Annotated in this window: 48 protein-coding genes and 1 riboswitch (1 of these 49 running past the window's edge); of the genes, 32 read left to right on the forward strand and 16 right to left on the reverse strand. The window is 68.5% G+C overall.

Annotation, left to right across the window (positions count from 1 at the left end):
- Positions 1 to 206 precede the first annotated feature (206 nt).
- The 6 genes from zrgA (at position 207) to ACOYJQ_RS14620 (ending at position 5728) form a co-directional block, all read left to right on the forward strand.
- Positions 207 to 878, forward strand: a complete 672-nt coding sequence (gene zrgA / locus ACOYJQ_RS14595; RefSeq protein ID WP_433459380.1) for a zinc uptake protein ZrgA — start codon at positions 207 to 209, stop codon at positions 876 to 878.
- Entirely contained in the window at positions 875 to 1582 is a 708-nt protein-coding gene (locus ACOYJQ_RS14600; protein ID WP_433459381.1) for an ABC transporter ATP-binding protein, read from the forward strand. The genes zrgA and ACOYJQ_RS14600 overlap by 4 nt, the downstream gene beginning before the upstream one ends.
- A complete protein-coding gene (locus ACOYJQ_RS14605) occupies positions 1579 to 2829 on the forward strand; it encodes an ABC transporter permease (RefSeq protein WP_433459382.1) in 1251 nt (416 codons plus the stop codon). The genes ACOYJQ_RS14600 and ACOYJQ_RS14605 overlap by 4 nt, the downstream gene beginning before the upstream one ends.
- A 19-nt stretch (positions 2830 to 2848) precedes the next feature.
- Positions 2849 to 3358: a DUF3299 domain-containing protein gene (locus ACOYJQ_RS14610; RefSeq protein WP_433459384.1), complete on the forward strand. Its 510-nt coding sequence runs from the start codon at positions 2849 to 2851 to the stop codon at positions 3356 to 3358.
- Positions 3359 to 3597: 239 nt separating this feature from the next.
- Positions 3598 to 4272 carry a YceI family protein gene (locus ACOYJQ_RS14615; RefSeq protein ID WP_433459385.1) on the forward strand — a complete coding sequence of 225 codons (675 nt, stop codon included), beginning with the start codon at positions 3598 to 3600 and terminating at the stop codon, positions 4270 to 4272.
- Between the two features lie 142 nt (positions 4273 to 4414).
- A complete protein-coding gene (locus tag ACOYJQ_RS14620; RefSeq protein WP_433459387.1) occupies positions 4415 to 5728 on the forward strand; it encodes a cytochrome b/b6 domain-containing protein in 1314 nt (437 codons plus the stop codon).
- Positions 5729 to 5734: 6 nt separating this feature from the next.
- Here ACOYJQ_RS14620 and panC read toward each other — a convergent pair whose 3' ends face one another.
- Positions 5735 to 6589, reverse strand: coding sequence for a pantoate--beta-alanine ligase (gene panC, locus ACOYJQ_RS14625; RefSeq protein WP_433459389.1), 855 nt, complete (start codon positions 6587 to 6589; stop codon positions 5735 to 5737).
- The gene (gene panB / locus ACOYJQ_RS14630; protein WP_433459391.1) at positions 6586 to 7431 is read right to left on the reverse strand and encodes a 3-methyl-2-oxobutanoate hydroxymethyltransferase; all 846 of its coding nucleotides are present in this window, start codon (positions 7429 to 7431) and stop codon (positions 6586 to 6588) included. Before panB ends, panC begins: the two co-directional genes overlap by 4 nt.
- A 359-nt stretch (positions 7432 to 7790) precedes the next feature.
- Between panB and ACOYJQ_RS14635 the strand changes: the two genes are divergently transcribed.
- Positions 7791 to 8984: an efflux RND transporter periplasmic adaptor subunit gene (locus ACOYJQ_RS14635; RefSeq protein ID WP_433459392.1), complete on the forward strand. Its 1194-nt coding sequence runs from the start codon at positions 7791 to 7793 to the stop codon at positions 8982 to 8984.
- Between the two features lie 4 nt (positions 8985 to 8988).
- Positions 8989 to 12129 (forward strand): efflux RND transporter permease subunit, encoded by a 3141-nt coding sequence (locus tag ACOYJQ_RS14640; RefSeq protein ID WP_433459393.1) that lies wholly within the window; start codon positions 8989 to 8991, stop codon positions 12127 to 12129.
- Between the two features lie 105 nt (positions 12130 to 12234).
- Here ACOYJQ_RS14640 and erpA read toward each other — a convergent pair whose 3' ends face one another.
- Positions 12235 to 12597: an iron-sulfur cluster insertion protein ErpA gene (gene erpA / locus ACOYJQ_RS14645; protein ID WP_433459394.1), complete on the reverse strand. Its 363-nt coding sequence runs from the start codon at positions 12595 to 12597 to the stop codon at positions 12235 to 12237.
- Between the two features lie 132 nt (positions 12598 to 12729).
- Between erpA and ACOYJQ_RS14650 the strand changes: the two genes are divergently transcribed.
- From ACOYJQ_RS14650 to ACOYJQ_RS14695, 10 genes are all read left to right on the forward strand, one after another.
- Entirely contained in the window at positions 12730 to 13968 is a 1239-nt protein-coding gene (locus tag ACOYJQ_RS14650; protein WP_433459396.1) for a deoxyguanosinetriphosphate triphosphohydrolase, read from the forward strand.
- 64 nt (positions 13969 to 14032) lie between these two features.
- The gene (argS, locus tag ACOYJQ_RS14655) at positions 14033 to 15796 is read left to right on the forward strand and encodes an arginine--tRNA ligase (RefSeq protein ID WP_433459397.1); all 1764 of its coding nucleotides are present in this window, start codon (positions 14033 to 14035) and stop codon (positions 15794 to 15796) included.
- Positions 15797 to 15954: 158 nt separating this feature from the next.
- Positions 15955 to 17661 (forward strand): SPOR domain-containing protein, encoded by a 1707-nt coding sequence (locus ACOYJQ_RS14660; protein WP_433459398.1) that lies wholly within the window; start codon positions 15955 to 15957, stop codon positions 17659 to 17661.
- 16 nt (positions 17662 to 17677) lie between these two features.
- Positions 17678 to 18835: a beta-N-acetylhexosaminidase gene (gene nagZ / locus ACOYJQ_RS14665; RefSeq protein WP_433459400.1), complete on the forward strand. Its 1158-nt coding sequence runs from the start codon at positions 17678 to 17680 to the stop codon at positions 18833 to 18835.
- Positions 18836 to 18872: 37 nt separating this feature from the next.
- Positions 18873 to 19715: a segregation and condensation protein A gene (locus ACOYJQ_RS14670; protein WP_433459401.1), complete on the forward strand. Its 843-nt coding sequence runs from the start codon at positions 18873 to 18875 to the stop codon at positions 19713 to 19715.
- Positions 19715 to 20338, forward strand: a complete 624-nt coding sequence (gene scpB, locus ACOYJQ_RS14675) for an SMC-Scp complex subunit ScpB (RefSeq protein WP_433459402.1) — start codon at positions 19715 to 19717, stop codon at positions 20336 to 20338. The genes ACOYJQ_RS14670 and scpB overlap by 1 nt, the downstream gene beginning before the upstream one ends.
- Before the next feature lie 61 nt (positions 20339 to 20399).
- Positions 20400 to 20498, forward strand: a riboswitch (TPP riboswitch).
- Entirely contained in the window at positions 20488 to 21627 is a 1140-nt protein-coding gene (gene thiO / locus ACOYJQ_RS14680; RefSeq protein WP_433459404.1) for a glycine oxidase ThiO, read from the forward strand. Its footprint overlaps the riboswitch before it by 11 nt.
- 45 nt (positions 21628 to 21672) lie before the next feature.
- The gene (gene thiS, locus ACOYJQ_RS14685; protein WP_433459405.1) at positions 21673 to 21885 is read left to right on the forward strand and encodes a sulfur carrier protein ThiS; all 213 of its coding nucleotides are present in this window, start codon (positions 21673 to 21675) and stop codon (positions 21883 to 21885) included.
- 20 nt (positions 21886 to 21905) lie between these two features.
- The gene (locus ACOYJQ_RS14690) at positions 21906 to 22706 is read left to right on the forward strand and encodes a thiazole synthase (protein WP_433459406.1); all 801 of its coding nucleotides are present in this window, start codon (positions 21906 to 21908) and stop codon (positions 22704 to 22706) included.
- Positions 22703 to 23320 carry a thiamine phosphate synthase gene (locus ACOYJQ_RS14695; RefSeq protein WP_433459407.1) on the forward strand — a complete coding sequence of 206 codons (618 nt, stop codon included), beginning with the start codon at positions 22703 to 22705 and terminating at the stop codon, positions 23318 to 23320. Before ACOYJQ_RS14690 ends, ACOYJQ_RS14695 begins: the two co-directional genes overlap by 4 nt.
- On the opposite strand, the gene ACOYJQ_RS14700 is transcribed toward ACOYJQ_RS14695, so the two are convergent.
- Positions 23301 to 24317, reverse strand: a complete 1017-nt coding sequence (locus ACOYJQ_RS14700) for a P1 family peptidase (RefSeq protein ID WP_433459581.1) — start codon at positions 24315 to 24317, stop codon at positions 23301 to 23303. The two genes, ACOYJQ_RS14695 and ACOYJQ_RS14700, sit on opposite strands and share 20 nt — an antisense overlap.
- A gap of 129 nt (positions 24318 to 24446) precedes the next feature.
- Here ACOYJQ_RS14700 and ACOYJQ_RS14705 point away from each other — a divergent pair, with 129 nt between their 5' ends.
- Positions 24447 to 25175 carry a cytochrome c biogenesis CcdA family protein gene (locus ACOYJQ_RS14705; RefSeq protein ID WP_433459408.1) on the forward strand — a complete coding sequence of 243 codons (729 nt, stop codon included), beginning with the start codon at positions 24447 to 24449 and terminating at the stop codon, positions 25173 to 25175.
- Positions 25176 to 25229: 54 nt separating this feature from the next.
- Here the strand turns inward: ACOYJQ_RS14705 and ACOYJQ_RS14710 are convergent, their stop codons facing one another.
- The 8 genes from ACOYJQ_RS14710 to gltX all read right to left on the reverse strand — a co-directional run bounded on the left by ACOYJQ_RS14710 (position 25230) and on the right by gltX (position 34385).
- The gene (locus ACOYJQ_RS14710) at positions 25230 to 26366 is read right to left on the reverse strand and encodes a branched-chain amino acid ABC transporter substrate-binding protein (RefSeq protein ID WP_433459409.1); all 1137 of its coding nucleotides are present in this window, start codon (positions 26364 to 26366) and stop codon (positions 25230 to 25232) included.
- Between the two features lie 46 nt (positions 26367 to 26412).
- Positions 26413 to 26766, reverse strand: coding sequence for a DUF6867 family protein (locus tag ACOYJQ_RS14715; RefSeq protein ID WP_433459410.1), 354 nt, complete (start codon positions 26764 to 26766; stop codon positions 26413 to 26415).
- Positions 26767 to 26768: 2 nt separating this feature from the next.
- On the reverse strand, positions 26769 to 27548 hold the full coding sequence (locus ACOYJQ_RS14720; protein ID WP_433459412.1) for an ABC transporter ATP-binding protein: 780 nt from the start codon (positions 27546 to 27548) through the stop codon (positions 26769 to 26771).
- On the reverse strand, positions 27545 to 28387 hold the full coding sequence (locus ACOYJQ_RS14725; protein WP_433459414.1) for an ABC transporter ATP-binding protein: 843 nt from the start codon (positions 28385 to 28387) through the stop codon (positions 27545 to 27547). Before ACOYJQ_RS14725 ends, ACOYJQ_RS14720 begins: the two co-directional genes overlap by 4 nt.
- Positions 28387 to 29775, reverse strand: coding sequence for a high-affinity branched-chain amino acid ABC transporter permease LivM (gene livM, locus ACOYJQ_RS14730; protein ID WP_433459416.1), 1389 nt, complete (start codon positions 29773 to 29775; stop codon positions 28387 to 28389). The genes ACOYJQ_RS14725 and livM overlap by 1 nt, the downstream gene beginning before the upstream one ends.
- A 16-nt stretch (positions 29776 to 29791) precedes the next feature.
- Positions 29792 to 30709, reverse strand: a complete 918-nt coding sequence (locus tag ACOYJQ_RS14735; protein WP_433459417.1) for an ABC transporter permease subunit — start codon at positions 30707 to 30709, stop codon at positions 29792 to 29794.
- A 594-nt stretch (positions 30710 to 31303) separates the two neighbouring features.
- The gene (gene gltA / locus ACOYJQ_RS14740) at positions 31304 to 32593 is read right to left on the reverse strand and encodes a citrate synthase (protein WP_433459419.1); all 1290 of its coding nucleotides are present in this window, start codon (positions 32591 to 32593) and stop codon (positions 31304 to 31306) included.
- 364 nt (positions 32594 to 32957) lie between these two features.
- The gene (gene gltX, locus ACOYJQ_RS14745) at positions 32958 to 34385 is read right to left on the reverse strand and encodes a glutamate--tRNA ligase (protein WP_433459420.1); all 1428 of its coding nucleotides are present in this window, start codon (positions 34383 to 34385) and stop codon (positions 32958 to 32960) included.
- A gap of 168 nt (positions 34386 to 34553) precedes the next feature.
- Here gltX and ACOYJQ_RS14750 point away from each other — a divergent pair, with 168 nt between their 5' ends.
- Positions 34554 to 36842, forward strand: coding sequence for a ComEC/Rec2 family competence protein (locus ACOYJQ_RS14750; protein WP_433459423.1), 2289 nt, complete (start codon positions 34554 to 34556; stop codon positions 36840 to 36842).
- A gap of 100 nt (positions 36843 to 36942) precedes the next feature.
- On the opposite strand, the gene lexA is transcribed toward ACOYJQ_RS14750, so the two are convergent.
- A complete protein-coding gene (gene lexA, locus ACOYJQ_RS14755; protein ID WP_433459424.1) occupies positions 36943 to 37770 on the reverse strand; it encodes a transcriptional repressor LexA in 828 nt (275 codons plus the stop codon).
- Positions 37771 to 37983: 213 nt separating this feature from the next.
- Complete coding sequence (gene parE, locus ACOYJQ_RS14760) at positions 37984 to 40113, reverse strand: DNA topoisomerase IV subunit B (RefSeq protein WP_433459426.1); 2130 nt, start codon at positions 40111 to 40113, stop codon at positions 37984 to 37986.
- Positions 40114 to 40447: 334 nt separating this feature from the next.
- Between parE and ACOYJQ_RS14765 the strand changes: the two genes are divergently transcribed.
- Together ACOYJQ_RS14765 and ACOYJQ_RS14770 are read left to right on the forward strand one after the other, a co-directional pair.
- Positions 40448 to 41329 (forward strand): rhomboid family intramembrane serine protease, encoded by an 882-nt coding sequence (locus ACOYJQ_RS14765; protein ID WP_433459428.1) that lies wholly within the window; start codon positions 40448 to 40450, stop codon positions 41327 to 41329.
- A gap of 114 nt (positions 41330 to 41443) precedes the next feature.
- On the forward strand, positions 41444 to 41878 hold the full coding sequence (locus ACOYJQ_RS14770; RefSeq protein ID WP_433459430.1) for a CBS domain-containing protein: 435 nt from the start codon (positions 41444 to 41446) through the stop codon (positions 41876 to 41878).
- Positions 41879 to 41885: 7 nt separating this feature from the next.
- On the opposite strand, the gene ACOYJQ_RS14775 is transcribed toward ACOYJQ_RS14770, so the two are convergent.
- Positions 41886 to 42968, reverse strand: a complete 1083-nt coding sequence (locus tag ACOYJQ_RS14775; RefSeq protein ID WP_433459432.1) for a patatin-like phospholipase family protein — start codon at positions 42966 to 42968, stop codon at positions 41886 to 41888.
- A gap of 585 nt (positions 42969 to 43553) precedes the next feature.
- Between ACOYJQ_RS14775 and ACOYJQ_RS14780 the strand changes: the two genes are divergently transcribed.
- Positions 43554 to 45542, forward strand: a complete 1989-nt coding sequence (locus ACOYJQ_RS14780) for an autotransporter assembly complex protein TamA (RefSeq protein ID WP_433459434.1) — start codon at positions 43554 to 43556, stop codon at positions 45540 to 45542.
- Positions 45542 to 49891: a translocation/assembly module TamB domain-containing protein gene (locus ACOYJQ_RS14785; protein ID WP_433459436.1), complete on the forward strand. Its 4350-nt coding sequence runs from the start codon at positions 45542 to 45544 to the stop codon at positions 49889 to 49891. The genes ACOYJQ_RS14780 and ACOYJQ_RS14785 overlap by 1 nt, the downstream gene beginning before the upstream one ends.
- Before the next feature lie 106 nt (positions 49892 to 49997).
- Here ACOYJQ_RS14785 and ACOYJQ_RS14790 read toward each other — a convergent pair whose 3' ends face one another.
- Positions 49998 to 50228: a hypothetical protein gene (locus ACOYJQ_RS14790; RefSeq protein WP_433459437.1), complete on the reverse strand. Its 231-nt coding sequence runs from the start codon at positions 50226 to 50228 to the stop codon at positions 49998 to 50000.
- Positions 50229 to 50556: 328 nt separating this feature from the next.
- Here ACOYJQ_RS14790 and ACOYJQ_RS14795 point away from each other — a divergent pair, with 328 nt between their 5' ends.
- The 8 genes in view from ACOYJQ_RS14795 to nuoG are tightly spaced (at most 33 nt apart) and all read left to right on the forward strand, a layout consistent with a single transcriptional unit that may run on beyond the window.
- Entirely contained in the window at positions 50557 to 50922 is a 366-nt protein-coding gene (locus ACOYJQ_RS14795; protein WP_433459439.1) for an NADH-quinone oxidoreductase subunit A, read from the forward strand.
- The gene (locus ACOYJQ_RS14800) at positions 50913 to 51521 is read left to right on the forward strand and encodes a NuoB/complex I 20 kDa subunit family protein (protein WP_433459442.1); all 609 of its coding nucleotides are present in this window, start codon (positions 50913 to 50915) and stop codon (positions 51519 to 51521) included. Before ACOYJQ_RS14795 ends, ACOYJQ_RS14800 begins: the two co-directional genes overlap by 10 nt.
- Positions 51522 to 51533: 12 nt before the next feature.
- Complete coding sequence (locus ACOYJQ_RS14805) at positions 51534 to 52211, forward strand: NADH-quinone oxidoreductase subunit C (protein ID WP_433459443.1); 678 nt, start codon at positions 51534 to 51536, stop codon at positions 52209 to 52211.
- 2 nt (positions 52212 to 52213) lie between these two features.
- Complete coding sequence (locus ACOYJQ_RS14810) at positions 52214 to 52648, forward strand: GFA family protein (protein WP_433459446.1); 435 nt, start codon at positions 52214 to 52216, stop codon at positions 52646 to 52648.
- Positions 52641 to 53831 carry an NADH-quinone oxidoreductase subunit D gene (locus tag ACOYJQ_RS14815; RefSeq protein ID WP_433459447.1) on the forward strand — a complete coding sequence of 397 codons (1191 nt, stop codon included), beginning with the start codon at positions 52641 to 52643 and terminating at the stop codon, positions 53829 to 53831. The genes ACOYJQ_RS14810 and ACOYJQ_RS14815 overlap by 8 nt, the downstream gene beginning before the upstream one ends.
- Before the next feature lie 33 nt (positions 53832 to 53864).
- Positions 53865 to 54797, forward strand: coding sequence for an NADH-quinone oxidoreductase subunit NuoE (nuoE, locus tag ACOYJQ_RS14820; RefSeq protein WP_433459448.1), 933 nt, complete (start codon positions 53865 to 53867; stop codon positions 54795 to 54797).
- A 5-nt stretch (positions 54798 to 54802) separates the two neighbouring features.
- On the forward strand, positions 54803 to 56119 hold the full coding sequence (gene nuoF / locus ACOYJQ_RS14825; protein WP_433459450.1) for an NADH-quinone oxidoreductase subunit NuoF: 1317 nt from the start codon (positions 54803 to 54805) through the stop codon (positions 56117 to 56119).
- Positions 56120 to 56130: 11 nt separating this feature from the next.
- On the forward strand, positions 56131 to 56912 hold the 5' end (the start) of the coding sequence (gene nuoG / locus ACOYJQ_RS14830) for an NADH-quinone oxidoreductase subunit NuoG (RefSeq protein ID WP_433459452.1). 1297 nt of this gene lie beyond the right edge of the window; only the first 782 of its 2079 coding nucleotides appear in the window; its start codon is at positions 56131 to 56133; its stop codon lies beyond the right edge, outside the window.

The following is a 56912-nucleotide window of genomic DNA, read 5'->3' on the forward strand; positions in this document are numbered from 1 at the left end:
CGCGGCCCCGGTCCCCGACGGGGGCCGCCGGCATATGGGCCATTATGTCATAATAGCATTACGTTATTATATTACCGGAATGCATGCCAAATTCGTGTACGCGACGGTTCCGCGAGCATCCGGCTGTTGGAAGGCGCGCCGTCTGTCATCGGGCCGGATCGGTCGACCGTCACGAGAGAGCCGCCGCAACCGGGAAAGGAACCCGCATGAAACGCCTTGCAATCGCAACGCTCGCGCTGTTCGCCGCAACCTCCGCTTTCGGCGAGGAACGCCGGGAACTCGGCGCCCATGAGCACGGAGTCAGCCGGCTCGATGTCGCCGTCGAGGGCAACCGCATCTCGGCCGAACTCCACGCGCCGGGCGCCGACATCACGGGTTTCGAGCATGAGGCCGAAAGCGCCGAGGACCGCGCCGCGCTGGAGCGCGCCATCGCCACGCTCGAAAAGCCCCTCGATCTGTTCGTGCTGCCGCAGGAGGCGCAATGCACGGTGACGGAGGCGAAGGCGCATCTCGAAGGCGAGGGCGAGCACGATCATGGGCATGAGGCCCATGAAGGTGAGAAAACGGCCGGCGAGAAAACGGCCGGTGGGCATGCTGACGACAGGCATGCGCATGATGAGGAGAAGCCCGGCGAGGAGAAGCACGGGCATGACGATCACGCGCATGAAGGCGGCGAAGGGGCGCAGCACAGCGAATTCCACGCGGAATACGTGCTGACCTGCGCCAATCCCGCGGCGATCGCGCGCATCGAATTCGCCTATTTCGAGGCGTTCCCGAACGCGCGCGAGATCGAGATCCGTCTGGTGACGGAGAAGGGCGCGCAGAGCTTCGAGGTGCGGCGCGAGGCGCCGGCACTCGATCTCAAGGGGCGGATGTGACCTTGGAAGAAGACGGGAAAACGCTGGTCGTCGAAGGCGCGCGGTTTCGCTGGCCGGGCCGCGCATCGTTCGGCCTCGGCGTGCCGCATCTCGTCATCGGGGCGGGCGAGACTGTTCTTCTGCTGGGCGAAAGCGGATCGGGGAAGTCCACGCTGCTGTCGCTCGTCTGCGGGATCGTGGCGGCGCAGGCCGGCAGCGTCCGGGTCTGCGGCACCGATCTCGCCGCGCTCGCGCCCGGCGAGCGGGATCGCTTCCGGGCGGAGCATATCGGTGTGATCTTTCAGCAGTTCAACCTGCTGCCCTATGCCTCGGTGCGGGACAACATCCTGCTGCCGCTGCGCTTCGCGCCGCGCCGCCGCGCGCGGGCGGGCCATGGCGGAGAGGCGGCGGCGCGGCTGTGCGCGGCGCTCGGCCTCGCGCCGGAGGTGCTCGCGGTGCCGGCGGGAAGGCTCAGCGTCGGCCAGCAGCAGCGCGTCGCCGTGGCGCGGGCGCTGATCGGCCGCCCGCCGCTCATCGTGGCGGACGAGCCGACCTCGGCGCTCGACGCCGGCACGCAGAACGCTTTTCTCGATCTGCTGTTCGGCCAATGCCGGGAAGCGGGCTCCACGTTGCTGATGGTCAGCCACGACGCGCGCATCGGCGCGCGCTTCGACCGCGTGCTGCACCTGCCCGACGTCGCGGCGGCGGAAAGGGCGGCGGCATGATCCTGCGCCTCGCCTTCGCCTCGCTTCTCGCGCGCGCGCTCACCGTCGGCATGACGGTGCTGGCCATCGCGCTGTCGGTGGCGCTGTTTCTGGGCGTCGAGAAGGTGCGGACGGGGGCGCGGGCGAGTTTCGCCGATACGATCTCGAACACCGACCTGATCATGGGCGCGCGCTCCGGCTCGGTGCAACTGCTGCTTTATGCCGTCTTTCGCATCGGCAACGCCACCAACAACGTCACCTGGAAAAGTTATCAGGAGATCGCCGCCCGGCCGGAGGTGGACTGGATCGTGCCGATCTCGCTCGGCGACAGCCACCGCCAGTTCCGCGTCATGGGAACGACGCCGGCGTTTTTCGACCGCTACCGGTATCGCGGCGGCCGCCCGCTCGCCTTCGCGCAGGGCAAGGGGCTCGACGATCTTTACGACGCCGTGGTCGGGGCGGATGTCGCCGCGGCGCTGGGTTATGCGGTGGGCGATCCGATCGTCGTCGCGCACGGGCTGGCGTCCTTCGCGGAACATGCCGATCAGCCTTTCCGCGTGGCCGGGGTTCTGGCCAAGACCGGCACGCCGGTCGACCGCACGGTGATCGTGAGCCTCGAGGCGATCGAGGCCATTCATGTGGACTGGCGCGGCGGCGCGAAGCTTCCCGGCCAGACGACGCCGGTGGAGGCCATTCGCGGGATGGACCTGACGCCCTCCGCCGTCACGGCGGCGTTGATCGGCGTGAAATCCCGCCTTCAGGTCTTCCAGCTCCAGCGCCGGATCAACGACTATCCCGGCGAGCCGCTGCTCGCCGTGCTGCCCGGCCTTGCGCTTCAGGAACTGTGGCAGATCGTCGGCGTGGCGGAGATGGCGCTTGTCGGCGTTTCCGGCATGGTCATCGTCACCGCTCTCATCGGCATGATGGCGATGATCTTCGCCAGCCTGAACGAGCGCCGGCGCGAGATGGCGATCTACCGCGCCATGGGCGCGCGCCCCGTCACGATTCTCGGGCTGTTCGTCCTTGAGGCCGTGCTGATCGCGGCGATCGGCGCTATGCTGGGCGCGGCGGTGCTGTATGCCGGGCTGGCCGTGGCCCGGCCGTGGATCGACGCGGCTTTCGGCCTCTGGCTGCCGATGGAGGGGCCGGGCGGGCGCGAGGCGCTCGCGCTGCTCGCCGTGGTCGCGGCGGCGGCGCTCGTGAGCGTGCTGCCGGCGCTGCGCGCCTACAGGCTCTCGCTCGCGGACGGCATGATGGTCAGGATATGACGAACCGGCGAGGTCCGAAATGATGAACATCCTTCTTTCCCGGCGCGGCTTCGGCATCGGGCTGTCCGCCGTGCTGCTGCCGGCGGGCCAGGCCCGCGCGCGGGAAGTGATCGAACTGACGTGGGACGATCTGCTGCCGCAGGGCGCGGCGCCCCTCGCCGCCGCGCTTCGCGGCGTTGTGCAGCACGAGGCCGCGACGCTCGCGCAGCAGCAGCCGGTTTCATCGGGGTTTCGCACCGACTGGAACGGCAAGACCGTGCGCATGCCCGGCTTCGTCGTGCCGCTCGATCATGCCGGCGTCGGCGTGACGACCTTTATTCTGGTTCCCTATGTCGGCGCCTGCATCCATGTGCCGCCGCCGCCGGCGAATCAGCTCGTTCTGGTCACGACGAAACGGCCCTACGAGATCCGGGATCTGTTCGATCCGGTGAAAGTCACCGGCGTGCTCTCCGCCTCGGAGACGGCCACCGAACTCGCCGAGATCGGCTATGCCCTCTCGGCGGAGAGGATAGAGGCCCACAAGCTCTGATCCTCCCGCGCCGGGCCGGTATTCCGCCCGCGAAGATAGTTCTGTCCGAAACAAAAAGCGATGCGCCGGACTGTTCATCAGGACAGTCGCGCAAGCCGGCGCGCATGTGTCGCGAAGCACATGTCATGGAGAATCGTTGTTTGCGGACAGCGAGTTCACAACATTGTCAGTTTGCCTCCCCGGTGCGCCGCCTTACAGCATTATATTGTCGATTGCCATTCACATACCGGGAAGCTGCGATGAATAAACGCCATATCCTTACCGTGACATTGTTGGCCGGTCTGTCCGCCGTTGCCGGCATTGCCCAGGTTTCCGTCAATCCGGCGTCCGCGCAGGCTGTGGAGATCAAGTCTCCCGCCGGCGTCTACAAGCTCGACGCGACGCATGCGGCGCTGCTGTGGACCTTCAGGCATCTCGGGGTCTCGAACTACACGGGCCGTTTCGAGAAACTGGAGGCGACCCTCACGCTCGATACGGCGAACTGGGAGGCTTCCTCCATCGAGGTCACGATCGACCCGAGGTCCGTGCAGACGGCTTATCCGGCCGATTACAAGGCGGTCCACGCCAAAAGCGCTTACGCGACGTGGAGCGAGGACATCAGCCGCAATCCCCGCTTTCTGAACAGCGACAATTTCCCAAGCATCACCTTCAAGTCCACCAAGGTGGAAAAGACCGGGCCGCAGACGGCGCGGGTGACGGGCGATATGACCTTCCTCGGCGTGACGAAGCCGGTGACGCTCGACGCAACCTTCGTCGGCGAACTCGAAAGCCATCCCTTCCTGGGCGTTCCGGTGCTGGGGCTGACGGCGGAAGGCCGTTTCAAGCGTTCCGACTTCGGGCAGCCGGTCGGCGGCCCGGCCGGCGATGAGGTGACGATCCGCTTCGACGGCGAGTTCATCCGTCAGGCGCAATAACGCTTTCGGCCGATGAGCCCGGCTCGTCGGCCGAAGCCGCACCCGGCGCGGCGCTTGAGCGAGGCCGCGCGGCGCCGGGCGAGGACCGGGCCGGCGAGCCGATGGCGCGCCGCATCGAACGGCTTTTCGGAGTTTGCCCAGGATGCCGACAGAGCGTTCAGCGGCCCGCTATACGAGCGTGGCCATCATTCTGCATTGGATCATCGCGCTGCTGGTGATTGCCATGGCGCCGATGGGTTGGTGGATGGTGGACGCCATCGGCGATCCGGCCAGCCAGCAGACGGCCTATCAGGTCTTCCAGCTTCACAAGTCCATCGGCTTCGCGATTCTGGCGCTCACGCTGGTCCGGCTGGCATGGCGCCTCGCCCATCCCGCCCCCGCGGCGCCCGGCGGCACGCAGGGCTGGGCGATCTTTCTCGCCCACGCCACGCATGTCGCCTTCTACGGTCTTCTGATCGCGCTGCCGCTGACGGGCTGGATTTACGTATCCGCCGGCTGGGCCGTCGGCGTCGACCGGCCGCTGAACGTCGCGACATCCTGGTTCGGGCTGCTGCCGATTCCCCATCTGCCGGGGTTCGAGGGCGAGCGGGCCGTCGCCTTCGGCGCCATGGGCGCGCACGGCCTGCTGGTCTGGGGCGGCGTCGTGCTCGTCGCCATGCATGTCGGCGCGGCGCTGAAGCATCAGTTCATCGATCGCGACGGCGTGCTGGCGCGGATGGTTCCCTTCCTGCGCCGGCACGATACCGGGCACGACGGCGGATCCGGCGCGGCCGGCGGCTCGGGCGCGGTCGCGACCGCCGCGGGCCTTGCCGCGGTCCTCGTGCTGTCCGGGGCCGGCTGGGCGCTGAACCGGCCCGCGCCGCCGGCGCATGCGCCAGCGCCCGCCGCCGCGCCGGCCGTCGTCGCGGAAACCGTCGCGCCAGCGCCCGCGCCGGTGGAAAATGCCGCATCCGCCACGGCGAAAGCCTGGACGATCGACAAGGCCGGTTCGAGCATCGCCTTTTCCGGCACGCACACAGGCGAGGCTTTCGAGGGCCGTTTCGAGGATTGGGACGGCGATATCCGCTTCGATCCGGCCGATCTCGGGGGATCGAAAGTCGTGGTGCGGATCAGGACGGCTTCCGCCCGCACGGGCGACGCCACGCAGGAAAACTCCCTGCGCACCGGCGAGTGGTTCAACGCGGACCGTTTCCCGGAGGCCGTTTTCGAGGCCGGCACGTTCCGCTCTCTCGGCGAACACCGCTACGAGGCCGGCGGCACGCTTACCATCAAGGGCAAGCCTTTCCCGGTCGTGCTGCCTTTCCGTCTGACGATCGGCGACGCCGGGGCGAGCATGGAGGGCGAGGTCGATCTCGACCGCACCGCGCTCGACCTCGGCATGTTCTCCGACGCCGCAGCGGAATGGGTGTCGAAGACGATCAGGGTCAAGGTCGCGGTGCGGGCGACGCCGGCGTGAGCGGGATCAGGGGGCCGCGCCGATTTCGAGATTGTCGATGAGGCGCGTTTCGCCGAGCCATGCCGCCGCGAGAAGACGCGCCGGCCGGTCGAGGCTCTCCAGCGGCGCGAGGTCGTCTTCCGCGCGCAGTTCCAGATACTCGACGCTATCGAAGCCCGCCGCGACGACGGCGGCTTTCGCCTCGTCGAGCGCCGCGCGCGCGGGCTCGCCCGCCGCGAGCCGTCGCGCGGCGGCGGCCAGAATCCGCACCAGCGCCGGCGCGACGGCGCGCTGGGCCGCCGACAGCCGCACGTTGCGCGACGACAGGGCGAGCCCGTCCGCCTCGCGCGCGGTGGGGCAGGCGACGATCTCTATCGGAATGTCGAGATCGCGCGCCATGCGCCGGACCACATGGAGTTGCTGAAAATCCTTCTCGCCGAAAAAGGCCAGATCCGCGCGGGTCTGGAGGAAGAGTTTCGCGACGACGGTCGCCACGCCGTCGAAATGACCCGGCCGGAAGGCGCCGCAAAGCCCTTCGCTGACGCCGCTCACCGACACGCTCGTGGCGAAGCCCGGCGGATAGATCTCGGCCGCATCCGGCGCGTAGAGCATGTGCGCGCCGAGCGGGCCGAGTTTGCGCGCGTCTTCCGCCTCGGTGCGGGGGTAGGCGGCGAGGTCGGCCGCGCTGTTGAACTGCCGGGGGTTGACGAACAGCGTCACGATCACCTTTTCGGTCCGGCCGAGCGCCGCGCGCACGAGGCCGAGATGCCCCTCGTGCAGCGCGCCCATGGTCGGCACGACGGCGACGCGCGCGCCCTCGCGCCGCCAGCCGGCGACGGTGGCGCGAAGTTCCGCGAGGGTGCGCACGACAGGCGTGCTCATGCCGCGCCTCCCTTGCGAACCGCCTTCGGCGTATCGCCGAACACGTGGTCGGCGGCGGGAAAGCGGCGCGCCCGCACATCGGCGGCGTAGGCCGCGACGGCCTTGTCCGCCTCCGCGCCCAACTCGGCGTAACGCTTGACGAATTTCGGGCGGAAATCCGTGAACGCGCCCAGCATGTCGTCGACAACGAGAACCTGCCCGTCGCAGGCCGGCGAGGCGCCGATGCCGATGGTGGGAACGGCGATCTCCGCCGTGATGCGGCGGGCGAGCGGCTCCGGCACCTTTTCGAGCACGACGGCGAACGCGCCGGCTTCCGCGACGGCCGCGGCGTCGCGCGCCACCCGGTCGCCGTCCTCGCCGCGGCCCTGCACGGCATATCCGCCGAAGGCGTTGACGGCCTGCGGCGTGAGGCCGACATGCGCCATCACGGGAATGCCGCGCGCGGTGAGGAAGCCGATGGTTTCGGCCATGTGCCGCCCGCCTTCGAGCTTGACCGCGCCGCAGCCCGTCTCCGTCATGACGCGCGCCGCGTTGCGGAACGCCTGCTCCGGCCCTTCCTCGCAGGAGCCGAAAGGCATGTCCACGACCATGAGCGCACGCTCCACGCCTCTTCTCACCGCCCGCCCGTGCATGATCATCATGTCCAGCGTCACGCCGAGCGTCGACGGCAGGCCGTGCAGCACCATGCCGACGCTGTCGCCGACGAGCACCACGTCGCAATGCGCGTCGACCAGCTTCGCCATCGGCGTCGTATAGGCGGTGAGGCAGACGAGCGGCGTCACGCCCTTGAACCTCATCGCCTGCGGCGGCGTCAACGCCGTCTTCACTCCGGTTGCGCTCAATTGGCCCTCCCTCCCGCATCAAACCGGAAATGGAAGTCATTTCCGGGTGATTTTGATGCTAGTATAAACAGTTGTTAAAATTTTCGGCTTGCGTCCGATGCAGTCGGCTCCGGCTTCGGACGCTCATCCGTTCGTTTCGCCCGGCGGGGGCGTTTCCCCGCGATCCAGACGGATGCGCGGCAAAGGATAACGGACATTATCATCCGTATCGTCATCCCGAAAGGCCGTCGCCGAAAATCGTCGCCGGCTAAAAAGCGCTTGCGCTACCGGCGTTTACAGTGAGACTGTAAGCATGTATAGACGGTCGGGCTCACGGTGCGGCTGCGTTCGGGAGCGTCTGAATCCGGGGGGATGCATTCATGATCGCTTTCGTCGCGCGCCGGGTGGCGCGGATCGTCGGTATCGGCCTGATCGGTGCCGGCTTCGTCGTGGCGCCGGCCGGGCAGGTGTTCGCGCAGGCGCCGGCACAGGCGGCCCCGGCGGTGGGCGTGGTGCCGGCCGCCGCGCAGACCATGAACGAGAGCACGGAGGTCGCCGGGCGCGTGGAAGCGCGCGAGCGGGTCGATCTCCTGGCGCGCGTCACCGGTTTTCTGGAAGAGCAGGCGTTTCGGGAAGGCGCGGAGGTCAAGGCCGGCGACGTGCTCTATCGCATCGAGCGCGGCCCCTACCAGGCCGCGGTGGATGCGCAGGCGGCGCTGCTGGACCAGGCGAAGGCGCAGCTCACGAACGCCGATATCACGCTGAAGCGCGCGCAGGAGCTTCTGGCCCGCAACGCCGGGCCGCAGTCGAACGTGGATAACGCGCTTGCCGCCGAACTCAGCGCCAGGGCGCAGGTGTCGCTGGCCGAGGCCCAGCTTCGCGCGGCGCAGATCAACCTCGACTACACCGAAATCCGCTCGCCGGTCGACGGCCGCATCGGCCGCACCGCGGTCACGCAGGGCAACGTCGTGGGGCCGAATTCGGGCGTTCTGGCGACCATCGTCAGCCAGGACCCGATGTATGTGACGTTTCCGATCTCGTCGCGCCAGATCCTCGAACTCGGCGACGAGCAGCGCGCCGTCGGCGGCAAGGGGCTGAACGTGCGGCTCAGGCTGGCGGACGGCTCGCTCTACAGCGAGGTCGGCAAGCTCGACTTCATCGATACCACCGTCTCGCAGGATACGGATACGATCCTGCTGCGCGGCGTGATCGCCAATCCGCCGCTTCCTTCCTCCGGCAACAATGTCGGCACGGCGCGCAGGCTCACCAACGGCGCGTTCGTGACCGTCGTGCTCGAATCGGTCGAGCCGACGAAATATCTGGCGGTGCCGCGCTCCGCGATCCTCTCCGACCGGCAGGGCGATTACGTCTTCGTCGTCGACGGCGAGAACAAGGCGCAGCAGAAGCGCGTGCGCCTCGGCCAGTCGACGCCGCTCGTCGCCGCCGTCGTCGACGGCCTGAACGAAGGCGACAGCGTGATCGTCGAGGGCATCCAGAACGTACGTCCGGGTGAGCCGGTTTCGCCCGCGCCGGCCAGTCCGTCGGCTGCCGCCGCTGCACAGCAGCGGAGGTGATGCCGTGATTTCATCCGTCTTCATCCGCCGGCCGCGCCTGGCCATCGTCATCGCGATCGTCATCTCCATCGCCGGCCTGCTCGCGCTGACGCGCATTCCGGTGGCGCAATTGCCGGATATCGTGCCGCCGCAGGTCAAGGTGAGCGGCTTCTATCCCGGCGCCTCCGCCGATGTGGTGGAAACCGCCGTGGCGCAGCCGCTCGAGGCGAAGATCATCGGCGTCGACAACATGCTCTACATGAAGAGCACCAGCGGCGCGGACGGCTCCTACAGCCTCACCGTGAGCTTCGCGCTGGGTTCCGACCCGGACATGAACACGGTCAACGTGAACAACCGCGTCCAGACCGCGTTGTCCAGCCTGCCGCCCGAAGTGCAGCAGCAGGGGCTGACGGTGCAGAAGCAGTCGTCGTCGATCCTGCAATTCATCATGCTGACGAGCGACAACCCCTCGCACGATCAGCTTTTCCTCACCAATTACGCCACGATCAACATTCTCGACAGCCTCGCCCGCACGCCCGGCGTGGGATCGGCCTCGCTGTTCGGCCGCATGAACTACTCGATGCGGATCTGGTTCGACATCCAGCGCCTCACCAGCCTGGGCCTCATCCCTTCCGACATCACGCGCGCGATCGCCGCGCAGAACGTGCAGGCGCCGGTGGGCCGCATCGGCGCGCAGCCGGTGCCGGGGGATCAGCAGTTCCAGTTCAACGTCTCGACCCAGGGGCGGCTGACGACGGCCGAGGAATTCGGCGCCATCGTGCTGCGCGCCAACCCGGACGGTTCGGTGCTGCGCGTGCGGGATGTCGCGCGCGTGGAACTCGGCGCGCAGAACGAGGACACGACGAGCCGTCTCGACGGCGGCGAGGCGGTCGCGATCGGCATCTATCAGGCGCCGGGCGCCAACGCGATCAGCGCGGCGCAGGCGATCAGCGCGACGCTGGAAGACCTGGGCAAGCGCTATCCCGAGGGCATGCGCTCCCAGATCGTGTTCGACACCACCACCTTCGTGAACGCCACCATCGAGGAAGTGATCAAGACGCTGTTCGAAGCCTTCGTGCTGGTGGCGGCGGTGGTGTTCATCTTCCTCGGCAACTTCCGCGCCACCCTCATCCCGATCATCGCGGTGCCGGTCAGCCTGGTCGGCACCTTCGCGGTGCTGCTGGCGCTCGGCTTCTCGGCCAACACCGTGTCGCTGCTGGCGCTGGTGCTGGCGATCGGCATCGTCGTCGACGACGCCATCGTCGTCGTGGAGAACGTCGAGCGCGTGATGGAGGAGGAGCCGGGGCTGACGCCGGCGCAGGCGGCCGAGAAGGCCATGAACGAGGTGACGGCGCCGATCATCGCGGTGACTCTGGTGCTGCTGTCGGTGTTCGTGCCGATCGGCTTCATTCCGGGCATCTCCGGCGAGCTGTTCCGGCAGTTCGCCGTCACCATCAGCGTGTCGATGGTGATTTCCGCCGTCAACGCGCTCACGCTCTCGCCCGCGCTCTGCGCCGTGCTGCTGCGGCACGGCGGGCCGCGGCGCGGCCTGATGGGCTGGATCGGCGCCCGCATCGACAACGTGCGCGACGGCTACGCGGCGCTGGTGCAGCGCCTCGTGCGTGTGGCCGCGCTCTCGCTCGTGGCGGTGGCGGCGCTCGGCTTCGGCGTCTTCTCGCTGTCGAAGGTCACGCCGACCGGCTTCCTGCCGGAAGAGGATCAGGGCGCGTTCTTCGTCAACATCCAGTTGCCCGACGGCGCATCGACCAACCGCACCCTCGCGGTGACGGAGGAGGTCGAGGCGTTTCTCGGAAAGATGCCGCAGGTCGAGCACGTCACGTCGATCATCGGCTATTCGTTCCTTGACGGTTACTCGGCGAGCAATGCCGCCTATCTCGTCGTCACCCTGAAGGATTTCGCCGACAGGCCGGCCGCGCAGGATTCCGTGCAGGCGCTGCTTCGCGAGGTTTTCGGCGCGTCGATGCACATCCGCACCGCGAGCGTGCTGCCGCTCAACCTGCCGCCCGTCGTCGGGCTGTCGACGAGCGGCGGTTTCGAATACCAGTTGCAGAACCTCGAAGGGGCCGAGCCGGTGGAGATGGCCAGCGTCGTGCAGGCGCTGGTGTCGGCCGCCAACCAGGACAAGCGCCTGTCGCGCGTGTTCTCGACCTTCCGCGCGACAACGCCGTCGATCTATCTCGATATCGACCGCGAGAAGGCGCAGGCGCTGGGCGTCAGCGTCAGCGACATCTTCTCCACGTTGCAGGCGACGTTGGGCGGGGCCTACATCAACGACTTCAACCTCTATGGCCGGACGTGGCAGGTGAACCTCCAGGGCAATGCGCCCGACCGGCGCGACGTGGATGCGCTGTGGAACATCTACGTGCGCAACAGCAAGGGCGCCATGGTGCCGCTGCGCTCCATCGCCAGCGCGCGCACGGAAGTGGGGCCGCAGGTCGTCACCCGCTACAACAACTACCGGTCGGTGACGATCAACGGCAGTCCCGCTCCCGGCGTGTCTTCCGGCGAGGCGATGGCGGCCATGGCGGAGGTGTCGGAAAAGACCCTGCCCGTGGGCTACAGCTTCGAATGGACGGGCACGGCCTATCAGGAGCAGGGCACCAGCGGCCAGACCACCGTCATCATGGCGCTGGCGATCCTGTTCGCCTACCTGTTCCTTGTCGCGCTCTACGAGAGCTGGACGATCCCGGTGCCGGTGCTGCTGTCGGTGACGGTGGGCATTCTGGGGGCGTTCGTCGGCCTGCTCGCCTTCGGTCTGACGCTCGATCTCTATGCGCAGATTGGCCTTGTGGTGCTGATCGCGCTGGCGGCGAAGAACGGCATCCTGATCATCGAGTTCGCGAAGGAGCGGCGCGAGGCGGGGCTCGGCATTTCGGAGGCGGCGGTGCTCGGCGCGAAACTGCGCTTCCGCGCGGTGATGATGACGTCGATCGCCTTCATTCTCGGTCTCGTGCCGCTGGTGCGCGCGCATGGCGCGTCCGAGATCGCCCGGCATAACGTGTCGACGCCGGTGTTCGCCGGCATGATCGCCGCGAGCCTTTTCGGCATCTTCCTCATCCCGATGCTCTACGTCACGTTCCAGACGATTCGCGAAAAGGTGAAAGCGCGCTTCGGCGCCGGAAACACGGGGCATGCCGCGCCGTGATGCCGCGATCGGCGGCGCGGTTCGGCCAGAGTGGCCGCTGCTGCGGGAATGAGAGCCTGTCGGCGCTTCATCGCGGAGCTGACAGGCTCAGGCCCTGCGTTGCGCTCAGATGGAAAACGACGTGCCGCAGCCGCAGGAGGCCGTGGCATGGGGATTGTCGATCTTGAACGACTGGCCGATGAGGTCGTCGACGAAATCGAGCACCGAACCGTCCATATATTGCAGGGAGACGGAATCGACGAGCACGACCGCGCCGTCCTTTTCCACCACCGTGTCGTCGTCGTTGCGCGTCTTCTCGATATCGAAGGCGTACTGAAAGCCGGAGCAGCCGCCGCCGTTGACGCTCACGCGCAGCATCGCGCCCTCGGGCTCCTTCGACAGCACGCGCCGGATGCGTCGCACCGCGCTGTCCGTCAGCGTGATCGGGGAAGCGAGGGTCGTGGCAACCGGAGAGGTGACGATCGTCATGGCATTGCAACCTTTATCTTGCGATATTGGCCCTTAAATTAGTGCGCGTGGCCGGCCGCTGCAACGGGCGGGAAGGAATGGCCGCTCCCGGATCGGGGAATGCGGGCGCGGGGCAGCAGAGGATTCGGTGTCTTGAACGCTTTCGATAAAGCCATATTCAGGCGGCCCTTGCATGGCGAGCGCTGGCGCGCGCCGTGGTCGAGCGATCCCGCGCGCACGCGCGGCAGGCTGTTCGCCGAAGATTCGTCGCCGACGCGCTCCGACTTCCAGCGCGACCGCGACCGCATCATCCATTCCACCGCCTTTCGCCGCCTGAAGCACAAGACGCAGGTGTTCGTCTATCACGAGGGCGATCATTATCGCACGCGCCTCACGCACACCATCGAGGTGGCGCAGATCGCCCGTGCGCTGGCGCGCGCGCTGGGGCTCGACGAGGATCTCGCGGAGGCGCTGGCGCTGTCGCACGATCTCGGCCACACGCCTTTCGGCCATACGGGCGAGGAAGCGCTCGACGCCTGCATGCGCGGCTTCGGCGGGTTCGACCACAACGCGCAGGCGCTGCGCATCGTCACGCGGCTGGAGCGCCGCTACGCCGGCTTCGACGGCCTCAACCTGACATGGGAGACGCTGGAGGGGCTCGTGAAACACAACGGGCCGTTGTGCGACGGCGAGGGCAGGCCCTTCGGCCGTTACGCGGCGACCGGCGTGCCGGGCGCGATTCTCGAATACGACGCCATCCATTGCCTCGATCTGTCGACCTATGCCAGCGCCGAGGCGCAGGCGGCGGCGCTGGCCGACGACATCGCCTATGACGCGGCCGATATCGACGACGGCCTGCGCGCCGGCCTGTTCACGCTCCCCGGCCTGCGCGCCATTCCCTTCATCGCGGACTTGCTGGACGAGATCGAGGCGCGTCATCCGGGCCTTGAGACTTCCCGCGTCGTGCATGAGCTGGGGCGGCGCATCATCACCCGTTTCGTGGAGGATGTCATTCGCGAGAGCGAGCGCCGCATCGCGGAACGCGCGCCTGCGGATGCCGACGCCGTGCGCCGCGCCTGCGCGCCCGTGGTGGCGTTCTCGCCGGCGATCGTCGCGGCGGACAGGGATATCAAGGCGTTCCTGTTCACGCACATGTACCGCCACCCGCGCGTCGTGCATGTGCGCGAGGGCGCGGACCGGGTTGTGCGCGACCTGTTCGAGCGCCTTCTCACGGAGCCGCGCCTGATGCCGCAGGAGTGGCAGCAGGGGCTCGCGGATGCGGACGAGGCCCGCGTGCGCCGGCGGGTGGCCGATTATCTCGCCGGCATGACCGACAGTTATGCGCTCGATGCGCATCGGCGACTGTTTGACGACACCCCGGAATTGCGATAGGGCGCGTAGTTTGGGCGTGGAGCGGGGCCGGCACGGAGCCGGCCGGCGGCGCATCGAGGCATTCATGAACATTTTCGACATCTATCAGCACCGGCTTGTCGCCGTCATCGGGCAACTGGCGGCGGAGGGAAAGCTTCCGCAGGGGCTTGACCTGTCGCGGGTGGTGGTGGAGCCGCCGCGCGACGGGTCCCATGGCGATCTCGCCACCAATGCCGCGATGGTGCTCGCCAAGCCCGCCGGCACCAATCCGCGCGCGCTGGCGCAGCTCATGGTGGTGGCGTTCGCGCGCGACGAGGGCGTGGAAAGCGCCGAAGTCGCCGGGCCGGGCTTCATCAACCTGCGGCTGAGGAACGACGTGTTCCACAAGGTTCTCGGCGCGGTGCTCGCGGCCGGGCCCGATTTCGGCCGCGGCGCGCCGAAGCCGGAGCGGCCGATCAACGTGGAATACGTCTCCGCCAACCCCACCGGGCCGATGCATGTGGGCCACGGGCGCGGCGCGGTGTTCGGCGATGCGCTCGCCGCGCTGCTCGCCTTCGCGGGCCATGCGGTGACACGCGAATACTACATCAACGACGCCGGCGCGCAGGTGGACGTGCTGGCGCGCTCCGTCTTCCTGCGCTATCGCGAGGCGCTGGGCGAGAAGATCGGCGCCATACCGGAGGGCCTCTATCCGGGCGATTATCTCGTGCCCGTCGGCAGGAAGCTGGCCGACGGGCACGGCCGCTCGCTGCTCGACAAGCCGGAGGAAGAGTGGCTGCCGCTGGTGCGCGACGTGGCCATCGCCGCCATGATGGACATGATCCGCGACGATCTCGCCGCGCTCGGCGTGCGCCACGACGTCTTCTTTTCGGAGCGCACGCTGCACGAAGGCGGCCGCAACGGGGCGATCAACGCCGTCATCAGTGATCTGGAGGCGCGCGGCTATGTCTACAACGGCCGTCTGCCGCCGCCCAAGGGCCAGTTGCCCGAGGATTGGGAGGACCGCGAGCAGCTCCTGTTCCGCGCCACCGAGGTGGGCGACGACATCGACCGGCCGCTGATGAAGTCCGACGGCAGCTATACCTACTTCGCCGCCGACGTCGCCTATCTGCGCGACAAATACGCGCGCGGCTTCAAGGAGCTGGTCTATGTGCTGGGGGCCGATCACGGCGGCTACGTCAAGCGCCTGCAAGCGGTCGGCCGCGCCGTCGGCGGGGATGACGTGAAGGTGATAGCGCTGCTCGCCCAGCTCGTGAAGCTGCTGCGCGACGGCGAGCCGGTGAAGATGTCGAAGCGCGCCGGCAGCTTCGTCACCCTGCGCGAGGTGATCGACGAGGTGGGGCGCGATGCGGTGCGCTTCATGATGCTCTACCGCAAGAACGACGCGCCGCTGGACTTCGATCTCGCGAAGGTGGTGGAGCAGACCAAGGACAACCCGGTCTTTTATGTGCAGTATGCGCATGCGCGTTGCGCCTCGATCTTCCGCCAGGCGCGCGAGACCTTGCCTGATCTCGACATCGCGAAAGAAAAACTCGCCCGTGCTTCCTTCGGCGTCTTGGCGGACGAGGCAGAGATCAATATATTGAAGCTGATGGCGCAATATCCGCGCGTGATCGAGGCGGGCGCCCAGAATTACGAGCCGCACCGGCTGGCGTTCTATCTGTATGAGCTGGCGGCGGCGTTCCATGGGCTGTGGAACCGGGGCAAGGATTCGCCGCAATTACGGTTTGTTAATCAAACTGACACAGAGTTGACGGCGGCGAGGCTGGCTCTCGTGGAGGCCGTCCGGTCGGTTCTTGCGTCCGGGCTGACCGTTCTGGGAGTGGCCGCGCCGGATGAAATGCGCTGAAGGATGCGGACGCGGCGCTCTTCGTGAGTGGGTGGCTGTTCGACGGTTGGCGTGAATGTGGTGGTGGACGGGCCTTGCCGCGCTTCGGCGTCGGGTTGGCTTCGTCATATTGCCCGTCTGGTATGATCCGGGCGTGTCTGAAGGATCGGACTGCACCCATGAGTAAGAACAGCAGAGCCTACGCCATGCGCGATACAGACGGCCCCGAAGAGCAGAACCGGCGCATCGCATCGCGCGCGCGCAACGAGGATCCGCTGGCGGAACTGGCGCGCATCGTCGGGCAGGGCGGCCCGGCGGCTGCGCCGCGGCCGGCGGAGCCTTATGCTCCGGCAGGCGCCGGCGGCCAGCAATTCGCCGGCGGCCAGCAACCCGCCGCCGGCTCCCAGCCCGATTGGGTGAACGAGATCGAGCGCGCCTTCGCGCACCTCGGCCCGCGCGCGGGCCAGCCCCAGCCCCAACCCCGGCCGGAACAGCAGGGGGCGGCGATGCCCGAATGGCTCCGCAGTCCGGCGGTGCCCGTGTTGCCGGTGCCTCCCGGACCGGGGCCGGAAGTCTATGCGCGGGAGTTCAGCCAGGCGCTGGACGGCGCGTCCGACGCCGCCGTGGCGGCGGGCGGCTATTATGCGCAGGATGCCTACCAGCTTGCCGCCGGCGGCCAGGACGGCGGCTATCCCGCCGACGCGCAGCGCGCGCCGGAATGGGACGAAGGCCATGATACGCCGGCGGCCTCCGTCGGCGGCGGCTACGGCGCCTATGCCGACGACGGCCGCGCGCCCGAACCCGCCGAGGCGGAATACGACGAGCAATATTATGCTGATTCCGCCTATGCCGCGCCTGTCGCGCGCCGCAGGCGCGGGCTGGTGATCGCGGCGGTCGCGCTCGGTCTCGGCGCGGTGGCGGTGGCGGGCACGCTGCTCTTCAGGGGCGGAGGCAGCGCCGTCGACGGCGAGCCGCCGGTGATCGCCGCCGACAGCGCGCCCGTGAAGGTCGAGCCCGAAACGCCGGGCGGGGCGGAGATCCCCAACACCAACAAGGCGATCTACGAACATACCAATCAGGCGCCCTCCGGCGAGGATGCGGTGGTCGTCGACAACCGCGAGCAGCCTGTCGATATCGGCCAGTTGCTGACCCAGCAGGCCGCGCCGGAGCAGCCGGCGGAAACGACGACCACGACCACCACCACGGCGCGCGGGGCGGCCGATGTCACGCTGCCGGAAGCGCCGGAGCCCACGAGCCCCGCCATCGTGGCGCTCGGCGAGCCCAAGCGCGTGCGCACCGTCTCCGTGCGGCCGGACGGCAGCATCCTGCCCTCCGGCGGGCCGGCCGCGCCGCAGGCGCCCGCCGTTGCCGCGCCGACCATCGAGCAGCTCGCGACGGCGACGCCCGAGGCCGCGTCTCCCGCCACGCCGGTCGTTTCCGCGCCTTCGGTCGCGGAGCCTGCGGCATCGGTCCCGGCTGTCGCCGCGCCGTCCGTGATGCCCGTGCCGCGTCCGGCCGGCGTCAACCGCCCGGCGACGCGCGCGCCCTTGCAGATCGCGCCGATGCAGATCTCGCCGCAGGCCGGCCCCGCCGGCCAGCAGGTCGCCGCCACGCCGCAGGAAGCCGCGCCGCAGGCCGCCGGAGGCGGCTTCACCGTGCAGCTTGCCGCGCCGGGCAGCGAGAGCGAGGCGCGCAACCTGTTCGCCAATCTCCAGCGCCAGCATGGCGAGCTTGCGGGCTATTCGCCCAATATCCTGCGGGCGCAGACCGGCGGCCGCACCATCTATCGCCTGCGCGTCGGGTCCTTCCCCTCGCGCGATGCGGCGACGGCCCTGTGCGTGCGCATCCAGGCTTCCGGCGGCCAGTGCTTCGTGGCGCGCAACTGACGGGCGCCGGGATGTCATGAGGGCGCTCGTTCTGGGCTGTTCCGGCCCGACGCTGACGGACGAGGAGCGTGCGCTTTTCGCGGATGCCGATCCGTGGGGGTTCATCCTCTTCCGCCGCAATATCGTTTCACCCGCGCAGGTGCGGGCGCTGACGGCGGCGCTGCGCGCCTGCGTCGGCCGGCCGGACGCGCCGGTTTTCGTCGATCAGGAGGGCGGGCGCGTCCAGCGTCTCGGGCCGCCGCATTGGCCGCCCTATCCGCCGGGCGCGATTTACGGCCTGATGGAGCCGCAGGAGGCGCGTCGCGGGGCGCGTCTGATCGCGGCGGACCTGCGGGCCGTGGGCATCACCGCCAATTGCGCCCCCGTGCTCGATGTGCCGGCCGAGGGAGCCAGCGACGTGATCGGCGATCGCGCTCTCGCGGCCGATCCGCAGCGCGTCGCCGTGCTCGGCCGCGCGGCGGTGGAAGGATATCTCGCCGGCGGGGTGTTGCCGGTCGTCAAGCACATTCCGGGCCACGGGCGCGGCAACGCCGACAGCCACCGGGCGCTGCCGGTGGTCGACACGGGCGAGGCGGAACTCGACGCGCGCGACTTCGCGCCGTTCCGCGCGCTGGCCGATGCACCCGTCGCGATGACGGCGCACGTCGTCTACAGCGCCATCGATCCCGACAATCCCGCCACCGTCTCGCCCGCCGTCATCGCGCGCGTCATTCGCGGCCGCATCGGTTTTCATGGGCTGCTGCTGACGGACGATCTGTCCATGAACGCCCTCTCGGGCACGATCGGCGCGCGCGCGCAGGCGGCGCTGGCCGCCGGCTGCGATATCGCGCTGCATTGCAACGGCCTGCTGTCCGAAATGCGGGAGCTTGCCGCGCTCGCTCCGCCGCTTGCCGGCGAAGCCGCCGCCCGCGCGCGTCATGCGCTCGACCTCATCCGCCGCGCGCCGGCGGCGTTCGATCCTGTGCAGGAGCCGGCGGCGTTCGATCCTGTGCAGGAGCCGGCGGCGTTCGATCCTGTGCAGGAGCCGGCGGCGTTCGATCCTGTGGATGAGCGCGCGCGGTTCGATGCGGCCGTGGCGGCCGCCCTTGCAAAGCGCGGCTTCCCGGCCGATCTTCTGGCGGATGCGCCGAAGCCGGGCGACCCCACCGAAGGGGCCGCGCCCGTCGGCGCGTGAGGCGGTGCGCGACCGGCTGCCGCCGCGACGGGAGGGCATGACGAGAGTGGCCGACGGGGCATTCCGCGCGGATATCGCGGCGGACGATTTCGACGCGGGACGGCGCGAGGCGGAGCCCGCGCTGATCGTCGATGTCGACGGCTTCGAGGGGCCGCTCGATCTGCTGCTGGAACTCGCCCGCCGCCAGAAGGTCGATCTGGCGCAGATTTCCATTCTGGCGCTGGTGGAGCAATATCTCGCCTTCATCGAGGCCGCGCGCCAGTTGCGCCTCGAACTCGCCGCCGACTATCTCGTCATGGCGGCGTGGCTCGCCTTCCTGAAATCCCGCCTGCTGCTGCCCGCGCCCGCGCCGGCGGAAGAGCCGGTGGCGGAAGATCTCGCCACGGTGCTCGCCCTGCGGCTGCGGCGTCTGGAGGCGATCCGGCGCGCGGCGCAGCAACTCGCCGACAGCCCCCGCCTCGGGCGGGATGTGCTGGCGCGCGGCGCGCCGGAGGAAATGGCCATCGTGGAGCGTCCGAAATGGGACGTCTCGCTGTTCGCCCTGCTGCGCGCCTACACCGACAACCGCCAGCGCACCGCCAACGCCCGCGTGACCTTGCAGCGGCGCACGGTATGGTCTCTCGCCGAGGCCCGCGAGGCCTTGCAACGTCTGGTCGGCGGCGCGCGGGACTGGACGGCGCTCGATCCCTGGCTCGAAAGCTTCATGGCGACGCCGGGCATGCGGGCCACGGTGCGCGCCTCCGCGCTCTCGGCGACGCTGGAAATGGTGCGCGAGGGCCGCATCGAACTGCGGCAGGACGCGCCCTTCGCGCCCCTGATGTTGCGCTGTCGGCCGAAAGAGCCCGATGTCGAGCCCGATGCCGCGCGGGAGGTCGCCTGATGGAAGGCGATGCGCCGCGGGACGTGTTCGTCGAAGGCCGTGCTTTACGCGTGATCGAGGCGATCCTGTTCGCCTCGCGCGAGCCGGTGGCGGAGGCGGACCTCGCCGCCCGTGTTCCCGCCGGGACCGATCTCGGGGCGCTTCTGATCCGTCTCCAGGCGGATTACGCCGGCCGCGGCGTCGTGCTCGTCCGGGTTGCGGGAAAATGGACGTTCCGCACCGCGCCCGATCTCGCGCCGGCGCTGGTGCGGGAGGTGGAGGCGCCGCGCAAGCTTTCCCGCGCGGCGCTCGAAGTGCTGGCGATCATCGCCTATCACCAGCCGGTGACGCGGGCGGAGGTGGAGGAAATCCGCGGCGTCGCCACCTCGCGCGGCACGCTGGACACGCTGATGGAGACCGGCTGGATCAGGCTGCGCGGCCGCCGGCGCACGCCCGGCCGGCCCGTGACCTACGGCACGACGCCCGAATTCCTGTCTCATTTCGGCCTCGCCTCCCTCGACGACCTGCCCGGCCTCGAAGACCTGAAGGGGGCCGGCTTTCTGGACGGCCGGCTGCCGCGCGGCTTCTCGATTCCCACGCCGAGAGACGGCGATGCGCTGCACGACGACGAAGAGGCGCTGTAGCATCGAGGCCCCTTCTGCGTGTTACCCCCTTGCCAAAGTCGGCAAAAGAGACGATGTTCCACTAAAGGCACTGGGGTGCCGCGCGTCGGGCGCGGCTGAGACTATACCCATCGAACCTGTCTGGGTCATGCCAGCGTAGGGAGAAGCCGTTGGTCGCGTATTCATCTGATTCATCCGTCATCATTGTCGGTGCCGGCGTCATCGGTCTGTCGATCGCGTGGCGGCTGGCGCGGCGCGGCGTCCGCGTGACGGTTTTCGACAAGGGCCGGGCCGGGAGCGGCGCGAGCCATGCGGCGGCGGGCATGCTCGCCGCCTGCACCGAGCTGGAGCCGGGCGAGGAATGGCTGCTGCCGCTCAACCGCCGCAGCCAGCAGTTATGGCCCGCCTTCGCCGCGGAACTCGAAAGCGCCGCCGGCCTCCCCGTCGATCTGCGGGAGGAAGGCACGCTGCATGTGGCGCTGAACGCCGACGAGCAGGCGCGGCTGCGCCATCATCTCGCCTTGCAGGAAAAAACCGGCCTGCCGGTGACGTGGCTGTCGGGGCGGGAGGTGCGCGACCGCGAGCCGATGCTCGCCGGTGCGACGGGCGCCGTCTGGAGCCCGCAGGACCATCAGGTCGACAACCGCAAGCTCGCCGCCGCCCTGCGCGCGGCCGCCACCGGCGCGGGCGTCGATCTGCGCGAGGAAACGCCGGTCGAGCGCATTCTGGTCGCGGACGGGCGCGCCGCCGGCGTGGAGGCCGGCGGAGAGCGGCATGAGGCGTCCGTCGTCGTGCTGGCGGCGGGCGCGTGGTCGCGCGGCATCGGCGGGCTCACGCCCGATGCCCGCCCGCCCGTGCGCCCCGTGAAGGGGCAGATGCTGGCGCTCGGCATGGATGCCGCCAACCCCTTGATCCGGCATGTCGTCTGGGCCTCCGGCGTCTATCTGGTGCCCCGCCGCGACGGGCGTCTCATCGTCGGCGCGACAGCGGAGGAGCGCGGCTTCGACGACCGGCTGACGGCGGGCGGCATCCTGTCGCTGTTGCAGAACGCCTGGCGCGCGCTGCCCGGCGTCGAGGAACTGCCGCTGATCGAGACATGGGCGGGCTTCCGCCCCGGCAGCCGCGACGACGCGCCGATCCTGGGGCCGGGGCCGGTCGACGGCCTCGTCTACGCCACCGGCCATCACCGCAACGGCATCCTGCTGACGCCGGTGACGGCCGACATCGTGTCGCGCTTCATCCTCGACGGCGCGCTCGATGCGCTGGCGCGGCCCTTCGCGCTGGAACGTTTTCGCCCCGTCGCGGCATAAACGGAAGAACAAGGACGGAAGAACAGGGACGAAGTGGATCGGGACATGAGTGAAATTCAGGTGCGCGTCAACGGCAGGAGCGAGCAGGTCGCGGATGCGACGCTGGCCTCCGTGCTCGTGCGCCATGCCATCGCCGCCGATACGCGCGGCGTCGCGGTGGCGCTCAACGGCGCGGTGCTGCCGCGCGACAGGTGGATGCGGACCATGCTGAACGCCGACGATCGCATCGAGATCGTGCAGGCGCGGCAGGGCGGGTGAGCGCGGTGGCGACGGATATCATGGTAACGGACATCACGGCGACGGATATGCAGGACGATCCGCTGGTGATCGCCGGGCGGACTTTCACATCGAGGCTCTTCCTCGGCACGGCGGGCTATCCCAGCCAAAAAGTGATGCTGGATGCCGTGAAGGCCAGCGGCACGCAGATGACCACGGCGTCCATCCGCCGCATCGATCTTTCCGGCGCGGCGGAAACGCTCGTGGATGTGCTGGCGGGTTCGGTGCATTTCCTGCCCAACACGGCGGGCTGCCAGACGGCGCGCGACGCCGTGCTGACGGCGGAACTGGCGCGCGAGGCGCTCGGCACCGACTGGGTGAAGGTGGAGGTGGTGGGCGACCGCGAGCTGCTCTATCCCGATGTCGAGGAATTGCTGCGCGCCACCGCCGAACTTGTCGACAAGGGTTTCGTGGTGCTGCCGTACTGCACCGACGACCCGATCGCCTGCCGCAAGCTCGCCGATGCCGGGGCCGCCGCCGTCATGCCGCTCGGCTCGCCGATCGGCTCGGGCCTCGGCATCTCCAATCCGCATATGATCGAGATGATCTGCGCCAGAAGCCCGGTGCCGGTGGTGCTGGACGCCGGCATCGGCACGGCCTCCGACGCCGCGCTCGCCATGGAGCTCGGCTGCGCCGCCGTGCTGCTGAACACCGCCGTTTCGAAAGCGAACGATCCGGTGCGCATGGCCGCCGCCATGAAGCATGCGGTGGCGGGCGGGCGTCTCGCGCATCTCGCGGGGCGCATTCCCAGGCGCCGCAACGCGGAAGCGTCGAGCCCGCAACTCGGCCTCATCGAATCGTGAGGCTGCCCGCGCCGCCGCTGCTCGTCGTCACCGACAGGCATCAGCTTGCCGGCAGCATGGCGACGATGGCGGAGGCGGTATTCGCGGGCGGCGGGCGCTGGATCAGCCTGCGTGAAAAAGATCTCCCCGCCGACGATCAGGTGCGGTTGGCGCGCGACCTCCGCCGGCGGGCGCAGGCTTGCGGCGCCTGCGTCACGGTGCATGGCTCGCCGGAGGTCGCACGGCAGGCGGGCGCGCGTGGCGTGCACCTGCCGGAAGCCGGCGATGCGGCGGCGGCGAGAGGAATGCTGGGCGAAGACGCGCTGATCGGCCAGTCGGTGCATACGCTCGCGCAGGCGCGCGCCGCCGATCCGGCCCATGTCGACTACATCATCGCCGGCCCGGCCTTCGCCACGGCCAGCAAGCCGGGTTATGGCCCCGTGCTCGGCGAGGCGGGGCTCGCCGCGATCGTGGCGGTGTCGCGCGTGCCGGTGATCGCCATCGGCGGCATCGACGCGGTTTCCGCTCCCCGTTGCCGGCAGGCTGGCGCGGCGGGCCTCGCCGTCATGGGCGGGGTGATGCGCGCCGGCGATCCCGCGGCCGAAGTGCGGGCGCTCATCGCGTCGCTGGGCTGAACCTGTCGCGCCACGCCGGCAGAGCGCCCGGGAAGGGAAGGGCGGTCGCCTCGAAAATGCCCCGTGCGATGGCGCGGGCGAGACAGTCGGCGGCGGCGACGCCGATGGCCGACAATTCATAGGGCGAGGGGCGGAGCGGCCGCCGGCCGGTGGCGGCGGCGAATACCGTATCGCCGTCCAGCAGCGCGTGCGAGGGGCGCAGCGCGCGCGCCATGCCGTCATGGGCGGCGAGGGCGAGGCGCTTCGCCTGCGCCTTGGTGAGCGTGGCATCGGTGGCGACGATGGCGATGGTCGTATTCTCGCCGGGCCCGCCCTTGAAGCGCGGTATCAGCGCCTGCGCCGGGATCGAGGCCGGCAGGCCGAGCCCGCCGAACTCGTCGCCCTGCTCGTAGGGCGCGGCCCAGAAATGCGGGCCGTCGCCGATCACGCCCGATCCCACCGCGTTGACGACCGCGAGAGCGCCGACCCGGTGACCCTCCGCCGTCACCGTGCCGGCGGAGCCGACGCCGCCCTTCAGGTCGACGGTGGTGGCGCCGAGGCCCGCGCCCACCGTTCCCAGCGCGAACGGGCCGGCGGAGGCGAGCGCTTCTTCCACGGCAAGTTCGGCGAGCCGCCGGTGGGGCGGTTCGCCGATGCCGGCGGCCCACGGCTTGTCGCCGCCGTTCAGGAGATCGAACACCACCGCCTGCGGCACGAGCGGCACCCGCGCGCTCGCAACGGCGAAGCCGCGCCCGTGGCGCGCCAGCGCGCTCATCGCGCCGCCCGCCGCATCGAGGCCGAAAGCCGAACCGCCGGACAGCACGATGGCGTCTATCGCCTGCACCGTCATCTCCGGCTCCAGCAGGGCGGTGTCGCGCACGCCGGGGCCGCCGCCGAGAATGGCGAGCGAGGCGACCGCCGGTTCGTCGAACACCGCGACGGTGACGCCCGTCGCCGCCGCCGCGTCGTGGGCGTGGCCGACGCGCAGGCCCGGCACGTCGGTGATCAGGTTATGCATGTCGTTCATCGGTCGTCTCCCGGAGCGCGCTCCAGCGCGAGCGCGGCGACATCAAAAAGCCGCGACGCCCTTCCCTGCGCGTTCGTGCCATCTTGCCGCAACGGCGCTTTCGCGGATAGAAGCGTTCGCATGATCGACGTCACTTATCCAGCGGCCGCCTTCGCCGGCCTCCTGAGCTTTCTGAGCCCCTGCGTGCTGCCGCTGGTGCCGCCTTATGTCACGTTCCTCACCGGCACCACGCTCGACACGCTCGCGGAGCGTCAGGATGCCGGGGTGACGCGGCGGGCCTTCTTCGCCTCGCTGCTGTTCGTGGCCGGTTTCTCGACGGTTTTCGTCCTGCTCGGCGCGACGGCATCGGCGCTGGGGCAGGCCGTGCGCCAGTATATCGACGTGCTCGGCACCCTGGCGGGCATCTTCATCATCGTCATGGGCCTGCATTTCCTGGGCGTGTTCCGCCTGAACCTGCTCTATCGCGAGGCGCGGGTGCAGGTGGACAAGCCCGCCGGGCTGTGGGGCGCCTATGTCATGGGGCTCGCCTTCGCCTTCGGCTGGACGCCCTGCATCGGCCCCATCCTCGCCGCCATTCTCACCGTGGCGGGATCGGGCGACAGCGTGGCGCGCGGGGCGAGCCTGCTCGCCGTCTATTCGCTGGGGCTCGGCATTCCCTTCGTCGCCACCGCTTTCGCCATGAAGCCGCTGGTGGCCTTCATCAAGCGCATGCGCACGCGTTTCGCGCTTGTCGAGAAGGTGATGGGCGGCATGCTCGTGCTGACCGGCGTCGCCTTCCTCACCGGGAGCATCAACCGGTTCTCGTTCTGGCTGCTGGAAACCTTTCCGGCATTGGGGCAGATCGGATGAAAAAACCCCGGCAATCGCTTGCCGGGGCCGGATGCAATCACGGGGAAGAAGCGATCATTCCACCTCGTTGCCCGAATAGCCGACATTGCCGTCGGCCGTCTTGCGCCATTCATAGACGATGTAGTCGGGGCGGGTGATGTCGCCCTTCTCGTTGAAGGTGAGATCGCCGATCACCGTCTTGAAGGCCTTGCCGGAGCGGATGGTTTCGGCCACCTTCTCGGGATCGAGCGACTTCGCTTCCTCGGCGGCCTGCGCCACCACCTGCACGGCCGCGTAGCTGTAGAGCGTGTAGGTCTCCGGGTCGAAATTCTTCGCCTTGAACTTTTCCACCACTGCCTGCGCGGCCGGGTTCTTGCGCGGATCGGGGCTGAAGGTCATCAGCGTGCCTTCCGCGCCGGGGCCGGCAATGGCCGCGTATTCCGACGAGGCGATGCCGTCGCCGCCCATCAGCGGCGCGGGCAGGCCCTGATCGCGCATCTGGCGGGTGATCAGGCCGGCTTCCGTATAAAGGCCGCCGTAGTAGACCACATTGACGTTGGCCGCCTTCAGCTTGGAGACGAGAGCGGAGTAATCCTTCTCGCCGGTGTTGATGCCCTCATAGACCACGGCCTTGAGCCCCGCCGCCGTCAGCGCCTTCACGGTCTCGTCCGCCAGGCCCTTACCGTAGGGCGTCTTGTCGTGGACGACTGCGATGTTCCTGTCCTTGTAGTGTTTGGCGAGATACGCGCCGGCCACCGCGCCCTGCTGGTCGTCGCGGCCGCAGGTGCGGAACGTGTTCCACAGGCCGCGCTCGGTGAAGACGGGATTGGTGGAGCCGGGCGAGATCTGGAGAATGCCCGATTCCTCGTACGTTTCGGAAGCGGGAATCGACACGCCGGAATTGTAGTGGCCGATCACGAACTTCACGCCCTCGCCGGCGAACTTGTTCGCCACCGAGACGCCCTGCTTGGGATCGGACACATCGTCGCCGAGGCTCGCCTCGATCTTCTGCCCGAGAATGCCGCCCGCCGCGTTGAGATCGGCGATGGCCTGTTCGGCGCCGTTCTGGAACTGGTCGCCGACGGCGGCGTTGGGGCCGGTGAGCGGCGCGCCGATGCCGAACTTCACCTGCGCCAGCGCCGCGCCGGGCAATGCAAGGCCCACGGCAAGGCTCACGCCCAGCGCCAGGGTGCCAACGATCGTCTTCTTCATTCTCAAACCCCTCCGTTGATGACAAACCCGCCGCGTCGGATTCGGTTCATGCGGGATTTCTGTCCCGCCATGTGAACGGCCCGGTGCGTTTGTAAAGCCAGGAATATTGTGTCGTCATCTGCCGCGCCCGCGTGTAGCGGAAGCCGGTCAGGCCGATGGCGATCAGGAAGATCGAATCGACCAGATAGTAATGGAGCGACAGCAGCGTGCCGTGAAACAGCGCGAAATGGATGAACCGCACCGCCGCGCCCAGCAGCAGGAAGTAGACGATGCCCTGCCACAAGGGCGCCCACGTCACCGCGAGCGCGCGCCCCGTCATCCACGCCGCCCCGCCGCCCAGCACCAGCGTGACGAACAGGAACAGCCACACGGACGATTCTTCGTAGAGAATGCCCTGCATGATCACCTTCCGCCCTCCAGATAGGCCGCCTGCACCTGCGGGTCCTCCAGCAGCTCCCGCCCGCTGCCCGACAGCGTGATCGCTCCCGTCACCATCACATAGGCGCGGTGCGCGAGCTTGAGCGCATGATAGGCGTTCTGCTCCACCAGGAACACCGTCATGCCGTCCTTGCGGTTGAGTTCCCGGATGACGTCGAAGATCTGCCGCACCACGAGCGGTGCGAGGCCGAGCGAGGGCTCGTCCAGCAGCAGCAGCCTCGGCCGGCTCATGAGCGCGCGGGCGATGGCGAGCATCTGCTGCTCGCCGCCCGAAAGCGTGCCGCCGCGCTGATGCAGGCGCTCCTTCAGGCGCGGGAACATGGTCGTCACCCGTTCCAGATCGGCGTCGAAATGCGCGAACTGGTTGATCGCCGCGCCCATTTGCAGGTTTTCATACACCGTCATGCGCGGAAAGATGCGCCGCCCCTCCGGCGATTGCGCGATGTTGAGCCGCGCGATCTCGTGGGTCGGCAGGCGCGTGATGTCGCGCCCGGCATAGGTGATGGTGCCTTCGCGGGCGCGCGGATTGCCGAAGATGGTCATCATCAGCGTGGACTTGCCCGCGCCGTTCGCCCCGATGAGGGTGACGATCTCGCCCTCGTTCACGTCGATGTCGACGCCCTTCAGCGCGATGATGTTGCCGTAATAGGTCTTGACGCCCCGCACCGCGAGGAGCGGCGCTTTCGCGGTTTCCTGCCGCACGGTTTCCCGTTGCGCGGTTTCTTGTTGTCCCGGGGCGCTCATGCTCCCACCTCCGCCTCGACGGCTTCCACCTCGTCGTCGTCGACACCCAGATAGGCGGCGATGACGCGCGGATCGTTGCGGATCTCCTCCGGCGTGCCATCCGCGATCCTGGTGCCGTAGTCCAGCACGATGACGTGATCGGATATCTGCATCACCACCGACATGTCGTGCTCGATCAGCAGCACGGCCGTGTCGTGATCGTTGCGCACGGACAGCAGCAGCGTGTTGAGCTCCTGGCTTTCGCGCGGGTTGAGGCCCGCCGCCGGCTCGTCGAGGCACAGCAGCACGGGATCGGTGCACATGGCGCGCGCGATCTCCAGCCGGCGCTGGTCGCCGTAGGGAAGATCGCCGGCGGGATCGTCCGCGCGCTCGATGAGGTTGATCTTCTCCAGCCAGTGGCGCGCCTTCTCGATGGCGGCCTTTTCCGCGTTGCGGAAACCCGGCAGCCCGACGAGGCCGGCCAGCGTGAAGCCCGACGCCCGCATCAGCGTGTTGTGCTGGGCCACCAGCAGGTTTTCCAGCACCGTCATGCCGGAGAAGAGGCGGATGTTCTGGAACGTGCGCGCCACCCGCGCATCCCGCGCGATGCTGTGGCCGGGCAGGCGCTCCAGCAGGTAGCTGTCGCCGCCGGCCTGCCGCAGCGTCAGCATGCCCTCGTTGGGTTTGTAGAAGCCGGTGATGCAGTTGAAGACGGTCGTCTTGCCCGCGCCGTTGGGGCCGATCAGCGCCGTGACATCCTTGCGCCCGACCTTGAACGAGAGATCGTTGACCGCCACGAGGCCGCCGAAGCGCATCCTGAGATGCTCCACCGTGAGAATGGGATCGTTCTCCCAGCGCATTATCCGTTCCCCTCCTTGACGAGCGATCCCGATATCGCCTTGCGCTTCTTCAGCGCCACGGACGGCTGGCGATGCGCGATCAGCCCCCGCGGGCGCCAGACCATCATCATGACCATCGCCAGGCCGAACAACAGCAGGCGATAGTCGTTCGGATCGAAATCCGCGCCGAAGATCGCCTTCGTGAATGTCAGATGCCGCAGCAGCTCCGGCCCGCCCACCATGACGACGGCGGCGATGGCGACGCCGAACTGCGAGCCCATCCCGCCCAGCACCACCACCGAGAGGATGATCGCCGATTCGAGAAAGTTGAAGCTCTCCGGGCTGACGAAACCCTGTCGCACGGCGAAGAACGCTCCCGCAAGCCCCCCGAAGCCCGCGCCGATGGAAAAGGCGGTCAATTTCGTGTTGCGCGTGTTGATGCCGAGCGAGCGGCAGGCGATCTCGTCCTCGCGCAGCGCCTCCCACGCCCGCCCGATGGGGAGCCGGCGCAGCCGCATGGTGACGGCGTTGGTGATCAGCGCCAGCACGAGGATGAGATAATAGAGGAACACGATGCGGTGCATGGCGCTGAACGGCAGGCCGAACAGCGCCGCGAAGCCGTTCTCGCCGCGCTCGAAGGGAATGCCGAAGAAAGTCGCGCGCGGAATGGAGGAAATGCCCGCGCCGCCGTTGGTCAGCTCCACCCAGTTGATCAGCACGAGCCGGATGATCTCGCCGAAAGCCAGCGTGACGATGGCCAGATAATCGCCCCGCAGCCGCAGCACCGGGAAGCCGAGCAGGATGCCCCAGAAGGCCGCGAGCACGCCCGCCAGCGGCAGGCAGATCCAGAACGAAAAGCCGAAGGTCGTCGACAGCAGCGCGTAGGTGTAGGCGCCGACGGCGTAGAACGCCACATAGCCCAGATCGAGCAGCCCCGCGAGACCCACGACGATGTTGAGCCCCCAGCCGAGCATCACATAGGTGAGGATCAGGATGCCGAGGTCGATCCAGTAGCGCGCGCCGGTGAGCCCGCCCGAGGCGAGGCTCGTCAGCAGCGGAAAGGTGACGGCGACGCCGAGGAAAAGCGGCACGCCGAAGGTCGCCACGATGCGCGCGAAACCGCCGCCCGCCGCCGGCGCCTTCGCGGCCGATTTCCGCTCGCGCCGCGCGGCGTTGAGGTGGACGAGGACGCGCGCCGCGAAAACGAGCGCGCACAGCACGGCCACCAGCCCGACGCGCGGCGTCAGCACCAGTTGCAGGTTCGCGCCCTGATCGGTGCGGAAGAGCAGGATGGGGAACGAAAGCCCCAGCATCACCAGCGCCGCCACGGCGCCCTCGCGCAGCGCCCGCGCGAGGGCCGGCGGATTCGCCCTGACGGCGGGGGAAAAAGCGCCCTGATGGTTGGTCATCGTCGTTCTCCCGCCGTCAGACCTTCTCGACCTCGGGCCGGCCCAGAATGCCGGACGGCATGAAGACGAGCACGATGGCGAGAATCGAGAATGCGGCGACGTCCTTGTATTCGATGGAGAAATAGGCCGACCACAATGTTTCGACGAGCCCGATGATCAGCCCGCCCAGCACCGCGCCGGGCAGCGAGCCGATGCCGCCGAGCACCGCGGCCGTGAACGCCTTGACGCCGGGCACGAAGCCGTCCGAGAAGCCGACGACGCCGTAGTAGAGAAAGTACATCGTGCCCGCCACGGCGGCGAGCGCCGCGCCCAGCACGAAGGTGAGCGAGATGGTGCGGTCCACGTCGATGCCGAGCAGCGCGGCCATCTTGCGGTCCTGCTCGCACGCGCGCTGCGCCCGGCCGAGCGACGTCCTGCGCACGACGAACCAGAACGCGGTCAGCAGCACGGCCGTGACGGCGATGATGATGATCTGCTTGTATGACAGCGTGACCGCATAGCCGCCGTTCTCGTAAAGCACGATGACGTCGGAAATGACCGGCGGCACCGCCTTGTTGCGCGCCCCCTGCGCCACCTGGACGAAGTTCGACAGGAAGATCGAGACGCCGATGGCCGAGATCATCGGCGCGAGCCGGAACGAGCCTCGCAACGGCCGGTACGCCAGCCGCTCCAGCGCCCAGCCCCAGAGCGCGGTCATCGCCATGGCGAGCACCAGCACGATGAGAAGCGCGACGGCGACGGAGGAGACGCCGAGCCAGGTGGTGAGCAGCAGGAAGAAGATCAGCGCGATGAAGGCGGAAACCATGAACACGTCGCCGTGGGCGAAGTTCACCATGCCGATGATGCCGAACACCATCGTGTAGCCGATGGCGATCAGGCCATAGATCGAACCGAGAGTCAGCCCGTTGATGAGCTGCTGCGCGAAGACTTCCATCGGCGTGACGCCCCCCTGAACCTTCAAAATGTTGATGGCGGCTTCCGGGCAGCCCACGCCCGGAAAACACGGCCCCGATATCCCCGCGCGGAATGCCGCCCGTCGTTCCCCGATTGCCGCGATGGCCCGCTTCCGGTGCCTGTTCCGGTCGCGTTTCCCTCCCGGATCGCGCCGATGCCCACGCCGCATGCATGCGAACAGAACCCGCAAGCCGGCCTATAGCAGTCGAATTTCCCGATATTGTCCAGCCCTCCCGATGACCATGCTGCCCGAATTCACACCGTCGATGGTGAAAAAGAGAGCATCCGGGCAGGATAAGCGGCACCGGAAGGAGGGAACCCGGCGTCGGAAGCTGCACATGAAAGATGCATGTGAAAAGGCCGCGGATCCTCGATCCGCGGCCTTCGTGTTTCGTCCTTCGTGTTTCGTCCTGCTTCATCCGTGACCGGGGGCGGATGAGTTCCGCCCATCGGCCCCGGAGCCGTTTGCGTTCAAACCGATTGATCGATTTGAACGCAAACTGCTGTAAAATATGGAATGTGGAGCGGCGTCACGATTCCACTTGAATGCACGCCGCTCTGGTCCCTGGTCGGATCAGCGCTGATCGACCGGGACGTAGTCGCGCTTGGGCGAGCCCGTGTAGAGCTGGCGCGGACGGCCGATCTTCTGGGACGGATCTTCGATCATTTCCTTCCACTGGGCGATCCAGCCCACCGTGCGCGCGAGAGCGAACAGCACGGTGAACATCGAGGTGGGGAACCCGAGCGCCTTCAGCGTGATGCCGGAGTAGAAGTCGATATTCGGATAGAGCTTCTTCTCGATGAAGTATTCGTCGTGAAGCGCGATCCGCTCCAGCTCCAGCGCGACTTCCAGCAGCGGATCGTCCTTGATGCCGAGCTCGCTCAACACCTCATGGGTGGTGCGCTGCATGATCTTGGCGCGCGGATCGTAGTTCTTGTACACGCGGTGGCCGAAGCCCATGAGACGGAACGGATCGTTCTTGTCCTTGGCCTTGGCGACGTATTGCGGGATGCGCTCGACCGAGCCGATCTCCTCCAGCATCTTCAGCGCCGCCTCGTTGGCGCCGCCGTGAGCCGGCCCCCACAGGCAGGCCACGCCCGCCGCGATGCACGCGAACGGGTTGGCGCCCGACGAGCCGGCGAGGCGCACCGTCGAGGTCGAGGCGTTCTGCTCGTGATCGGCGTGCAGGATGAAGATGCGGTCGAGGGCGCGCGACAGCACAGGATTCGGCACGTATTCCTCGCACGGCACGGAGAAGGCCATGTGGAGGAAGTTCGACGTATAGTCGAGCTCGTTCTTGGGGTACACGAACGGCTGGCCGATCGAGTACTTGTAGGCCATCGCCGCGAGCGTCGGGATCTTGGCGATCAGGCGCATCGAGGCGATCATGCGCTGCTGCGGGTCGGAGATGTCGGTCGAATCGTGGTAGAACGCCGACAATGCGCCGACTGAACCGACCATCACCGCCATGGGATGGGCGTCGCGGCGGAAACCCTGGAAGAACCGGGTCATCTGCTCATGCACCATCGTGTGGCGCGTGACGCGGTAGTCGAAATCCTGCTTCTGGGCCGGGGTCGGCAACTCGCCGTAGAGCAGCAGATAGCAGGTCTCGAGAAAGTCGCCGTGCTCGGCAAGCTGCTCGATCGGGTAGCCGCGATACAGCAGCACGCCTTCGTCACCGTCGATATACGTGATCTGCGATTCGCAGCTCGCGGTCGAGGTGAAGCCGGGGTCGTAGGTGAAATTCCCGGTGTGCTTGTAAAGCGGGGCGATATCGATGACGCTGGGGCCGATCGATCCTTCTTTTACCGGCAGTTCGATCGCCTTGCCGTCGATCGTCAACGTGCTCGTCTTCACGCTCATGGATGAATCCCTTTAGCTGAGTGATCTAGCGAAAGCCGCACAGCCGGGATTGAAATGACAATTGAAAATCCGCGACAATCTGTGGTTTTCGATCCGATCGACGTAAGACGGATGTTTGCCTAGCGCATTCATGGCTGTCGTTCAAGCGGGCGGACCGTGTTGGCTGCTTTCGCCTTGCGGGGATTGCGGACGGGAGCCGGCGCTTCCCGCCCGGTGGCGCAAACCGTTGCCGGCAAGCGGTTTCCGGCGCGGCATAACGACATTCCCCTACCGAAACCCGCGAAATTCAGGAACATATCGCGAGTTTCATTGTGTCGAAATTGTAACCGCCGGGACGGGCGTTTTCCGCCGCCCGCCGCCGTGGTCAGGCGGGCGGCAGCTGGTCGCGAATCCGGGCGAGGCTTTCCTCGCGCCCCAGCACCGCCATGACGTCGAACAGCCCCGGCGAGGTTGCGCGCCCGGTGAGCGCGGCGCGCAGCGGCTGGGCGATCTGGCCCAGCTTCACGCCCGCTTCGGTGGCGGCCTCGCGCACCACGCTCTCGGTCGCCTGCGGCGTCCATTCTCCCGCCGCGGCGAGCAGGCCGGCCACCAGCGCCAGACGTTCCCGGCCGCCGTTGCCCAGCAGGGCGGCGGCCTTGTCGTCCAGCGCGAGCGGCCGGGAGGCGAAGATGAAATAGGCGCTGTCGAGCAGTTCCAGCAACGTCTTGGCGCGTTCCTTCAATCCCGGCATGGCCGCGCGCAGCTTTTCGGCGATCGGCGCGTCGAGCGCCGCCGGCAGGCCGCGCGCCGGCCCCACCTCCGGCAAAATGCGCGCGACGGCCGCGACCAGCGCGTCGTCGCCGGCCGCGCGCATGTAGTGGCCGTTGAGGTTTTCGAGCTTGGCGAAATCGAAGCGCGCCGGGGAGCGCCCGACGTTGCCGAGGCTGAAGGCGGCGATCATTTCCTCTGTGGAAAAGATTTCCTGATCGCCGTGGCTCCAGCCCAGACGCACGAGATAATTGCGCAGGGCCTCCGGCAGATAGCCCATCGCCCGGTAGGCGTCGACGCCCAGCGCGCCGTGGCGCTTGGACAGCTTGGCGCCGTCCGGGCCGTGAATCAGCGGGATGTGCGCCATTTCCGGCACCTGCCAGCCGAGCGCCTCGTAGATATGCTTCTGCCGCGCGGCGTTCGTCAGGTGGTCGTCGCCGCGGATGATGTGCGTCACGTCCATGTCGTGGTCGTCGACGACGACGGCGAGCATGTAGGTCGGCGTGCCGTCGGAGCGCAGCAGCACGAGGTCGTCGAGATTCTCGTTCTGCCAGGCGACGCGTCCCTGCACCATGTCCTCGATGACCGTTTCGCCGGTTTGCGGCGCCTTCAGGCGCACCACGGGCGGCACGCCGGCCGGCGCCTCGGCGGGATCGCGGTCGCGCCAGCGGCCGTCGTAGCGCATCGGCCGGCCCTGCGCGCGCGCTTCCTCGCGCATCGCCTCCAGCTCCTGCGGCGTCGCGTAGCAGTAATAGGCCCGTCCCTGCGCCAGCAGCGTCTCCACCACCTCGCGGTGGCGCGCCGCGCGCGAGAACTGGCGCACGGCCTCGCCGTCCCAGTCGAGCCCGAGCCAGCGCAGCCCGTCGAAAATGGCGTCGACGGCCGCTTCCGTCGAGCGCTCGCGATCGGTGTCCTCGATGCGCAGGAGCATCTTGCCGTTGTTGTGTTTCGCGTACAGCCAGTTGAAAAGGGCGGTGCGCGCTCCGCCGATATGCAGGAAACCCGTGGGGGAGGGGGCGAAGCGCGTGACGACGGAAGCGGTCATTGCTGCGGAAATTCCGAAAATGTTGACGACCAGGATGACGTTTCGCACCCGAAAAGCTTCGCATTGACGCCGGATGTGGCGGATCGGGCTTGGCCGGAGCGATCGAAACGATGATACTGCGTGATGTAACACGACTTGCGGCTGCGGGGTAGGGAGCGCCGGACATCGATGGACCGGGAGCGCCGAGGGGCCGGTGTGCTGCCCGCCCGGTTCGCGGGATGGGCAGGGCTCGCGGGCGCCTTCGACAGGGGCGCGCGGCTGCGCCCGGCCGCGGAGCGCTGGATGCGGGCCGAGGCGGCACGCCGACGTCCTTTTCTGTGGCTCCCCGTCGCCTATGGCGCGGGTATCGCGCTTTACTTCGCGGCGGAGCGGGAGCCCGCGCCGTGGGCCGGACCGCTGCTTGCCGCGCTCGCTGTCGTCGCGGCGTTCATGCTGCGCGGGCGCTGGCGCGCCCGTCTCGCGGCGATCGCCGTGGGGGCGGTGTTTCTCGGGTTCTCGGTCGCCTCGTTGCGAACGGCGCTCGTCACCCGGCCGCTGCTGGACGCGGCCGTCGTCGGGCCGCTCGAAGGCTATGTCCGCTCGGTGGAGGAGCGCGGGCAGGGGCCGCGCGCGGTGATCGAGGTGCACGCCTTCGCCGGCCTTCCGCCCGCGCGCCGTCCGGCGACGGTGCGGGTGAGCTTTCGCAAGGGGGCCGGCATCGCGGCGGGAACGCGCATCGCGGCGGTCGCGCGGCTCGTGCCTCCGCCGCAGCCGGCGCGGCCGGGCGGTTACGATTTCGCGCGTGACGCCTTCTTCGGCGGTATCGGCGCGGTCGGCTCGGCGAACGGCGCGGTGCGCGTCATCGCGGACGACGTGGAACCCGCCGCGATTCGCGTCGGATGGGCCGCCCGCCTTTCCGCCCGGATCGACGTCGAGCGCAATGCGTTGACGCGGCGTATCCTCGAGGCGGCCGGCGGCGGCGGACCGCTGCTCCCCGACGCCGGTACGGGAGGGCCGCGGGCGCAGGAGGCCGCCTTCGTCGCGGCGCTGGTGACGGGCAAGCGCGGGATGATCGCGGACGAGACCAACGAGGCGCTGCGCGCCGCCGGCATCTATCACGTGGTTTCCATCGGCGGTTTTCACATGACGCTCGTCGCCGGCGCGCTCTTCGTCATCGTGCGCCAGTTGCTCGTGTTCGTGCCGGGCCTTGCGGTCCGCTATCCGGTGCGCAAGTTCGCCGCCGTCGCCGGCATCGTCGGCGCCAGCGGTTATTGCGTGTTCTCGGGCGCGGGAATCGACACCCAGCGCGCGCTGTTCGTGACGTTGATCGTGATGGGAGCGATTCTCGTCGACCGGCCGGCCCTGTCCATGCGCAATCTGGCGCTCGCAGCCTTCGTGTGCCTGACGTTGCAACCCGAATCCATGCTCGGGCCGAGCTTCCAGATGTCTTTCGCCGGCGTGGCGGCGCTGATCGCGCTGTTCGAGCGCTGGGAGAACGGCGATCCCGCGCGCAGCCTCCTGCCGCTGCGCGAAGGGGGCGCGCTGCGACCGCCGGACCGGCAGCGCACGGGCCGGATGCGCCGCGTGATCGCGATGAGCGCCGTCACCACCATCGTGGCGATGCTCGCGACCGGGCCGTTCAGCACCTACCACTTCCAGACCTTCAATCCGTGGGGCATTCTCGGCAACGCCTTCGGCCTGCCGATCGTGGAACTCGCGGTGATGCCGCTCTCCTTTCTCGCCGTGGCGTTTCATCCGTTGGGCCTCGACGGTCCCTTCTGGCATCTGGCCGGCCTCGCTGCGGTTCCCGTGCTGGAGGGGGCGCGGATCATGACGGATTTTCCGGGGGCGGTGGTCGTCGTGCCCGCCTTCGGCATGGGAATCCTGTTGTTGCTGGTGCTGGCCCTGCTGTGGGCCTGCCTGTGGTCCACCCCGCTGCGCTGGCTCGCGGTCCTGCCGGCCGCCGCCGGCCTCGCGCTCGCCGCCGCGCCGGCGCGTCCCGATATCCGCGTCGATCGGGAGGGGCGCGGCGCCGCGGTGCGCGGCGCGGACGGGCGATTCGTCATTCTCGGCAGTCCCTCGGCCTTCGTCGTCGAGCAATGGCTGCGCGCCGACGGCGACGGCCGCCGCGCGAACGACCCCGCGCTGCGGCACAACGTTGCCTGCGACAGGCTGGGCTGCGTCGCCCGTCTCGCTGACGGCCGCAGCGTGGCCTTCTCCCGCGAGGCAGGGGCGCTCAGGGAAGATTGCCGCCGCGCCGCCGTCCTGATCACGCCCCGCCAGGCGCCGCCGGATTGCGCCGCGCCTCATGTGATCGACCGCGACGACCTGGACCGCTTCGGCGCCATCGCCCTCACCGTGGCGGGCGACGGGCTGACGGTGGAGGGAACGCGGGAGCATCCGGCCGCGCCCGGCGCGCGGACAGGCGACGGCCGGGAAGCCCCGGAAGAACGCCCGTGGCGCAGAAGCGCGCGATAACGGCATCTCGGCCAAAAGCCGGGGAGCCGCCTGTGTCACCGCCGCACCCGGAGGTGTGGCGCAGGCCATGGCCATTGCCGTGTTCTCCCGCGACTTGCGTTCAGTAGCGGCGCACGAGGCTCACGAGCTTGCCCTGAATGCGCACACGGTCGGGGCCGAGCACGCGCGTTTCGTAGGCGGGGTTGGCGGCCTCCAGCGCGATCGAGGAGCCGCGCTTGCGCAGGCGCTTGAGGGTGGCCTCCTCATCGTCGATCAGCGCGACGATGATGTCGCCGGTTTCCGCCATGTCCTGCCGGCGCAGGATCACCGTGTCGCCGTCGAGAATGCCGGCCTCGATCATCGAATCGCCACGCACCTCGAGCGCGAAATGCTCGCCCGGCGACAGCAGCTCCGGCGGCAAGGCGAGGGTATGGCTGCTGCTCTGGATGGCGCTGATGGGGGTGCCCGCCGCGATCCGGCCCATGACCGGCACCTGAACCGATGTCTGCGCGGACAGAGGACGCGTGTTGCCCGCGCCGGACTCGCCCGAATCGAAACCGGGACGCTCGCCCCCCGCGCGGAACGCCTGACCGCCGGCGCGCCCGGAAGCAGGGTCGCGCGCAAGCCCTCCGTCCCGGCCGAATCCGGCCTCCCGGCCGGCCCCTCCGTCCCGGCCCAGCCCGCCCTCGACGACGCTGGGGCTGAAGCGCCCCCGCGGCACGGGCGCGGCCAGCGCCTCGGGAAGACGAATCACTTCGATCGCGCGCGCGCGGTTGGGCAGGCGGCGAATGAAACCACGTTCCTCAAGCGCGATGATCAGACGGTGAATGCCCGATTTGGACCGCAGATCGAGCGCGTCCTTCATCTCGTCGAACGAAGGGGGAACGCCGGATTCCCGCATGCGTTCATGAATAAACCGAAGCAGATCGTGTTGCTTGCGCGTCAACATGGTCCACAAATCCTTCCCGGAGCTTCGCCCAGCGACCCCTCATGCATGCCTGCTTACGAAACGAAACACGAACACTATACAAGTTCTTAATGTGTTCTGCAAGCGCCACTATCCGCCCGGATCGTTAAAACTTGGCTTGTAAAACCGGCTTGCAGGCGAGGATTACGGCCCGGACGGGGATCTCGGCCGATTCATGCGTCGGCGCTCCTGCGGTCAGATATCGAGATCGGTGGCGAAGGCGGCGTTTTCCTGAATGAAGGAAAAGCGCGCCTCCGGTTTGTTGCCCATCAGCCGCTCCACCGCGTCGCCGGTCTGCGGGCGCGCGTCGTCGTCGACGACGACGCGCAGCAACGTGCGCTTGCGCGGGTCCATGGTGGTTTCCTTGAGCTGGGCGGGCAGCATCTCGCCAAGGCCCTTGAAGCGGCCGATTTCCACCTTCCTGCCCCTGAAGGTCGTGCGCATCAGTTCCTGCCGGTGCGATTCGTCGCGGGCGTAGACCGTCTTGCCTCCGTGGCTCAGCCGGAACAGCGGCGGCACGGCGAGGTAGAGATGGCGTTCGTCGATGAGGCGCGGCGTCTGCCGCCAGAAGAAGGTGATGAGAAGCGAGGCGATATGCGCGCCGTCGACATCGGCGTCCGTCATGATGATGACTTTCTCGTAGCGCAGGTCGGCGCTGCGATAGGCGGACCCCGTGCCGCAGCCGAGCGCCAGCATCAGATCGGCGATCTGCTGGTTTTGCACCAGCTTGTCCCGCCCGGCGGACGCCACGTTCAGGATCTTGCCGCGCAGCGGCAGGATCGCCTGCGTCGCGCGGTCGCGCGCCTGCTTGGCGGAGCCGCCGGCCGAATCACCCTCGACGAGAAAAAGCTCGGAGCCGGCCGCGCCCGCCTTCGTGCAGTCGGCGAGCTTGCCCGGCAGCCGCAGGCGGCGCGTGGCCGTCTTGCGGGCGATGTCCTTCTCGGCGCGGCGGCGCAGGCGCTCCTCCGCCCGTTCCACCGTCCAGTCGAGAAGGCGCGACGCCTGCTGGGGAGACGCCGCGAGCCAGTGGTCGAAGGCGTCGCGCACCGCGCTCTCCACGATGCGCCCGGCCTCGACGGTCGCGAGCCTGTCCTTCGTCTGGCCCTGAAATTCGGGTTCGCGGATGAACACCGACAGCATCGCGGCGCAGGAGACCATGACGTCTTCGGCCGTGATCTGCGCCGCGCGCTTGCTCTGGTTGACGCGCTCGGCGTGGTCGCGCAGCCCGCGCAGCAGCGCCGTGCGCAGGCCCTGCTCGTGCGTGCCGCCCTCGGGCGTGGGGATGGTGTTGCAGTAGGATGCGACGTGGCCGTCGTCCTCGGCGTACCAGGCGATGGCCCATTCGAGCGTGCCGTGCCCGCCCGGCTTGCCGTCGCCGCCGGCGCGGTCGACGCGCCCGGCGAAGATGCCGTCGACCACGAGCGCGCGGCCCTCGATCTCCTGCGAGAGATAATCCCTGAGACCGCCGGGAAAGCGGAACGTCGCCTCCGGCGGCACCTTGCCGTTGCCGGCGACGAGCTCCGGCGCGCAGCGCCAGCGGATTTCGACGCCCGCGAACAGAAACGCCTTCGAGCGCGCCATGCGGAAAAGGCGCGCCGGATCGAACCGCACGCCCTCGGCGAAGATGTCGGCGTCGGGCCGGAAGCGCACCGTCGTGCCGCGCCGGTTGTGAACGCGCCCCACGACCTCCAGCGGGCCGAGCGGCAGGCCGCGCGAATAGAACTGCCGATAGAGCGTCTGCCCGCGCGCCACCTCCACCTCCAGCGTCTCCGACAGCGCGTTGACGACGGAAACGCCGACGCCGTGCAGGCCGCCGGACGTCTCGTAGGCGTCGGAATCGAACTTGCCGCCCGCGTGCAGCGTGGTCAGGATGACCTCGAGCGCCGATTTGTCGGGAAACTTCGGATGCGGATCGACCGGAATGCCGCGGCCGTTGTCGGTGACGCTCAGGAAACCGTCCGCCGCCAGTTCCACCTCGATGAAGCTGGCATGCCCGGCCACGGCCTCGTCCATGGCGTTGTCGATGACTTCGGCGAAAAGGTGATGCAGGGCCTTCTCGTCCGTGCCGCCGATATACATGCCGGGCCGCCGCCGCACGGGCTCGAGCCCCTCCAGCACCTCGATGGACGCGGCCGTGTAGGCGGCCTCCGCGGGGGCGGGAGCCGCTTCCGGCGGGCGGGCGGGCCGGCCTTCGCCTCTGGCGGCGCGCCTCGCCGCGGGCGCCGGCGATGAGGGCTTCGCCGCCGCAGGAGAGGCGGCCCTTGCCGCCGCCCCGGAAACGGCATCCCGCTTCGCCGGGCCGAAAAGATCGTCGCTGTCCGTCATCGTGTCGTCCGATTCTCCCGAATCCGCCCGCGCCGCCCCCCAAGCAGGCGAACGGACAGGAAACATGCAGGTGTCGACCGATCTGTCAAGACGCAGCCGGACAGGAAGCCGGCGCGATATGTGGACGGGAGCGCCTGCGCGGCCGCGTGGCATGGCGGAATTGGCATGGCGGAATTGGCGTGGCGGGAATAGCGGGTCGGGAATAGCAGGTCGGCTTGCGGGCGTCTTTCGCCCCGGCGCGGTGGCGTGATAGGGTTGCGCCGTTGCTGCGCGCGTTTCGCGTTTCGCACGTCGTTCCGTCGAACGGGCGATCGGCGGGACGGGGCGGCGCGGCGTGTCCCGGACGGCGCGCCTTGCGGGCCGCCACGCCAAGCAGGTGCCCGTGTCTGATTTTCCCCCGCCCGATCATCCGCGCCGCCGCCCGGTTCGCGAACCCATGGCGCGCGAACCCATGGTGAATGCGCCCGGCGTCATCGTCGCCATCATCGCCCTTCTCGTGCTGGTGCATATCGCGCGCTCGCTGCTGGCGGCCGATGTCGCGGTCGACGTCATGCTGGCGCTCGCCTTCATTCCCGCCCGGCTCACGCTGCTCGTCGATCCCTCGCGGGCGCAGGCGATGTTCGAGGCGGCGTTTTCCGCCGGCGCGCAGCAGATGGCGCTCACGCGCTACATCCTTTCCGAAGGCGGCACGGCGCCGTGGTCGCTGCTGACCTACAGCCTGCTGCATGGCTCATGGATGCATCTGGGCTTCAACGGGCTTTGGCTGCTGGCCTTCGGCACGCCGGTGGCCCGCCGGTTCGGCACGGTGCGTTTTCTCGCGCTGTTCGTCGCCGCGAGCATCGCCGGGGCGCTGTTCTACTGGGTGATGCGCCCGAACGACGTCGTGCCGATGGTCGGCGCGTCCGGCGCGATCTCCGGCGTGATGGCGGCGGCGGCGCGTTTCGTGTTCTCGGCCGGCGGTCCGGTGTTCTTCGGGCGCGCCGCCTATCGCGGCGTGCATGCGCCGGCGCAGCCGCTCGTCGCGCTGCTGGAGAACCGGCAGGCGCTCGGCTTCATCGTGGTGTGGTTCGTCATCAACCTGCTCGCGGGCTTCGCCTCGGGCGTCATGGGCGCGGACGGCGCGATCGCGTGGGAGGCGCATATCGGCGGCTTCCTCGCCGGGCTGGCGCTTTTCCTGCCGCTCGATCCTGTCTCCCGCGCGCGCGGGCCGAACTGAAAGGAAGCCTTGCGTTCACGGGGCCCGGCGGGCACAATCGGAGCATCGCGAAGCCCGCACAGACGGGCGGCAGGCTCCCTCGCCAGGAGGGGCATGAACGGAAGGGAGGTCGTCATGACCACGGTTGCTATCATCATCAACGCCAAGGGGCGTTCGGTCATCACGCTTTCGCCGCAGCGGACCTTGCGCGAGGCGGTGGATCTGCTGGCGGAGCGGCGCATCGGCGCGCTCGTGGTGACGGGCGTCGACGGCGCGGTGCTCGGCATCCTGTCGGAGCGCGACGTGGTGCGCGTTCTGGCGAGCGAGGGCGCCCGCGTGCTCGATGACAAGGTTTCGCGCATCATGACGTCGCGGGTGAAGACCTGCACGCCTTACGATACCGTCGAGGACGTGATGGAAATGATGACGGCCGGGCGCTTCCGTCACGTGCCGGTGATGGACGGCGGCAAGCTCGCGGGCATCGTTTCCATCGGCGACGTCGTGAAACATCGGCTGGCCGATTTCGAGAACGAACACAAGGCGTTGCGCGAATATATCGCGACCGCCTGACGCCCGCTCATCCGGGCTCGCCCGACAGATAGGCGACGAGGTCCGGCAGCACGCGCTCCGTTGCCTTGACGCCGAGGTCGATGATCTCGGCGGCGCTGTCGAAGTCGAACAGGCCGACATGCGCCAGCCGCGGCGCGATCGTGACGTCGGGCGGATCGCCCGCGAGGCGCGAACGGGCGATGCGGTCCTGCGTGATGTTGAACGCATCCATCAGCACCGTCGCGAGGCCGGGGCCGCGGTTGTTGCGCGCGCCGAACATGCCCGCGCCGAAGCTCGCCGCATTCGCCGGGGAAGGCAGCGCGTTCTGGAGCGAGCCCAGAAAGCCGGTGCGCGTGCGGCCGTCGTCGGCCGGGCTCTCGTCCGGCGCGGGATCGATCTCCGGTGCGACGGCGGCGCGGGCGCGCGGGTCGCCGTTGAGGTTCACGGCGACCACCGCCTCCGCGCCGAGCACGCGCGCCGCCGTCACCGGGATGGGGTTGACCAGCGCGCCGTCCATCAGCCAGCGCCCCCGGACGCGAATGGCGTCGAAGACGCCCGGCAGCGCGTAGGATGCGCGCAGCGCTTCCGCCAGCGGACCGCGCGTCAGCCACACCTCATGCCCGGAGCCGAGCTCCGTGGCCACAGCGGTGAAACGGACGGGCAATTCCTCGATCGTGATCGGGCCGAGATGCGCGCGCAGCAGCTCTTGCAGGCGCTCCCCGCCGAGAAGGCCAGAACTGTTGAGGTGAAAATCCATCAGCGACACGATGCGGCGCACGGTGAGCGAACGGGCGAAGGCCTCCAGCGCGTCGAGCTTGCCCGCCGCATAGCAGCCGCCCACGACGGCGCCGATGGAGGTGCCCGCGATCACGGAAGGATGCAGACCTTCGCGCGCCAGCACACGCAGAACGCCGATGTGCGCCCAGCCCCGCGCCGCGCCGCCGCCGAGCGCCAGCCCCAGCCGGGGAGAGGCGACAACCGGCGCTCGCCTCGCCGCCTCCTGTTGCGCCGCGCCGTTTTCCGCATTTCCCGTCGCCGTCTGTTCCCTGCCCACCGCGTTTTCCCTGCCTGTGTCGGCGATGCCTGTGAGGCGCAAAATCCGATCCGGCACGATATCATATCTCCCGGCGTGTTGCCGACACGGACGGCGCGGATCACGTTTGCGCAGCGATGGGGCGTTTTGATGGTGTTCCGGGGCGAGGGAACCATCCTCGAAGGACAGCCATCTTCCGTCTGTGCCGGGGCAATGGCCGGATTGGCCGTTTGCGCGCGCTCCCGTCAAATGGAGCTGCCTGATCGACCAGAACTGGCTCAAACGAAAGTATCGCGGAGCATTTGCCGATCGGGTCGGATCGGCAAATGCTCCGGCGTTAACCAATCGCCAAAAGAGGTTTGCTATAAGAGACGTCACATTGTGGTCGTCATTTGCCGCGTCCATGTTTTCGTCCCTATCCCCGTTCGTGCCGTCATCCGGGATGGCCCATTGACGGGACGGGCTGAAAACGGTCAGTTTGCGAGCTGACGGCTCCGGTGAACAGGGTATGCGTGCGAGGCCCGATTCCGCGTGACAGAAGAGAGAACCATAGAGACTCCCGCCCCGCCCCGCGAAGCGGCCGCATGCCCGGTTTGCGCGCGCCGGAGCGTCTCCGGGCGCGGCTCGGTCCTTCACGCGCTTTCTCTTGCCGGGATCGCCGCCATGGCGCTGTGCTGCGTGCCGGAAGGGCGCGCGCTCGCGCAGGGTGCGGCCGCGCAGGATGCGGAGGCGTCGGAGGACGCCGGGACCGGATCGCGCCGCTCGTTCCTCGGCCGTCTCTACGATCGCATCGTCGGGCGGGAGCCGGAAGAGGAAGAGGCGGATGCGCTGCCGGTGCCGGACGGCGTGACGTATGCGGTGAGCTTCGACATTCCCGACGACAGCGCGGCGACGAAGTTGCGGGAAGTCTCCGATCTGGAGCGGCTGCGGCGGCAGTTGCCTTCCGGCGCCATCGGTCTCGTCGCCCGCGCCAATGCGGACAAGGGCCGGCTGATCTCGGCGCTGGAGGCGCTCGGCTATTATAACGGTCGCGTCGACATCACGCTCGCGGGCGCGCCGCTCGACAGCCCCGATGCGGCGAGGCGCATCGAGGCCGCCCGCCCCACGGGCCCGGTGCCCGTGCGCATCGCCGTCACGCCCGGCAAGCGCTACACGTTCGGCCGCTTCGCGCTCATCGACGCCGCGACGCAGCGGCCGTTGCCCTCGCCGGACTGGGAGGCGCTGGGGCTGCGGGCCGGCGATCCCGCCGTGAGCAGCGCCGTGCTGAGCGCGGAGGCGGCCCTCGTCAGCCGGTTCCGCGACGAGGGCTACGCCCGCGCCCGCGTGCCGGGGCGCCGGGCGACGGTCGATCACGCGCGCCTTGTCATGGATCTCGTGTTCCACGTCGACACGGGACCGAAGGCGCGATTCGGGCCGGTGACGGTTTCGGGAACCGAAAGGCTCGATCCGGCGTTCATCAAGGACCGTGTGCCGTTCAACGAAGGCGACGTGTTCTCGCCGGAGCCGATCGCCCGTTTGCGGCGCGAACTCGGCGCATATGACGTGTTCGAATCCGTGCGCATCGTGGAGGCGGATTATCTGACGGCCGACAACGAACTGCCGATCGAGGTGAGGGTGAGCGAGCGACTGCCGCGTTTCGTCGGTTTCGGCGCCAAATATTCGACCACCGAAGGGCCCGCCGCCAACGTCTACTGGGGGCACCGCAACCTGTTCGGCGGGGCGGAGCGCCTGCGCCTGGAGGCGCAGGTTTCGGGCGCCGACGTCGACACCGTGAACGGCCGCAGCCGCGCGACGACGATGGACAAGCTCGGCTACAAGGTCAGCGCGAGTTTCCTGAAGCCCGGCATCTTCACCGTGAAGGACGATCTCGTCGCGGAGGTCGCCGCGCTCAAGGAAATCACGGAGACTTACACACGGCAGGGCTTCATCGGTTCCGTTGGCGTGCGGCGGAAGTTCTCCGACGAACTGACCGGGCAGATCGGCCTGGACGTCGAGCGCGCCCGATACACGGCGCCGACCAATACATCCTATACCGACAGCGGCTGGTACACGCTGGTGGGCGTGCCGGCGCAGCTCGCCTACGATAACACCGGCGACAAGCTCAACCCCACGAGGGGCGTGCGGCTCAGCGGCAAGGTCACGCCCTATCCCTCGTTTCTCGGCTCCACCGTCGGCATGACGAAGCTCGATGTGACCGCCTCCGGCTATCTGCCGCTGGACGACGCCGCGCGTTACGTGCTGGCGGGGCGCGTGCGCGTCGGCTCGACCGTCGGCGCGGAGCTTGACGAGATTCCACCACCGCATCGCTTCTTCGCCGGCGGCGGCGGGTCGGTGCGCGGCTACGACTACCAGAGCCTCGGTCCGACCGATCCCGCGGGCGTGGCGATCGGCGGGCGCAGCCTTTTCGAGGGATCGGCGGAAGTGCGCGCCAAGGTCACGGACACCATCGGCGTGGTGGTGTTCGCGGACGCGGGCATGGCGTTCCGTTCCTCGATGCCGGAGTTCGACGAGACGCTGCGCTACTCGGCGGGGCTCGGGTTGCGCTACTACACCGGCATCGGGCCGATTCGCCTCGATGTCGCGCGCGGGCTCAATCGCGAGAGGGGCGATCCGCCCTACGGACTTTACATCAGCCTGGGACAAGCATTTTGATGAGCGACGGCGGATATCGGCGCGTTCGCATAAGGCGCAGGCGGCGCGGCACAGGCGTCGGCGGGCTGCTGCTGCGCCTCGCGGGCGGTGTCGCGGTGGCGGCGGTGGCCGGTTTCTTCTTCATGACCCGCACCGACACGGGCCGCGCCGCGCTGGTCGAGATCGTCGAGGGGCTGGCGGGCGGGCCGGATCTCTCGCTGTCCATCGGCAGGCTGGAGGGCGCGGTGCCGTTCGACATGACGGTGCGCGACGTGAGGGTCGCGGACGGGCAGGGCGTGTGGCTCGACATCGACCGGGCGCGGCTGGCATGGCGGCCGCTGGCGCTGCTGTCGGGCGTTCTCGACATCGCGGTCGTCGAGGCGGACAGGGTGGCGGTGGCGCGCGCGCCGGTTTCCTCGGGCGCGGCGGAAGCCGATTCGTCCTCGGCCGGGCTGCCGCAACTGCCGTTCGGCATCCGGCTCAACGAGCTGAAGGTCGGCGAGGTGGCGCTCGGCCCGGCGCTGTTCGGGCAGGAGGCGCGTCTTGCGGTGAACGGCTCGGCGGAACTTGTCGATCTGGCGCAGGGGCTCGACGTCGATCTCGCCGTCGACCGCATCGACGGGCAGCAGGGGCGCATCACCGGCCGCTTCGGCTACGCGCCCGAAGGAGAGGTGCTGACGCTCGACGTGCTGGCGCAGGAGCCGGCGGGCGGCATCGTGTCGCAAATCGCCGGCGTAGCCGATCTGCCGCCGCTGACGTTTTCGGCGAAGGGCGGCGGCCCGCTCGACGACTGGCGCGGGCAATTGTTGCTCGACCTTGCCGGCAAGGCCGGTGCAAACGGCGAACTGGCGGTGCGGCGCCAGGATGCGCAGCGCGTGCTGACGGCATCCATCGACGCGGATATCGCGGCGCTGTTGCCCGACACCCTCGCGCCGCTCGCCGGCGGCCGCAGCGCGCTTGCGGTGGAAGCGCATTTCGGTGACGACGGCAAGGTCGCGGTGACGCATGCGCAGCTCGACGCGGCGGCGGCCACGCTGAGCGCGCAAGGCCATTTCGATCCCGCCACGCAGGCGGTTTCCGCCAGCGCGCGCGTGACGGCGGGTGCGCCGCCGGTGTTCGCGCATCTGTCGCCGGAGCCGGTTTCGTGGTCCGGCGCGACGCTCGATGTGGATGTCGGCGGCACGCTGGCCGCGCTCGAAGGCAAGGCGGAACTCTCGGCCGGCGATCTCGCTGCTGCGGGCTACCGGGCGCAGGACGTGCGCATCGCCGCTCATGTTCTGGGTAACGGGCCGGTCGCGGACGAGGCGACGAAATTCGATCTCACGGTGGACGGCGACATCGCCGGCATCGCCGCGCCGGACGCCGCGCTGACGCGGATGCTGGGCGGAACGGCGAAGCTCACGGCGCGCGCCAGCGCGGACCGGACGCTGGTCGCGCATGTCGATGCCGCGCATCTGGCGCTCGCGCCGCTGTCGCTGCGCTTCTCGGGGATTGTCGATCCGGGCGAGATCATCGGCAAGGTGGCGCTGGAGAAGGCGGACCTCGCCGCCCTGCGCCCCTTCGCCGGGCCGGACCTCGCCGGCAGCGTGCGGCTCGATGCCGATGTGGATGTCGCTTTCGACATGTCCCGCCTCTCGGTGATGCTGGACGGCGCGGCCGAAGGGCTGCGCACCGGCGTGGCGCAGGCCGACGGGCTGACGGGCGGCAGGCTCGCGCTCAGCGGCGGCGTGACGCGGGCGCAGGACGGCGGTTTCGGCTTCAAGGCGCTGAAAATCGACGGCGCCGGGGTGAGCCTCGCGGCCGATGGTTCGGCCACGCAGAGCAACGCCGATGTGGTGGCGACGCTGACGCTGCCCGATCTCGGCAAGATCGATCGGCAATTGCAGGGGCGCGGCGAGATCGCCGTGACGCTCACCGGCAATCTGGACAGGCTGGACGGCAAGGCCGCCGTCTCGGTGCCGCAGGCGCGCGCCGCGGGGCGGCCGATCGAGGCGCTGAAGCTCGACATCGTGGCCGGCGACCTGCTCGGCGCCGTCAGCGGCACGCTCGCGCTCGGCGGCGCGGTGGACGGCAGGCCCGCGCGCGGCGCAGGCCGTTTCTCGCGCGCGGCCGACGGCGCGGCGCGGATCGACGATCTCGACATCGCGCTGGGCTCGGTTTCCGTGCGGGGCGCGGTAGCGCTCGACGCGGCGCAACTCGCCACCGGCCGCCTGAACATCGCGGCCGGCAACCTCGCCGATCTCTCGCCGCTGCTGCTGACGGAACTCGGCGGGCAGGTGAACCTTCAGGCGGACCTCTCCCGCGCCAACGGCGGCCAGAATGCGCGGATCGCGGGCAACATCGACCGATTCGCGGGGTTCGGCGCCTCGTTGCGCGGCGCGCGAATCGAGGCCACCGGCCGCGATCTGCTGCGCCAGCCGGTGCTCGATGCGCGAATCGAGATCGCCGAGGCGCTCGCGGGCGGCGTGTCCGTGCCGCGCGCCGTCATAACCGCCAGAGGAACCGGGCAGGCGACCGATGTGCGCGTCGAGGGCGTGGCGCAGGGCGCGGACGTGACGGCGGCGGCGCGGGTGACGCCTGGCGCGACGACGAGCGTGGTCGTCAATCAGGCGCGGCTGTCGCGCGGGAACGAGCGCATCGAGGTGGCGCCCAACGCGCGTATCGACATCGCGGGCGGTGCGGTGCGCATCTCGGGCCTCGAGCTGCGCGCCGGCGCCGGCCGCCTGCGGGTGGCGGGCGAGGCGGGCGAACGGCTCGATGTCAATGCGGCGATCCGGAACTTTCCGCTCGGCGTATCGGAGCTTTTCGCGCCCGGCCTCGGCCTTGCGGGCACGGTGTCGGGCGAGGCGAACGTGACGGGCGCCGCGGCGCGCCCGGACGGGCGCTACCGGCTCAACGTCGCCGGGATCACGCTGCCGGCCATCGCCGACGCCGGGCTGCGGCCGCTTGCGATCACGGCCTCCGGCGCATTGGGCGGAGGGCGGGTGACGACCGACGCCACCATCCGCGCGCAGAACGACATCGCGTTGCGCGTGCAGGGTTCGGCCCCGCTGGGCGAAGGCGATCTCGATCTCACGGTCACCGGGCCGGTCGATCTGGGTATCGCCAACACGGTGCTCTCGGCCAGCGGGCAGACGCTGACCGGCCGGGCGAACGTGGACCTGCGCCTGCGCGGCACGGCCGCCGCCCCCGCCGTGGGCGGCACGGTGCGCGTCGCCGGCGGGCAGTTCGTCGATCCGGTGCAGGGGCTCTTCTTCGACAACATCCAGGCGGTGGTGACGGGCAGCGAGCGCGAGCTGGTGCTCACGAGCCTCTCCGCCCGCACCCGCAACGGCGGCGTGGTGAACGGCGCCGGGCGCGTGGCCGTCGATCCCGCGGCGGGCTTTCCCGGCAACATCACCATCCGGGCGAACCGGGCGCAGCTCGTGGCGAGCGAGATGGTCAACATGGTGTCGAATCTCGATCTGGCCATTACCGGGCCGCTCGCCCACTCGCCGCGGCTCGCCGGCGCGATCAATGTCGACAACCTGCAAATCAACATTCCGAACCGTTTCCCGCTCTCGCTCGCGCCGATAGTGGTGCAGCATGTGCATCCGCCGCCGCGCGTGCGGGCGCGCATCGAGCGCGAGGAGGCCGCGGCCGCGCAGGCGACCGCCTCGACGCCCTTCGTGCTGGGGCTGGATATCGCGATCAATGCGCCGGCCCGCGTCTTCGTGCGGGGGCAGGGCATCAACGCGGAACTGGGCGGCACGCTCAAGGTGCGCGGCGACAGCAGCGCGCCGGTGGTCGACGGCGGTTTCCAGATGCGGCGCGGCACGCTCGCCGTCGTCGGCCGCACGCTGACCTTCTCGCGCGGAGAAGTGTCGTTCGTGGGCGGCAGCCTGGACCCGATGCTCGATTTCCTCGCCGAAGCGCCCGCCTCCGACGTGACGGCGCAGATCGGCGTGACGGGCTATGCGTCCAATCCCGAACTGTCGATCTCGTCGCGGCCCGAGCTGCCGCGCGACGAGGTGTTCGCGCGGCTTCTGTTCGGAAGGCCGGTGACGCGACTCACCACCTCGCAGACCATCCGGCTGGCGCAGGCCGTGGCGCAACTGACGGGCGTGGGGGGCGGCGACGCGCTGGGCACCCTGGGGCGCTCGCTGGGCGTTGATTCGGTGGATGTCGGCGCGGACGATTCCGGCAATGTCGACGTCGGCATCGGCAAGCGGATCAACGACAACATCTATCTGGGCGTCAAGCAGGGCGCGACACCCGCCTCCAGCCGCCTGACGGTCGATGTGGATATCACCGATCACATCAAGTTGCAGGGCGAGGCGGGCGCCGACGGATCGAGCGCGGTCGGCATCGGCATGGAATGGGATTATTGACGGCCGGGCAATGCCTTCCGGCCGCCGCCGATTCCGTCCGCGCAGTCCTTCGTTTCATGATCGCGCCGGTCTGAAACGGCCCGCGTTCGGACGCGAGGCGCGTGCGTCAGGCCGCGCGGTTGGCGCGCAGCTCCCACAGCGTCGCGATGCGCGAGGGAAGAAGGGTCGTGCCGCTTTCGGTCCGTATCCAGGCGATTTCCCGGTTCGCGTTGCGATGGGTCATCGCGAAAGCGACGGCATCCTCCAGAGTCGGAAAGTCGATCGCGTTTTCCGGGCGGGCATGGCGGCCGTGCGACCAGTATTGCAGGCGGGCCGGCTCGTGCATTTCGTCATTCATGGCATACCTCCTGACACATCCTTGCAGCAGGTTGACAACGTCCCGGGGTGACAAAATGTTCCATCTGTTCGGGACACTGGTTTATTCTAGCCGAAAGTATTACATCGATCAAAAACAGGGCTGAAGGACGCTCGCGGCACTTGCGTCATGCTCAAGGCTGGGATAAGCCTTCGTCGCACATGCGAACCGGTCTAAGGCGGAGAATCTTTCAGGTTTTCCTGTAGTTTCCGCTGCGATGTATTGAAGTTACGGCTCGCGCATCCCGGCTCCGAAGCCGGGCCATCGCTCCGCCCGGCCGTCCGGGCGGCGGACGCCGTTGGAGGATCGAATGCAGGATTTGCTGTCGGATTATCTGCCGCTGGTCATATTCCTGGGAGTTTCGCTGGTGATCGGCCTGGCGCTGCTCGTGTCGCCGTTCCTCCTCGCCTACAAGAATCCCGACCCCGAAAAGCTGTCGGCCTACGAATGCGGCTTCAACGCCTTCGATGACGCGCGCATGAAGTTCGATGTCCGCTTCTACCTGGTGGCCATCCTGTTCATCATCTTCGATCTGGAAGTGGCGTTCCTGTTTCCGTGGGCGATCACGTTCGGAGAACTGGGCTGGTTCGGCTTCTGGTCGATGATGGCGTTCCTCGGCGTGCTCACCGTCGGTTTCGTCTACGAATGGAAGAAGGGAGCCCTCGAATGGGATTGATCGGCGATTCTGGGCGCGGTCTCGCCGGCCGCCCCGCCGGCGCGCTGGTGGCTCCCGCCCCGCGCGGCATCATCGATCCGAACACGGGCAAGCCCGTGGGGTCCGACGATCCGTTCTTCTCCGGCATCAACGACGAGCTCGCCGACAAGGGCTTCCTCGTCACGGCCACGGATGAGCTCATCAACTGGGCGCGCACCGGCTCGCTGATGTGGATGACCTTCGGTCTCGCCTGCTGCGCCGTGGAGATGATGCAGGTGTCCATGCCGCGCTACGACGTGGAGCGCTTCGGCTTCGCGCCGCGCGGCAGCCCGCGCCAGTCGGACGTGATGATCGTGGCCGGCACGCTGACCAACAAGATGGCGCCGGCGCTGCGCAAGGTTTACGACCAGATGCCGGAGCCGCGCTACGTCATCTCGATGGGCTCGTGCGCCAACGGCGGCGGCTACTACCATTATTCGTATTCCGTGGTGCGCGGCTGCGACCGCGTGGTGCCGGTGGACATCTACGTGCCGGGTTGCCCGCCCACGGCGGAGGCGCTGCTCTACGGCGTGCTGCTTCTGCAAAAGAAGATCCGCCGCATCGGCACGATCGAGCGCTAGGAGGCAGTGGCCATGAGCGTGGGAAACAGCCGCGTGGGAAACGAGCGCGAGGACAACGGACAGGGCGCTGCAGAGGCTGCGCCGGTGCTGTCGCCGCTGGAGCAACACGGCGCGGCTATCGCCGCGGCGCTTCCCGATGCGGTCATCGGCACCGTGGTCGCCTATGGGGAGCTGACCGTGCTGGCGCGGCGGGAGGCGATCGTCGCGGTGCTGACCCATCTGCGTGACGACGCGGATTGCCTCTACGTCAATTTCACCGATATCTGCGGCGTCGATTATCCCGATCGGGACGAGCGCTTCGATGTCGTCTACCATCTGCTGTCGCCGCGCCATAACCGGCGCATCCGGGTGAAGGTGGCGACCGACGAGTTCACGCCGGTGCCGAGCGCGGTCGGCGTGTTTCCGTCGGCCGACTGGTACGAGCGCGAGACTTACGATCTTTACGGCGTGCTGTTCGCCGACCATCCCGACCTGCGCCGCCTGCTCACGGATTACGGTTTCGAGGGGCATCCGCTGCGCAAGGATTTTCCGCTCACCGGCTATGTCGAGGTGCGTTACGACGACGAGCGCAAGCGCGTCGTCTACGAGCCCGTGAAGCTCGTGCAGGAGTTTCGCACTTTCGATTTCCTGTCGCCGTGGGAGGGCACCGAATACGTGCTGCCCGGCGATGAAAAGGCGGGAGGCAAGTGATCATGGGCCATGCTGTCATGAACGCCCGGTGCCTGTGCGGCGCGGTCGAGCTGACCGCCGCGCCGGAAAACGATGAGGCCGGCGTCTGTCATTGTACGATGTGCCAGCGGTGGGCCGGCGGCATCTCGATCACCCGCGCCTGCGCCGATCTCACGGTGGTGAAGGGCGATGCCCTCGGCGTCTACGATTCGTCACAGTGGGGCGAGCGCGGTTTCTGCCGCGAATGCGGCTCGTCGCTGTTCTGGCGGGCGAAGGACGGCACGCACAGCGTGGTGGCGGTCGCCGCTTTCGACGGTCATGACGGCGTGCGGCTGACGAGCGAGATCTTCTACGATTGCAAGCCCGGCTACTACGCTCTCGCCAACGATACGAAGAAGATGACGGAGGCGGAAACGATCGCCTTCTTCACCGGCGCTCAGGACGGCAATCATGGCTGAAGCGGACGTTCGCACCTTCAACATCAACTTCGGCCCCCAGCATCCGGCCGCGCACGGCGTGTTGCGTCTCGTGCTGGAGCTTGACGGCGAGGTCGTGGAGCGGGTCGATCCGCACATCGGCCTGCTGCACCGCGGCACCGAGAAGCTGATCGAATACAAGACCTATCTTCAGGCGACGCCGTATTTCGACCGGCTCGACTACGTGGCGCCGATGAACCAGGAGCACGCTTTCGTGCTCGCGATCGAGAAACTTCTCGGCATCGACGTGCCGCGTCGCGGGCAACTCATCCGGGTGCTGTATTCGGAGATCGGCCGCATTCTGGCGCATTTGCTGAACTTCACCACGCAGGCGATGGACGTCGGCGCGCTCACCCCGCCGCTGTGGGGCTTCGAGGAGCGCGAGAAGCTGATGATCTTCTACGAGCGGGCCTGCGGGGCGCGGCTTCACGCCAATTACTTCCGTCCCGGCGGCGTGCATCAGGATCTGCCCCCCGATCTCGTCGACGACATCGAGGCTTTCTGCGATCCGTTCCTGAAGGTCTGCGACGATCTGGAAGATCTCGTGTTGACCAACCGCATCTTCAAGCAGCGCAACGTCGATATCGGCGTCGTGTCGCTGGAGGATTGCTGGGCGTGGGGGTTTTCGGGCGCGATGGTGCGCGGTTCGGGTGCGGCATGGGACCTGCGCCGGGCGCAGCCCTACGAGTGCTACGACGAGATGGAATTCGACATTCCCGTCGGCAAGAACGGCGACTGCTACGACCGGCAGGTGATTCGCATGGAGGAGATGCGCCAGTCCGTGCGCATCATGCGCCAATGCATCGCCAAGCTGCGCGAGCCGGCGGGGCAGGGGCCGGTGTCGAGCGCGGATCACAAGGTGGTGGCGCCCAGGCGCGGCGACATGAAGCGTTCGATGGAAGCGCTCATCCATCACTTCAAGCTGTTTACGGAAGGCTTCCATGTGCCGGCGGGCGAGGTTTACGCGGCCGTGGAGGCGCCGAAGGGCGAGTTCGGCGTCTATCTCGTGGCGGACGGCACCAACAAGCCCTACCGCTGCAAGATCCGCGCGCCGGGCTTCGCCCATCTTCAGGCCATGGATTTTCTGTGCCGCGGCCACATGCTGGCCGACGTGTCGGCCATTCTCGGCTCGATCGATATCGTGTTCGGTGAGGTGGATCGCTGAACTTCTCACGCGATCAAGGAAGTGGGTGACGGTATGTCCGTTCGCAGGCTAGCGCCAAAGGAAATTCAGCCGGAAGGTTTCGCCTTCACGCCGGAGAACACGGCTTGGGCTGAGCGGATCATCGCCAAATACCCGGAGGGGCGGCAAGCCTCGGCCGTGATCTCGCTGCTGTGGAAGGCGCAGGAGCAGGGCGGCGGCTGGGTGTCGGAACCGGCGATCCGCACCATCGCCGAGCTGTTGAAGATGCCCTACATCCGGGTGCTGGAGGTCGCGACCTTCTACACCATGTTCAACCTGCAACCGGTGGGGCGCTACTTCATCCAGTTCTGCGGCACGACGCCGTGCCGGCTGCGCGGGGCGCAGGAAATCCAGGACGTGCTGGAGGAACGCATCGGCCATCAGGGCCATATAACCGAGGACGGCCTGTTCTCGTGGCTCGAGGTGGAATGTCTCGGCGCCTGCTGCAACGCGCCCATGGTGCAGATCAACGATGATTATTACGAGGATCTGACGCCCGAGAACTTCAACAGGCTGCTCGATGATCTTGCCGCCGGCCGGCCGGTGAAGCCCGGCCCGCAGAACGGGCGCGTGGCCTCGGAGCCGCAGGATGCGGTCAATACGCTCCTCGATCCCGCGCTGTACGACGGCTCGGTGATCGGGAGCTGGCGCAAGCGCTTCGAGGAAGAGGAGGCGCGCGCCAGGGCGGAAGCGGAGACGAAGGCCGCTGCGGAGAAGGCGCAGGCTGCGCGCGACGCGGTATTGCCCGATCCGGCAAAGCCCGCGACGACCCGTCCGGGCGAGCAGGCCGCGCAGGCGCCCGCCCAGCGGGTCGCCGAAGGCAAGGATCCGATCAAGCCCGAGCACAAGGAAGCGGCCTCGCCCGCCACCGCGCCCGAGGCGGAGGCTCGCAAGGCCGATCAGAAGTTGGCCGACGAAAAATTGGCCGACAGCAAGGCGAAGGAGTGATCGCGATGTTGCACGACAGGGATCGCATCTTCACCAATCTCTACGGCCTGCGCAGCCCCGGCCTCCAGGAAGCGCTCAAGCGCGGCAACTGGGACGGCACGAAGTTCCTGCTGGAGAAGGGCCGCGACTGGATCATCAACGAGATGAAGGCGTCGGGCCTGCGCGGGCGCGGCGGCGCGGGCTTCTCGACCGGCCTCAAGTGGTCGTTCATGCCGAAGAAGTCGGATGGCCGGCCGCATTATCTGGTGGTCAACGCCGACGAATCGGAGCCCGGCACCTGCAAGGACCGCGAGATCCTGCGCCACGACCCGCATCTGCTGGTCGAGGGCTGCATGCTCGCTTCCTTCGCCATGGGGGCGCACGCGGCTTATGTCTATCTGCGCGGCGAGTACATCGCCGAGCGCATCGCGCTGCAAAAGGCTGTCGACGAGGCCTACGAGGCGAAGCTCGTGGGCAAGGACAACGTGCACGGCTATCCCTTCGATATTTACGTGCATCACGGCGCCGGCGCCTATATCTGCGGCGAGGAAACGGCGCTGCTCGAAAGCCTCGAAGGCAAGAAGGGCATGCCGCGCCTCAAGCCGCCGTTTCCGGCCAACATGGGCCTCTACGGCTGCCCGACGACGGTGAACAACGTGGAATCGATCGCGGTCGCGGGCACGATCCTGCGGCGCGGCGCCGCGTGGTTCTCGGGGATCGGCCGGCCGAACAACGTCGGCACGAAACTGTTCTGCATCTCGGGGCACGTCAACAAGCCCTGCAATGTGGAAGAGGCCATGGGCCTGACCTTCCGCGAGTTGATCGACCGCCATTGCGGCGGCGTGCGCGGCGGCTGGGACAACCTGCTCGCGGTCATTCCCGGCGGCGTGTCGGTGCCGGTGGTGCCGGCCGAGCAGATCATCGATGCACCGATGGATTTCGACACCCTGCGCGGGCTGCGTTCGGGCCTCGGCACGGCGGCGGTGATGGTGATGGACAAGTCCACCGATATCGTGCGGGCGATCGCGCGCATCTCGGCTTTCTACAAACACGAGAGCTGCGGCCAGTGCACGCCCTGCCGCGAGGGCACCGGCTGGATGTGGCGCGTCATGACGCGCATGGCCGAGGGCAGGGCGCAGAAGCGCGAGATCGACCTGCTGCTCGACGTGACGACGCGTGTGGAAGGCCACACGATCTGCGCGCTGGGCGACGCGGCGGCCTGGCCGATTCAGGGCTTGATCCGGCATTTCCGTCACGAGATCGAGAAGCGCATCGACGATTATGCGGCCAATCCGCATAGCGACCCGGTGCAAGGTCATCCGGCACTTGTGGCGGCGGAGTGAGGGAAAGGTCGATGGCAAAGCTCATCGTAGACGGCAACGAGATCGACGTCCCGGCGGAATACACGCTGTTGCAGGCGTGCGAGGCGGCGGGCGCGGAAGTGCCGCGCTTCTGCTTCCACGAGCGGCTGTCGATTGCCGGCAATTGCCGCATGTGCCTCGTCGAGGTGAAGGGCGGCCCGCCCAAGCCCACCGCTTCCTGCGCCATGAACGTGCGCGACCTGCGTCCCGGTCCCAACGGCGAGCCGCCGGTGGTGCTCACCCGCTCGCCGATGGTCAAGAAGGCGCGTGAAGGGGTGATGGAGTTCCTGCTCATCAACCATCCGCTCGACTGCCCGATCTGCGACCAGGGCGGCGAGTGCGACTTGCAGGATCAGGCCATGGCTTACGGCGTCGATACGAGCCGTTACGCCGAGAACAAGCGCGCGGTCGAGAACAAGTACATCGGCCCGCTGGTGCGCACTTCCATGAACCGCTGCATCCATTGCACGCGCTGCATCCGCTTCGTCACCGAGGTGGCCGGCGTGCCGGATCTCGGCGCCATCGGCCGCGGCGAGGACATGGAGATCACCACCTATCTCGAGAGCGCCATGCGCTCGGAGCTGCAAGGCAACGTCATCGACCTCTGCCCCGTCGGCGCGCTGACCTCGAAGCCCTACATGTTCAAGGCGCGCCCGTGGGAGTTGCTCAAGACCGAATCCGTCGATGTGATGGATGCGCTGGGCTCCGCCATCCGGGTGGATGCGCGCGGGCGCGAGGTGATGCGCGTGCTGCCGCGCACCAACGAGGCGATCAA

The sequence above is a fragment of the Pseudochelatococcus sp. genome, assembly GCF_050946405.1.
Classification (GTDB): Bacteria; Pseudomonadota; Alphaproteobacteria; order Rhizobiales; family Beijerinckiaceae; genus Pseudochelatococcus.

Bases quoted from the DNA above. Each gene is read 5' to 3' on its own strand.
- zrgA (WP_433459380.1), top strand. From the start codon at position 207: ATGAAACGCCTTGCAATCGCAACGCTCGCGCTGTTCGCCGCAACCTCC.
- ACOYJQ_RS14605 (WP_433459382.1), top strand. From the start codon at position 1,579: ATGATCCTGCGCCTCGCCTTCGCCTCGCTTCTCGCGCGCGCGCTCACC.
- ACOYJQ_RS14610 (WP_433459384.1), top strand. From the start codon at position 2,849: ATGATGAACATCCTTCTTTCCCGGCGCGGCTTCGGCATCGGGCTGTCC.
- ACOYJQ_RS14615 (WP_433459385.1), top strand. From the start codon at position 3,598: ATGAATAAACGCCATATCCTTACCGTGACATTGTTGGCCGGTCTGTCC.
- ACOYJQ_RS14620 (WP_433459387.1), top strand. From the start codon at position 4,415: ATGCCGACAGAGCGTTCAGCGGCCCGCTATACGAGCGTGGCCATCATT.
- panC (WP_433459389.1), bottom strand. From the start codon at position 6,589: ATGAGCACGCCTGTCGTGCGCACCCTCGCGGAACTTCGCGCCACCGTC.
- ACOYJQ_RS14635 (WP_433459392.1), top strand. From the start codon at position 7,791: ATGATCGCTTTCGTCGCGCGCCGGGTGGCGCGGATCGTCGGTATCGGC.
- erpA (WP_433459394.1), bottom strand. From the start codon at position 12,597: ATGACGATCGTCACCTCTCCGGTTGCCACGACCCTCGCTTCCCCGATC.
- argS (WP_433459397.1), top strand. From the start codon at position 14,033: ATGAACATTTTCGACATCTATCAGCACCGGCTTGTCGCCGTCATCGGG.
- ACOYJQ_RS14660 (WP_433459398.1), top strand. From the start codon at position 15,955: ATGAGTAAGAACAGCAGAGCCTACGCCATGCGCGATACAGACGGCCCC.
- nagZ (WP_433459400.1), top strand. From the start codon at position 17,678: ATGAGGGCGCTCGTTCTGGGCTGTTCCGGCCCGACGCTGACGGACGAG.
- ACOYJQ_RS14670 (WP_433459401.1), top strand. From the start codon at position 18,873: ATGACGAGAGTGGCCGACGGGGCATTCCGCGCGGATATCGCGGCGGAC.
- scpB (WP_433459402.1), top strand. From the start codon at position 19,715: ATGGAAGGCGATGCGCCGCGGGACGTGTTCGTCGAAGGCCGTGCTTTA.
- thiS (WP_433459405.1), top strand. From the start codon at position 21,673: ATGAGTGAAATTCAGGTGCGCGTCAACGGCAGGAGCGAGCAGGTCGCG.
- ACOYJQ_RS14690 (WP_433459406.1), top strand. From the start codon at position 21,906: ATGGTAACGGACATCACGGCGACGGATATGCAGGACGATCCGCTGGTG.
- ACOYJQ_RS14700 (WP_433459581.1), bottom strand. From the start codon at position 24,317: ATGCATAACCTGATCACCGACGTGCCGGGCCTGCGCGTCGGCCACGCC.
- ACOYJQ_RS14705 (WP_433459408.1), top strand. From the start codon at position 24,447: ATGATCGACGTCACTTATCCAGCGGCCGCCTTCGCCGGCCTCCTGAGC.
- ACOYJQ_RS14710 (WP_433459409.1), bottom strand. From the start codon at position 26,366: ATGAAGAAGACGATCGTTGGCACCCTGGCGCTGGGCGTGAGCCTTGCC.
- ACOYJQ_RS14715 (WP_433459410.1), bottom strand. From the start codon at position 26,766: ATGCAGGGCATTCTCTACGAAGAATCGTCCGTGTGGCTGTTCCTGTTC.
- ACOYJQ_RS14720 (WP_433459412.1), bottom strand. From the start codon at position 27,548: ATGAGCGCCCCGGGACAACAAGAAACCGCGCAACGGGAAACCGTGCGG.
- ACOYJQ_RS14725 (WP_433459414.1), bottom strand. From the start codon at position 28,387: ATGCGCTGGGAGAACGATCCCATTCTCACGGTGGAGCATCTCAGGATG.
- livM (WP_433459416.1), bottom strand. From the start codon at position 29,775: ATGACCAACCATCAGGGCGCTTTTTCCCCCGCCGTCAGGGCGAATCCG.
- ACOYJQ_RS14735 (WP_433459417.1), bottom strand. From the start codon at position 30,709: ATGGAAGTCTTCGCGCAGCAGCTCATCAACGGGCTGACTCTCGGTTCG.
- gltA (WP_433459419.1), bottom strand. From the start codon at position 32,593: ATGAGCGTGAAGACGAGCACGTTGACGATCGACGGCAAGGCGATCGAA.
- gltX (WP_433459420.1), bottom strand. From the start codon at position 34,385: ATGACCGCTTCCGTCGTCACGCGCTTCGCCCCCTCCCCCACGGGTTTC.
- ACOYJQ_RS14750 (WP_433459423.1), top strand. From the start codon at position 34,554: ATGGACCGGGAGCGCCGAGGGGCCGGTGTGCTGCCCGCCCGGTTCGCG.
- lexA (WP_433459424.1), bottom strand. From the start codon at position 37,770: ATGTTGACGCGCAAGCAACACGATCTGCTTCGGTTTATTCATGAACGC.
- parE (WP_433459426.1), bottom strand. From the start codon at position 40,113: ATGACGGACAGCGACGATCTTTTCGGCCCGGCGAAGCGGGATGCCGTT.
- ACOYJQ_RS14770 (WP_433459430.1), top strand. From the start codon at position 41,444: ATGACCACGGTTGCTATCATCATCAACGCCAAGGGGCGTTCGGTCATC.
- ACOYJQ_RS14780 (WP_433459434.1), top strand. From the start codon at position 43,554: ATGGCGCTGTGCTGCGTGCCGGAAGGGCGCGCGCTCGCGCAGGGTGCG.
- ACOYJQ_RS14785 (WP_433459436.1), top strand. From the start codon at position 45,542: ATGAGCGACGGCGGATATCGGCGCGTTCGCATAAGGCGCAGGCGGCGC.
- ACOYJQ_RS14790 (WP_433459437.1), bottom strand. From the start codon at position 50,228: ATGAATGACGAAATGCACGAGCCGGCCCGCCTGCAATACTGGTCGCAC.
- ACOYJQ_RS14795 (WP_433459439.1), top strand. From the start codon at position 50,557: ATGCAGGATTTGCTGTCGGATTATCTGCCGCTGGTCATATTCCTGGGA.
- ACOYJQ_RS14800 (WP_433459442.1), top strand. From the start codon at position 50,913: ATGGGATTGATCGGCGATTCTGGGCGCGGTCTCGCCGGCCGCCCCGCC.
- ACOYJQ_RS14805 (WP_433459443.1), top strand. From the start codon at position 51,534: ATGAGCGTGGGAAACAGCCGCGTGGGAAACGAGCGCGAGGACAACGGA.
- ACOYJQ_RS14810 (WP_433459446.1), top strand. From the start codon at position 52,214: ATGGGCCATGCTGTCATGAACGCCCGGTGCCTGTGCGGCGCGGTCGAG.
- ACOYJQ_RS14815 (WP_433459447.1), top strand. From the start codon at position 52,641: ATGGCTGAAGCGGACGTTCGCACCTTCAACATCAACTTCGGCCCCCAG.
- nuoE (WP_433459448.1), top strand. From the start codon at position 53,865: ATGTCCGTTCGCAGGCTAGCGCCAAAGGAAATTCAGCCGGAAGGTTTC.
- nuoF (WP_433459450.1), top strand. From the start codon at position 54,803: ATGTTGCACGACAGGGATCGCATCTTCACCAATCTCTACGGCCTGCGC.